The following is a 45,865-nucleotide window of genomic DNA, read 5'->3' as shown; positions in this document are numbered from 1 at the left end:
GATCCGGGGCGCGCAAGTACTTTTTGAAAAAAATTTTACGGCTCCTTGCGCACCTCTTCGGGCGCACCCGCATCGCCGGATTGAGCGCTACCCTGAGCAGAGGATTCATCGCCTTCTTTACTGCTGTTTACCCACCCCACCAGAGAGGCCCGGCGCCGCCAGAGCCAGATGACCGGGCCCGACAGGCCATAGGTGACTGACATGCACAGCAGCACAACCGGCGGGTTGATGCTGACCACCACAAACACCCCCACCACCATCAACATGACCACAAAAGGCACCCGCCCGCGGAAGTCGATGTCCTTGAAGCTGTAGTAGCGAACGTTACTGACCATCAACAGCCCGGCGATGGTGGTGATCAGTGCCGAGGCGACCGCAACGGACACCGACACATCACCACTGTGGCCCGTCCAGACTATAGAGGCGAGAATGGCCGCCGACGGCGGGCTGGCCAGACCGACAAAGTACTTCTTGTCGACCACCCCTATCTGGGTATTGAACCGGGCCAGGCGCAAAGCGGCGCAAACGGCGAACACAAAGGCGGCCGCCCAGCCGAGCTTCCCAAGGTCCGACAGTGCCCAACTGAACATGACCAGAGATGGCGCCAACCCGAAGGACACCATGTCCGAGAGACTGTCGTATTGCTCACCGAACGCACTGGAGGTGTTGGTCAGCCTGGCTACCCGCCCATCCAGGCCATCCAGAGCCATGGCCACGAAAATGGCAATGGCCGCACTGTCAAAATTACCGTGCATCGCGGAAATGATGGCGTAGAAGCCCGCAAAGAGAGCCCCGGTGGTAAACAGATTGGGGAGAAAGTACACCCCACGGTGCCGCACCTTCTTACCGTTCTCGGAAACCTCCTCTACATGCTCGTCAAAGGGGAGAAAACCCTCATCCCCTTCCCGCAGCCGGGAGTCCTGATCATTGTTTGTCATAGCCACCTCAACACTGAATTTCCTGTCCCCATGGTACACGAAAGCCCGCTGCAGGTGATCCCGCAGCGGGCTGAACGAGTGCTCGGGGCCCGGAGGGCCCCTGCGCAAGAACTCAGTTCTTGGACTTGTCGATGATCTTGTTGGAGCCGATCCAGGGCATCATGGCGCGCAGGCGCTCACCGACCTGCTCGATCGGATGCGCCGCATTCAGACGACGACGGGCGGTCATCTCCGGGTAGTTCAGTGCGCCTTCGCTAATAAAGCGCTTGGCGTACTCACCGTTCTGGATGTTGCGCAGCGCCTGACGCATGGCTTCGCGCGACTGGTCATTGATGACCTGGGGACCCGTGACATATTCACCATACTCCGCATTGTTGGAGATGGAGTAGTTCATGTCGGCAATACCACCCTCGTACATCAGGTCGACGATCAGCTTCAGCTCGTGCAGACACTCGAAGTAGGCCATTTCAGGGGCGTAGCCGGCTTCGGTCAGGGTTTCGAAAGCCGCTTTGACCAGCTCTACGGTACCACCACACAGAACGGCCTGCTCACCGAACAGGTCGGTTTCAGTTTCGTCTTTGAAAGTAGTTTCGATGATGCCGGTCCGGCCGCCACCGATAGCCGAGGCGTAGGACAGCGCCACGTCTTTGGCCTTGCCCGAGGCATCCTGGAAGATGGCGACTAGGTCGGGGATGCCGCCGCCTTTGACGAACTCAGTGCGAACGGTGTGGCCCGGAGCCTTGGGAGCCACCATGATCACATCCAGGTCCTGACGCGGAACCACCTGGTTGTAGTGGATGGCAAAGCCGTGGGCGAAGGCCAGGGTAGCACCCTGCTTCAGGTTGGGCTCGATCTCGTCTTTATAGAGCGCGGACTGGAACTCGTCCGGGGTCAGAACCATGACGATATCGGCACTTTTAACCGCGTCGGCCACATTGGCCACTTTCAGGCCAGCGCCTTCGGCTTTTTTGACCGAGCCCGAGCCTTCACGCAGACCGACCACAACCTCAACACCGGAGTCCTTCAGGTTGTTGGCGTGCGCGTGGCCCTGGGAGCCGTAGCCCAGAATGGCCACTTTCTTGCCCTTGATGATGGAAAGATCACAATCTTTGTCGTAATAAACGTGCATGTTCATCTCCTGAATAGTCGCCCAAAGGCGGGGAACGATTGAATATCGGCCGGCAGTTTAAGGAAAAACACTCATAACGTAAAATGATATATTCGCAACTTGATATTGCATATAATGCAACATCGCTCAACGGCCGGAGATCCCGATGGATGCCACAAAGCTTCGCCTCTATCTGGCGCTCGCCTCTACACGCCACTTTGGCCGAGCCGCTACCCAGTGTCATGTCAGCCCCTCCACCATCAGCCGAAACCTGAAGCAGCTCGAAGAAGAGCTGGGTGTGACGCTGATGCTGAGGGATAACCGGTCGGTGAACCTGACGCCCGAGGGCGAACGATTTCAACGGTTTGCCCGGGAAAGCCTTCAACAATGGGAAACCTTTCAAGAAGCTCTGCACCAGGGCGCCGACGAGCTGCGCGGCCAACTGAGTATTTACTGCTCGGTGACCGCCAGCTACAGCTTTTTGCACGACTTGTTGACCCAGTTCCGGGGCAGCTACCCCGGCATCGCCATCAAACTGCACACGGGGGACCCCGCCCAGGCGGTCGAGCGGATTCTGGCGGGACAGGAGGATATTGCGATTGCCGCTCGGCCCGACCGTCTCCCGGGAAGCCTGGAGTTCAAGTCCATTGCCGAGTCACCTCTGGTGTTCATCGGCCCCGAGGACCCGGCGTTACTCTCCAACCAGGCCGGCTCCGAACAGGATTGGCGGCGCTGGCCGATCATCATCCCGGAGGAGGGTATTGCCCGGGAGCGCTTTGACGGCTGGTGCCGGGCACAACAGCTGACACCCGACATTTACGCCGAGGTCAAAGGCAATGAGGCAATCGTCAGCATGGTAAGCCTCGGTTTCGGTGTCGGGTTGGTGCCTGAGATCGTACTCAGAAACAGCCCCCTGCGCCAGCGGGTCAAACCGCTGCCGCAGCAACCGGACCTGGGGCCTTTCGAAACCGGCATCTGCGTGCTGCAAAGGCGGCTTAAAAGCCCTATTGTGTCAGCACTATGGGAACAGGTGGCGGGTTAACCCCCCGGAGCAGCTAACCCGCCACCAGCCATACAAAAATTTACCGCACTGGGGACAACCGCAACACCGCCACGTCATGTGCGGCCAGCTTTAACCGAAGCGGTTTACTCGTATCCCCCTCGCCATCTCGCCAAAGCCGACGCCAGGTGAACTGCTGATTGTGGAAGTTGATGTTATGGCCGAACTGATCATCCTTCACTTCAAAATGATGAGCCCAGTCGTGGGTATAGCTCAGCGGCGTATCCATGCGGTTCAGAAACATGAAGGCCCAGTCACCGCCTTCCAGCGGTTTTACATAAATCATCAGCTCTCCCTGATGAAGATACTTCATGGCCTGTACACCCAGAGGGTCCTGATTCAAAGCAATGATGTCTCGGTTCGTCAGAATGTCGCGTGTGGCATCACTCATGTTGCGCAGGTCGTTTCCGGCGATCAGCGGCGAGTTCAACATGGCCCACAGGGTGAAATGGCTGCGGTCCTGCGCCTCTGTCATACCGTTGCCCACTTCGAGCATATCGTAGTCGTTCCAATGACCTGGGCCCGCGTATTGACGCAGTCGCTCATCGGCACGCATATCGAGAATCTTCAGAACACCCCAGGATGACCAGGAACCCCAACTCAGCTCGCAATCCCAGCAGGGGTAGATGTCGCCACTGACCCGCCAGGAGTGCCCCACATCCTGCGCCCAATTCCAGGGCTGGTTGTCACCCCACTCACAGATACTGAACAGAATCGGTCGTCCGGCGCGGTTGAGCGCGTCGCGCATCGTAGTGTATGCGCCAATCGGGTTGATATTCTCGGTATCACACCAGTCGTACTTCAGGTAATCAATGCCCCACTCTGCGTAGGTACGCGCATCCTGATACTCGTAGCCTCGACTGCCCGGATAACCGGCGCAGGTGGTATTACCCGCATCGGAATAAATTCCCAGCTTCAATCCACGCTGATGCACATAATCGGCCAGGGCTTTCATTCCGGAGGGAAACCGCTCCTTGTTAACCTGAATATTGCCCTGAGCATCACGCTCACCGTGCCAACAGTCATCGATGTTAATGTATTCGTACCCCGCCGCTTTCAGGCCCGACTCCACCATGGCGTCTGCCATTTCCCGAATCATGGACTCGTCGACGTTACAATCGAACGTATTCCAACTGTTCCAGCCCATCGCTGGCGTATCGGCCAGGTGCGGAAACTTTTCGGCATTTGCGGCCAGCGATGCCCAACCAACCAGAAAGCCGGTAGCCCAGGTTAAAAGTGTACTTCTCATAATGATTACCCTTATCAAAATATACGATTTATCTTACTTTTAAAAATTTGCAATAAAACGCCCATCAAGCCTGATGCAATGCTCCGTTGAGGAACGGGTCGGCGCCAGGATCGAAAGACGAAAAATGAAACCAATGGTTTCCTTTTTGAAAAAGGTCTGAACGATCGTGTTCGCCCCCGGCCAGAAAACCCAGTCGGAAGCGAACCTAGGAAGGATCAGTGTTCGCTGTAAAAGTCCGGAAGCTCATCCAGAGTGATTACCAGCTCATGGTTGTAAACCTCAACTTTATGTGCATCTTCATTGTAGTACTCGCCCGTCCAGAAGTTACTGCTATTGGTAACACCTTCTTCACTGTCCCCGTCATTCCAGGTCACGAAATACAGCCACCAGGCGCCATCCTCCTTGATATTATCCGGGTGAGGAATCGTGCCATTTTCTGTCAAGGCAACCATCTTTTTTTCACTGTCCGGATACTCGACGGCTTCGTTGAATTTGGGGAGTTTGGAGCCGTAATCTTGCGCATCTCCGTAAATATCTTCACCAACAATATCCACGTATCGATCCCCCGGGTACCAATCAGCCGAGGCACCATTCCACACCCAAATCAGATTATTCAGTTCGTGATGATTCGTTAACCGATCGTACAAATACTTCCAGAGCGCTATCTGTGCGTTAGCAGGTTGGACGGAATCATCTCGGGTCGCCCCCCACCAGAACCAGCCGCCTGATGCCTCATGCAAAGGGCGCCAGAGGACAGGAACGTCAGCGTCCTGGAGAGCCTTCAACTCCTGTGCAATACGGTCGACATCAGCCTCCATCTGGGCGAACGCCTCAGACTCCCTATCAAGTTGATCGCCATCCATTGGTATTCTGAAGCCGGTGGATTCCGTATAGAACTCCAATGTTTCTCCAGACGGATCTCGCCAGTGCCAGTTGAACGTAACCAGCCCTCCCAGTTCCCAGTGCGCGATCGCCTCTTCGGTCTGCGTCAAACCAGACCACCCTTGCCCATCAGCTACGGTGTAGTTCATGAAGTCATAGCCCATGATCGCAGGGGCCAGCCCGGTGTCATTGACCACTCGCTGGAACATGTCGGTGGAATCTTTCCACGTCAAGTCTTGCTGACCTGACAGCACCTGCTTTCCGAAAACACTTTTCAGATAGCTGTAAACCGCCCGGGTTGTCTCGGTCGCATTGTCATTGACGAGACTCTCTGCAATATCCAGCTTTTCAACCGTGGGGGCGTTGGGGTCCATATCACCCATCTCGACAACGCAGATTTCTTCCTCCTGACTGATTACCTGCTGCCCCCAGCCATCGCCATCGAGATCGACCGATGCCTCCGGCTCAGTACAATAGGGGTATTCTCCTCCCTCAACCTCAACATAGGTCAGCGCCTCTCCTGGATCGTGTTGATTGGTATCGGGACCATCTTCAATAGCGGTATTACTACCACACCCCAGAATTCCTGCCGTAAAAGCAAGAATGGCTGCGGCACAGGTGTTACTTTCAAACAGATAGAGTTTCATTTGGTCTCTTCCAGTATCAACCCACTTGTACAGACAACAAAACATCGAACCAGAGCTCCCAATAACAGAGGGAGCCCTGATCCGGGTGCTCAGATCTATTCGGCCGCAGGAAAGCTGGCCGGAATGGAGGTCTCCATCAGACCACCTTTACCATGAACGACTTGCTCACCCCGATCCGTCAAATCCACGCTGGTCTCTTCAGAGTTGGACAGATCAAACCCGGCCGCGCTTTCCGAATTATCAATCCACGTCCAGGCCAACCAACTGAAGGGGGCGGAACGTTCGAACGAGGCAACATCCGCAAGCAAGTCATCTGCCACCAAGCCGCCTTCGACCATATCCACTTCCAGCCAATCCAACTGTTCCGCATAGTGGAAATCAATCAATTGGACCACTTCTTCCTCAACCTCCAACGGAATGTCACCCTCGATACGCATTTCTCCGACTTTGATTGGCGCATCGGGCATATCGCTGACGCCGAGCACCTGGAAACCAAAGTGTTGCGGGGTGCCATTGCGCTCAAAGCCTTCGGGCAACTCCATGACGAACTCTTTGGTCACCCACTCACCCGGCGTCAAATCCTCAATGGTCCAGACCGCGAGATTGGTGTGGTTGGACCAGTTAGCATCCTGAATGAACACACGGAATTCAAAGTCCTCCGGTGCCTGAGCGTAGGCCTCATCCAACTGCAGGGTCAGAGTCATCTCCAGGGTTTCACTATTGAGATTGAAGTTTTCCACCTCGTTCAGATTATTCTTCTGGACAGCGAAAGTGCGGTTGTTATCATCCGAGGTATCACCCGCCTCAGAGGGGCGCGGTGACATGACCAGAGCACCATCTTCCGCCGACACACTGACCTGCAGAGTATGCCAACCGAGCACCGCCCAGCCATCGGTTCCTTCGGTGAAATCAGACTGATACTGGGTACCCCACTCGAAGGCAACCTGCTCTTCAGGCAACCCAAGCACTGTGATGTTATCGAACAGAATCGGCTCAACACTGCCATTCAAGTTACCCATCTGGATCCCAAGGTCTGAGCCACCCGCCCACTCTGCCTCAAAGGTGAGAGTAGTCCACTCGCCGAACGTCACATCGCCGGCCCCCAAATAGTTTGCCGTCTGCCAGCCCGCGGTATTGGACAGGACAGTGAAGTAAAGCTCCTGACTGGCATCGCCGTAAGCCGCTGGCACCAAAACGTCGAGGGTAATTTCGACCTGCCCCGAGTAACTGACCCCGTCCATAGCACCTGATAGCGCCAACACTTCACCGTCCCCAGCTTCCCGGGTGAGAGCAAGAGCGCCATCCACTTCTGAAACGCCAGTTTGCGGATCCTCCCAGGACGCTGGTGCCCAGTCAGCAATACCATCATCGAAGGTCCATTCCCGCAACAACTCCGGGACAGACGCCTCGATGACTTTGATGTTGTCAATACGAAGCTCACCATTCACCTCGGGATTCTTGCCGTTGGCCACCAACTCCAGCCCGATTTTGGTGACACTGGAGGCATCAAAGCCGTCTTCTGCCCAGCCAAAGGAGCTATCGTCCTGAATAACTTTTTCCAGGCTTGACCAACCGTTGGCCCGCAGGCTAGCGGCTGAGTTCCACCCCAGGTTGGCGTAGCGCCCTTCACTATCCCGGAGGTACATCTGAAGTCCCATGACGCCCTCGCCTTCTGCGGCCTGCATGTAGTCCTCATCCAGATAGACCTCCATACTCACTTCCCGGCCAAGCACACTCATCGACTCCGGCAGCACTGCCAGATAACCGGCTTTGTCGTCTGGCGTCTGCCAATCGATGGGCAACTGAGCTGCTTTATCTCCGGCGGCCAAGATCATCAAGTCCTGGTGGCGGATAGCGTCCTCTTCCACATTGGCGTCACCGAATTCACTGACAACGACCGGTATACGCTCGCCCTTCAATAGCTCCATCGCCGATGCCATATCGTCCCGGTCACGCCAGCGCGATCCGAAAGCATGCACAGAAAGAACAATATTTTCCTCATCATCTGCGGCCAACAGCTCCCGCCCCCGATTACCAAGGAAGGCATGGTAATCCTGGCCACAGCCGGGCGCATCAATCACGATCGGGTTGCGGAATCCGGCCCGGCGCATCTGCCGGATGACGGCTTTGTAATTGTCAATGTAGATCCGATACCCCTGACTGTACGAATTGAAAATGCCGGTCGGTCCCCACTTGCTCGCCAGATTAAGCATAACGTGGGGCTGGAAGCGGTCTTGCACCAGCACCGGAACCCACTCGTTCAGCCACAGGTCGTTCACCGCCCCAAACAGAGCCTCATCATCGGCGGCACAGGCAACCTCGGGCTCCCAATAGGTCACTATTGCCACTAGGCCAGCATCGACCGCAGTGAGCAGCGCTGCCTCAAGCTCATCCGCTGTGGTGTCCGAGCGGAGTTGTAACCGCACCACATTAGAGCCCACCTCCTGAATGGAGGTGATACCATTGATTCGATCCAGCGGGTTATCGCCGTATTGAAGGTTTACACCGCGCAAAAGCACTGGTTCACCGGTGGCATCGAGTAACTGTGAGCCATCGGATGACAAAACCGGCGCATTCTCCGAAGGACGCGGGCGCCCCTCATCCCCTTGAACAGGTTCCGGTATCAGCTTGTGCTTTTCTGAATCCGGGGTGTCCAACATGCTACCGCCACAGGCTTGCAGGCCGAAGGCACAGGCGAGTAGCGCTATATAGCCAATTTGTTTTTTCATAATGAACTCCGAAATTATTCTTAGTCGGTTAAGCCTTTATTGATGTCAGCGCGATCGTTAAAACGAGAGGCTGACGCCGGCTGCATAACGGCGCTCCTGAACCCATAGCGAACGGAAATGATTGTCCCACTGGCCATAGCTGTGGCGGCTCTCACTGGTCAGATTGGTGCCGTTCAGGTATAGGCTTATGTTGTCGTTGATCCAGTAATTGACGGACAGGTCGAGGTAACCGGTTGGTTCAAGCCACTGCCCCATTTCCATGACGGCAGCGGTCGTATTGACTTCGAACCGCTCCATGTACTCTTCGCTTCGCCAGTTGTAGGCCGCGCGAACATTGAGCCCCCCTTTGTCGTACCACAGAATCAGGTTGGCCTGATGCTCGGAGTTAGAGGGCAGCGGAAACTTGTTCCCTTCCAGATCCGAGTATTGGGACTCGCTTTGCGAGTAGGTGTAGTTCGCTTCGATGCCCGTCGCACTGAGGTACTCCCCGGGCAAGAAAGTGAACGGCTGCTTATAGCCGACTTCTAGCCCGTATAAATCCGAGGCACCGGTGTTTCGCGTGGTCCAGATATTGGCGCGGCGACCGCGGTCGATACCATCAAGGTCTCGGAAGGAGCGCTGTTCCTGCCCCGGCTCTACGGCCGTTTCCACGTCAATCAGGAACAGGCTGGCACCCAAGATGGAGTTCTCGGCGAAGTACCACTCTGCCGCCGTGTTATAGACCCGGGCCCGCCAGGGCTCGATATCCGGACGCCCCTGATCTTCACCTCCTCCAACACAACCGACATCATCCTGTACCGGACCGGAGGGACCAACCACCATGACCGGCTCACCGTTTTCATCGGTTTTAGGGCAGCGCTGGTACCAGAGGTTCAAGCTGGCGCCGACGTTATCCAGATCATTTCGGGTCATAGTCTCAGCAAAGCCGAAACGAACGGTGACATCGTCTGTGGGAAACAGGTTGAAGTTGACTGAAGGCAACACATCGGTGAAGTCCACTTCATCGGTTTGCGTGCCGTAAACAAACGCAAGCTTCTGCCAGTCGTCATAGCCGATGGAATTGAACATATCGAGAACTTCCGGCACATCATTTCGGATGACCGTCCGATCGGTCTGAACCACTTTCACCCCGACATTGCCTGAGTAGGGGATACCGAAGAGTCCCTGATCGAAATTCTCGAAATTCACCTGTACGTGAGCGGAAGTACTGGCCTCTTCCACGTCGTAGCTGTAGCCGGGGTTTTCCACGGCCCGCACCTCGCCGTACAGACGTGTCATAAAATCATAGGGGCTGTCCCAGGCGTCGGGATTCAGAGCCGCTACGCCATTTTCAAACCCACCAATGGGGCCAAAATCGGTAAAGACGACGGTGTCGTCACCGCTAAACCCATTGTCCTGTAGACCACCGACCTCGACCAGGTTGATATTGGTTTCCGAAAAATCGAACTTGCGCCAGTCGGGGTAGCGTTGCCACACCAGATTGCCCGGGAGCAGCTTGTAGCGCAGGTCCGCGGGAACCCGCGGATCTTCCCAATCGGTATACCGTCCGGTAGCAGTCACATATTCGAATCGGTCGCTGCGTGCCTCCCGAATCCCGTGACGCAAGCCAACATCAATGGACTCGACCAGTCCCCAATCCAGACGCAAGTTTACATCCGCACGCACGACATCCAACTCCGCCTCAAGATTGCTCCCTTGAGCGAACCCTTGATACTGATCGAGAACCGCCGGATCGGCCAAACTGGGCCCCTGATAGTGGAACTCGGGATAATCCGGCCGATAGTCCACCGTTACACGGTAACCTTCCACCGGATCTTTGCCATCTTCACCATCCTCATCAATCCATAGCCAAGCCGGAGTTCCCTGCTGGAACGTCGCTTCGCGGGTCTGACTCTCTGCTTCACCGTGGACATAACGCACACTGGCGATCAGGTTGTCGTGATTGGTGTAGTTCAATTCCAGGTTGGTGTTGATGGCAGCGGTTTTTTCTATGTCGTTATCCGAGCGGGTCTGGAAGTCCGCCGCCCAGACATCCGCCACGGTGACGTAATACAAGTCATGATTGACAGTATTACCGGCGCCGTCCGGCACCCCAATGGTGGCTCCGTATTCAACCTGAGTGCGGGGTGAGTCCTGCACGACGTTGTACACATTCTCGCTAAAGACACCAGGCTCACCATTGACCTCAAACGACTGCGGAGTACTACCACCGTTAAAGCCGGCGCTGACCCCTCGATCGTATCGGTCCATACGGGTGTAGAACACATCACCCTTGAGAGTAAAATTATCGTTGAGCTCCCACTCCGCGCTGACGGTGCCGCCCGTGCGCTCACGCTCCATGAATTGACTATTGGCACTGTAACGGTCGGGGACAATGTACCAATCGTTCGGATTACCGGTGCCCGCCAAATCCGGGGCATTGTTTACCGGGTCTGGGCCCACGGGTAGCGGTGCCCCCCCCTGAGACTCCAGAAAGCCCAGACGATGGCCATTCCAGATGGAGTAGTTGGCCGCGTTGGAAATCGAGTGATTGAGGTTGGCGTAAATGGCCAGTCGATTATCAAAGTTGTAGCCCACCATGACGCTGGCACTGTGGTCCGGGTCGCGGGTGCCTTCCGTGCCATCGGCTTTCATTTCGTTTTTGGAGCGCTGACCCTGGGCCGCCTCCAGGCGCAGACGACTGGTCCACCCTTCATCCAGCGCCAGGGGCTTGAAGGTTCTCAGATCAACCACCCCAGATACCCCGCCCGAGAGCATGGAAGCACTTTGAGATTTGTACACATCCACGCCGCTCATCAGGCCGGCAGGGATGTCAGAGTAGTCCGGCTGAACGCCGGTAATGGATTGAGGACTGAGAAACTGTTCTCCATTGAGCGTGGTCAACACCTGAGGCATACCACGAATGTTCAGACTGGTGCCCTCATTGGCTTCTCGGGTGATCTGCACCCCTGTCACCCGCTGAAGTGAATCGGTAATGGTGGTATCGGGAAGGCGGCCAATGTCTTCCGCAACAATGGAGTCGACAATACGATCAGAGTCGCGCTTGATATCAATGGCCATGGACTGAGAAGCCCGTACGCCGCGCACGATGACCTCTTCGAGATGGCCACTTTCCTCGTCACCACCGGTTTGCTCTTGGGCCTGCAACCCCACACTACTCAGTGCGCAGCCGATGGCCAATGCCAAAGCGGTTTTCTGCGAACCATACCCTCTGCGTTTGATCATGCTGAGATTCCTCTTATTACTTTTATTAACGTTATTGACTGGGCGAAAGCCGGTCGCCTTCGGAGTGATTCCGAGCCGGTGAGTGGGCCGATGACGCCACAACTCAGGGTTTCTTTATAGTCGGGAGCCCCCTTTATTCTCTGTAACCGGTTCCAAACTGAAGGCAAAAATAAGCTCCCTGAGAGAGCAGGAAGCTATTAGGATCTGTAACCGATTACAAATAGCCTAGCCCAAATACTTTTTGGTGGCAACCAAAAAAAGAAGGGGTGGGTATTTTTTTCGGTACGATTTGGTCTAAAAAGGGAGGGAGTTTATAACGAAAGCCGTCAATACCGCGTCACAGCACTTTGATCCGGCACCCTCCCTGGCGCCAATCGAGGCTACAGACTCAGTACTTTTTCACCGCGGGAGATACCCGACACACCAGAGCGCACCACTTCCAGAATGGACGCTTCGCCCACGGCCTGGAAGAAGGCGTCCAGTTTGTCGCTGGTGCCGGTGATCTGGATGACGTACAGCGAGCTGGTGACATCGACGATCTGGCCACGGAAGATGTCCACACAGCGCTTCACTTCTGCACGCTGGGCACCGGAGGCCTTGACCTTGACCAGCATCAGCTCACGCTCAATGTGGGCGCCTTCGGTCAGATCCACCAGTTTGACCACATCGATCAGCTTGTTCAGGTGCTTGGTGATCTGCTCAATCTTGTGATCATCCCCGATGGTGGTCAACGTCAGGCGAGACAGGGTCTCGTCTTCGGTGGGGGCCACCGTCAGGGTTTCAATGTTGTAGCCGCGCTGGGAAAACAGCCCGACCACCCGGGACAGTGCGCCCGGGGCGTTTTCAATCAATACCGAAATAATACGTTTCATGTCAGGTACGCTCCGTCTTGCTCAGCCACATGTCGCGCATGGACCCATTGGGGGCAACGTGCATGGGGTATACGTGCTCGCTTGGGTCAACCTGGATGTCCATAAACACCACCCGGTCTTTCATGGCGAAACACTCTTCCATCTTGGCTTTTAGGTCTTCTTTGCGCTCCACGCGGATGCCGACATGCCCGTAGGATTCCATCAGCTTGACGAAATCCGGCAGAGTCTCCTCGTACAGTGATTCGGAGTAGCGGCTTTCGTACTGCATATCCTGCCACTGCTTGACCATACCCAGGGCATGGTTATTCAGGCAGATGATTTTCACCGGCAGGTGATACTGGGTACAGGTCGCCAGTTCCTGGATGCACATCTGTATGCTGCCTTCCCCGGTCACGCAGGCGACCACCGCATCGCGGTGCGCCATCTGTACGCCCATGGCCGCCGGCAGGCCGAAGCCCATGGTGCCCAGGCCGCCGGAGTTGATCCAGCGACGCGGTTTGTCGAACAGATAATACTGGGCGGCAAACATCTGGTGCTGACCCACGTCAGAGGTGACGTAGGCATCGCCCCCGGTCACTTCGTACAGCGCCTTGATCACATCCTGAGGCATGATCTTGTCGCCGTCGGTGTTGTAGCGCGGTGCGGTATAAAGACCGTGACGGGTGCGCCACTCGTCAATCTGCTTCCACCAGGCCTTGATCGCATCGGCGTCCGGCTGCTCTTTGCTCTCTTTGACCATGGCCAGCATTTCGGTCAGCACGCTCTCCACCGAACCCACGATCGGCACATCGGCGGCAACCGTTTTGGAAATGGAGGCCGGATCCACATCAATGTGGATGATCTTGGCATTGGGGCAGAACTTGCTGACGGTGTTGGTTACCCGGTCGTCAAAGCGTGCGCCCACGGCGAGAATGACATCGCTGTGATGCATGGCGGTATTGGCTTCAAAGGTGCCATGCATGCCCAGCATACCCAGGAACTGGCGGTCGGAACCCGGGTAGGCCCCCAGCCCCATCAGGGTGTTGGTGACCGGGAAGTTCAGACGTTTGGCCAGATCGGTCAGCAAATCGGAACCATTACCCTGAATAACACCACCACCGGCATAAATGACCGGACGCTTGGATTCCAGCAGCAATTGGACGGCTTTGCGAATCTGCCCGGTGTGCCCGCGAGTGGCCGGATTGTAGGAGCGGATCTTGACCTTTTCCGGGTACTCGTAGGGGAAGGTCTCACCGGGCGCCGTGATATCTTTGGGGATATCAATGACCACGGGGCCGGGACGACCGGTTGAGGCAATGTAGTAAGCCTTTTTGACGATTTCCGGAATCTCGCTCGGATGCTTGACCATAAAGCTATGCTTTACGATCGGTCGTGACACACCCACCATGTCCGTTTCCTGAAACGCATCTTCACCAATGCGCTCAGAGACCACCTGACCGGAAATGACCACCATCGGAATCGAGTCCATATAGGCGGTGGCAATACCGGTAATGGCATTGGTCGCACCGGGGCCGGACGTCACCAGCACTGTGCCCACCTGACCGGTCGCACGCGCATAGGCGTCCGCCGCGTGGGTGGCCGCCTGCTCGTGACGGACCAGGATGTGCTTGACGTCTTTCTGCCGAAATATGGCATCGTAAATATGCAGGGCCGCACCGCCCGGGTAACCGAACACGTGCTTGACGCCTTCGTCCCTCAGGGAGCGAATCAGCATATCTCCGCCTGATAGCATTTCCACTGGGTAACCTCTCAAATAACCATGAATGTATGAACTCAGGGGTCGCAACAACCACAAACCACGAAGCCACGGCCTGCCCGCCCTTCGGATCGGGAGCTGTGCTTCTCTGAATCGAGTCAGTCTTGGGATTCCCCGACCTCCCGCGCGGGTAGCAATTGCGGGCTGGCTCTGGGCAGGCGGCGTAGGTTAACGCGCCTTCGCGGCTGCGGATGGTTCGGGGGCCGGGTCGGCCTCCGGTGTAGAGTACGGCACCGAGGTTGTCGGCTGGCTCTACACGCCATCGTGCGAACTTGCTATTGTTCGGAAAATGCTCCGGAAAGTCAAGAGTAAACAGGGACTTGGGGGATAAGTTCACAAATCGGGGACAAGTTCAGCCGCTGGCGCGGGACACACCTTTCTCGACGGGGCCCACCGGGCTATAGTGTATCCATGATACATGCGGCGCGAGGCCATGAGCGCAGGATGGCTTTTACCGGCCCACTACCGCCGCCCGCCAACGAAGGGAGCCCAACATGAAACACCCGCTTCTGGCCGTGCTGGCCATCACGCTCTGCGCCACCCCACTGACGGCGCTGGCCGATCAGGTTTACCGCTGGGTCGATGATGACGGGGTAACGCATTTTACGTCTCATCCGCCCAAAGGGCGTCCATCGGAAACTCTGCGCACCCAGACAGGCCACAGCGAACCGGTGGATTACTCCAGCCAGTATCCACGCCCCGAACCCGAGCAGCCGGAACCGCAATCCGCCAGCAATGCCGGACAACCTTCTCAACAGGAGCTGGACGAAGCCTGTCAGCGGGCCCGGCAGAACCTGGAAACCCTGGAGCGGGGAGGCCGGATTGCCGTAGAGACCGAGGACGGCAGTCGGCGTTACCTGGGCGAGGAGGAGCTGTCCGAACGGGCGGAAACCGCCCGCCAGATTATGGACCGAGCCTGCTGAAGCAACTCCGAGCGCGCACTCAGTGGAGCGCGCGCTTCTCGAAGCTCAAGCGGTCGCCCTTGAGCACCGCATGGATATTATCCCCCGGCACAAAGCGCCCCTGAAGAATATCCTGGGCCAGCGGGTTTTCGATCTGCTGCTGGATGGCCCGCTTGAGTGGCCGGGCACCGTAGACCGGATCGAACCCGGATTCGGCCAGTTTATCCATCACCGCATCGTCCAGACTCAAGGTCAGATCCCGCTCCGCAAGACGCTTGCGCAGCAAGCTGAGCTGAATATCGGCAATGCCGCGAATCTGCTCACGACCCAATGGGTGGAACACCACCACTTCGTCTACCCGGTTGATGAACTCCGGCCGGAAGTGACGTCCCACCACCTCCATGACGGCGTCTTTCATGGCCGCATAGCGGTTTTCATTGCCCAAGGAGTCTCCGGTTTTCTCTTCGTCGAAGCTCACGGTGTCGTAAGAGCGATCTTCCGCCAGGTCCTGAATGCGATCCGAACCGAGGTTGGAGGTCATCACGATCACGGTATTGCGGAAGTCCACGGTCCGGCCCTGGCCATCGGTGAGGCGGCCATCTTCCAGCACCTGCAACAGGATGTTGAACACATCCGGGTGGGCTTTTTCCACCTCATCCAATAACAGGACCGAGTAGGGACGACGGCGCACCGCTTCGGTGAGATAACCGCCCTCTTCATAGCCCACATAGCCCGGGGGCGCACCGATCAGGCGAGCCACGGAGTGCTTCTCCATGAACTCGGACATGTCGATGCGCACCATGGCCTCCTGGCTGTCGAACAGGAACTCCGCCAGGGACTTACACAGCTCGGTCTTACCCACCCCGGTTGGCCCGAGAAACAGGAAAGAGCCGTTGGGGCGGTTCGGGTCCGAGAGGCCGGCCCGGGAACGACGCACCGCATTGGCCACGGCGACCACCGCTTCGTGCTGACCGATCACCCGCTGGTGCAGAGCATCCTCCATCCGGATCAACTTGTCCCGTTCGCCCTCGAGCATTTTAGAAACCGGGATGCCGGTCCACTTGGAGACCACTTCTGCAATCTCCTCATCGGTCACCCGGTTGCGGAGCAGTTTCATTTCCATCATTTCGACCTGGCTGGCCATATCCAGCTGCTTTTCCAGCTCCGGAATGACGCCATACTGCAGTTCCGACATGCGGGCGAGATCGCCCGCTCGGCGCGCCGCCTCCATGTCCAGCCGGGCCTGCTCCAGGTTGCTTTTGATCTCATGGGAGCCCTGCAGCGCGGCTTTTTCCGCACGCCAGACTTCGTCGAGATCGACATACTCACGCTCGAGCCGGTCGATATCCGACTCGATTTTTTCCAGGTGCTTTTTACTCGCCTCGTCCTCGTCCTTTTTGACCGCCTCGCGCTCAATTTTGAGCTGGATAAGACGCCGCTCCAACCGGTCCATCTCCTCCGGCTTGGAATCAATTTCCATCCGGATACGACTGGCCGCCTCATCGATCAGGTCAATGGCCTTGTCCGGCAGTTGCCGGTCGGTGATGTAGCGCTGGGACAGTTTGGCGGCAGCGATAATGGCCGAATCGGTAATGTCCACGCCGTGGTGGACTTCGTAGCGCTCTTTCAGGCCCCGCAGAATGGCGATGGTATCGGCCTCACTCGGCTCGTCCACCAGCACTTTCTGGAAGCGACGCTCCAGTGCGGCATCTTTTTCGATGTACTGGCGATACTCATTCAGCGTGGTGGCCCCAACGCAGTGCAGTTCGCCGCGGGCGAGTGCCGGTTTGAGCATATTGCCCGCATCCATGGCGCCTTCGGCCTTACCGGCCCCCACCATGGTGTGCAACTCGTCGACAAACAGAATGACCTGCCCCTCTTCCCGGGCCAGCTCTTTGAGCACGGACTTCAGGCGCTCTTCAAACTCGCCACGGAATTTGGCACCCGCCAGCAGGCTGCCCAGATCCAGCGACAGGAGACGTTTGTTCTTCAGGCCTTCGGGCACCTCGCCGTTGACGATTCGCTGGGCGAGCCCTTCCACGATGGCGGTTTTACCGACACCGGGCTCACCAATCAGTACCGGGTTGTTTTTGGTACGGCGCTGCAGGACCTGGATGGTCCGGCGAATTTCATCGTCCCGGCCAATCACCGGATCCAGCTTGCCCGCTTCAGCCCGGGCGGTCAGATCCAGGGTGTATTTTTCCAGCGCCTGGCGGTTGCCCTCGGCGTCGGCATCGTCCACGGTTTCACCGCCGCGGACTTTCTCCACGGTCTGCTCCAGGCTGGTGGCGTCACCAAACTGTTTGAGCAGTTTGCCCAACTGGCTCTCGCCATCGAGCATGGCGGCCAAAAGGACCGACTCGCTGGAGACAAATTTGTCACCAGCTTTCTGGGCGCGACGATCGGCCAGATTGAGCAAGCGGCCGAGCTCCTGGGACATGCCCACATCGCCGGTGGGATTCTGCACCTTGGCCAGGTTCTCCAGTTGCTTGGCCAGCTCATTGCGCAGGCCGGTCATATTGAAACCGGATTGCGCCAGGAGCGAGCGAGCCGTGCCGCCCTGTTGATCCAGAAGCGCCTGGAGCAGGTGGTAGGATTCCAGCTGACTATGATCCCGGCCCACCGCCAGGGACTGAGCGTCAGACAACGCGGTTTGCAGCTGGTTGGTCAATCGATCAATGCGCATGGGTGTGCCTCAAGAATAGTCATTACTGATAACCAAGTATGGTTAAAAGAATGGGGGCACACCCCGAAAAAGCAAGGCGCGAGGCCGCGCTTTGTATCAGGGGTTGATCCAGATCAAGCTGGCCATCCGGCCGGTGTCGCGATCCCGGCGATAAGAATAAAAGCGCTCACGGTCGCGGTAGGTGCAGAAATCACCGCCGTAAACGGCGGTCACCCCCAGCGCCTCAAGCTCGGCACGAGCCAGGGCATACAAGTCGCCCTGAAAATGCATCGGCTTCTGACCGGGCTGGAAGGCCCGCGCAATGGCTTCGTTGTGGGCTTCATTGCGCGCCTGTTCAAAAAACGCCTCCAGCACTTCCACCCCCACCTCAAAGTGGGGCTGAGACAGCGCGGGACCGAGGTAGGCCAGCAACTGCGCCGAGGGTTCACTAAAACGTGCCACTGCCGCGGCCAGTACGCCCTGGGCCAAGCCCCGCCAGCCGGCGTGCACCGCCGCAACTCGCGTGCCCTGCTGATTGCACAGCAGCACCGGCAGACAATCCGCGGTAAGCACCGCACAGGCCAGTCCGGGCTGTTTCGTATGACAGCCATCGGCGGTCAAGACCCGGCCATCGTCCTGGGCCTCGACCACCGCCGTGCCATGAATCTGCTCCAGCCATTGAGGTTCGCGCTCCAGTCCGAGCTCCGCCTGCAGCAGAGCACGGTTGCGCTGCACCGCCGAGGCGTCATCCCCGACGTGCTGCGCCAGGTTGAACTGAGCGTAGGGGCCCTCGCTCACGCCCCCCTGGCGGGTGGTGATGGCGGCCCGCACGCGCTCCGGGGCGGGCCAGTCGGGGCGGATAAGCTCGAGCTCGGACATAGCAGTCTCCGGTGATTGACTCAGCCGGCCCGAAGGGCGGCCAGCAAAGATTGGAAGTCGTCGGGCAAGGGCGCGGTCCACTCGCGGTACTCCCCGGTACCAGGGTGCTCCAGCCCCAGCCGGGCCGCGTGCAGCGCCTGACGGGGGAAGCTTTTCAGCTGGTGAATCAGCTCATCACTGGCGCCCTTGGGAATTTTGAAGCGCCCGGCATAGGTGGCATCACCGACCAAGGGGTGGCGGATATGCGCCATATGTACCCGGATCTGATGGGTGCGGCCGGTCTCCAGCTTGACCCGAATATGGGTGTGGGCCTCAAAGCGTTCCTGCAGCCGATAGTGGGTCACGGCCCGCTTGCCGCCGCGCTCCAGAACGGCCATTAGTTTGCGCTGGCGCGGGTGGCGACCAATGGGCGCATCTACGGTACCACCACCGGTCATGGTGCCAATGGCCACCGCCTCGTATTCGCGGCTGACAATGCGCTCCTGCAACTGCTCTACCAGGTCGGTGTGGGCCGACAGCGTCTTGGCCACCACCATCAGGCCCGTGGTGTCTTTATCCAGACGATGCACGATGCCCGCCCGGGGCACCCCTTCCAACGCCGGGCAGTGATGCAGCAGTGCGTTCAGCAGGGTCCCGGTGTGATTGCCCGCCGCCGGGTGCACCACCAGTCCGGCGGGCTTGTTGATCACCAGCAGATCGTCATCTTCATAAACAATGTTCAGCTCGATGGCCTCGGGCTCCCATTCTCCCTGCGCTTCGAGCTCCGCCTCCAGGCGCAGGGTCTCCCCGCCCAGCAGGCGCTCCTTGGGCTTGGCAATACGTCCGTCCAGGGTCAGTTGGCCGTCCTTTATCCAGGATTGGAGCCGGGCCCGGGAGAATTCAGGGAACAACCCCGAGGCGACCTGGTCGAAGCGCATGCCGGCCATATCCGGGGGCACACGGGTAGTCTGTTGCAATTGATCCGCCATGGGGCGTGATTACCTCTATCGAGTGCGAGGGTGCGCGGTCCCATCGGGGCGCTTTGGTATACGCACGCTCTGTGTTTTAATAGCCCGCTGCTCCAGTGGGCCGGTACGGAGCCCACTGACTTTTGAATCGTGAACGAGTTTTGAATCCTATGCGAGTCCTGCAACTCCTACTGCTCGGCGGCCTGTTGGCGCTGATTACCGCCTGCTCCAATACCGATCGCGAGCCAGAGTATACCAGTGAGGCCGATCTTTACGAGGCCGCGCAGGCGCAAATGCGCCGCAGCCAGTGGGAAACCGCCATCAGTAACCTGCAATCACTGGAAGAGAACTTCCCGTTTGGCACCTATGCCGAGCAGGCCCAGCTGGAGCTGATTTACGCCTACTACCGCTCCGGCGACGCCGACATGGTATCGGCCACGGCCGACCGATTCATCCGTCTTCACCCCCAGCACCGCAATGTGGACTACGCCTATTATATGAAAGGGCTCAGCTCCTTTACCGAGGGTCGTGGCATGTTCGAGCGGGTGCTGCCGACGGACCTCACCCAGCGCGACCCCGGCGCCGCACGGGACTCCCTGGACCACTTCGCCCAATTGCTCACCCGCTTCCCGGACAGCATTTACGCCTCGGACGCCAAGCGCCGCATGCTGTACCTGCGCAACCTGCTGGCCCGCTACGAAATTCACGTGGCCAACTACTATTTCAAACGCGGCGCCTATGTGGCGGCCACCAACCGTGGGCGCTACGTACTGGAAAACTTTGATACCACCCCCGCCGTTCCCGATGCACTGGCAGTGATGGTGCAGGGCTACGAACTGCTGGATATGCCGGAGTTGTCCGCCCAGATGCTGGATATCCTCAAGCTGAACTACCCGGACCACCCGGCGCTGAATGACGATGGTTCTTTTGACTTCCAGTACAGTTCGGATGAGGGCGATCGCAGCTGGCTGAGCCTGATCACCTTTGGCTTGTTCGACAAGAGTGAGCCACCGGGCTTTGATACCCGGGAGCTTTATAATCCGGAATATCAGGACGCGCCGCAGCCGCCTTCAGGGGTTTGATGGCTGTATTCGTGTGACCATGTCGGGTTACGCGCTGGGCGCTAACCCGACCTACGGGAAAGCGCCCGCTCTTACCGTCAGTTTTCTTACTCTCCCAACTTCCATCCGGACGTAATAGGATAACGCCGATCGCGGCCGAAGCCACGCTGGGTGATGCGTACGCCAATCGGCGCCTGCCGGCGCTTGTATTCATTGATGTCCACCAGACGGACCACGCGCTCAACATCCTCCCGCGCAAAGCCCCGGGCAATAATGGCCTCGGCACTGCAATCCTGTTCCACATACAACGCCAGTATCTGATCCAGCACCTCGTAAGGCGGCAGGCTGTCCTCATCCTTCTGATCCGGCGCCAACTCGGCGGACGGTGGGCGGGTAATGACGGACGGGGGAATCACCTCGCCCTGTTCGTTGCGATGCCTGGACAGCTCAAACACCAGGGTTTTGGGAACGTCTTTGAGCGCATCGAACCCGCCGGCCATATCGCCGTACAGGGTGGAGTAACCGACCGCGAGCTCACTTTTGTTGCCCGTGGTCAGCACCAGGTCGCCCCGTTTGTTGGACCAGGCCATCAGCAGGACGCCTCGACAGCGGGCCTGCAGGTTTTCCTCGGTGGTATCCCGTTTGGCCCCCTCGAAGACGGGATCCAGGGTCGCCATAAAGGCCTCGTACATCGGCTCGATACTGAGCGAGTGATAACGCACACCCATGCGGCGGGCCTGTTCGGCGGCGTCGGTCTGGCTCAGCTCCGAGGTATATCGAAACGGCATCATGATGGCCGTTACCCGCTCCGGACCCAGGGCATCCACGGCAATGGCCAGCGTCAGGGCCGAGTCGATGCCGCCGGACAGGCCCAGCACCACGCCTTTGAAACCATTCTTGTTCACATAATCCCGCGTACCCGTCACCAGCGCCTGATACACGGAGTCCAGGTCCTGCTGCTGGGGAGCCAGCGCCTGATGGGCCATATGGACCGAGCCATCGTGCCAGTTGGCCTGCAACAGTTCCAGCGACTCCTGCCAGGCGGGCAGGCGCCGGCACAGGTCGCCCTGGGCGTTCACCGCCACCGAGCCGCCGTCGAATACCAGCTCGTCCTGGCCGCCCACCTGATTGACATAAACGATGGGCATATGCCCTTGCCTCGCGCGCTCGGCCAGCAACTGCTCCCGCTCACGCGGCTTGCCTTTGTGGAAGGGCGAGGCATTCAGATTCAGCATCAACTTGGCGCCCGCGTCCCGGGCCTGTTCCACCGGTCCGGGCTGCCAGATATCCTCACAGATGGTCAGCGCCGTCGGCACCCCCTTGAGGTCAAAGACACAGGCGCTATCACCCGGTACAAAGTAGCGCACCTCATCGAACACCTGGTAATTCGGCAGGCACTGTTTGGCGTACTCGCACACCAACTGCCCCCGAGCAACCACGCCGGCCATATTGAACACCCGGCCCGCCACCACCTTGGGATACCCGAGCACCAGCACAATATTCAACTCGGCCTGTTTCAACTGGTCCAACGCGCGATCGACACGCAGTGCGAGGCTTGGCCTCAGCAGCAGGTCCTCCGGCGGATAGCCCGACAGGGTCAGCTCCGGGAAGACAATGACATCCGCCCCCTGGGCCTCCGCCCGACGGGCCTGTTCCAGAATCCGCTCGGCATTGCCGGGGATATCCCCGACCAGCGGGTTGATCTGGGCCATTGCGATACTCAAACTTGACATAAAGGGGCCTGCATCCTGATAAACTGCGGAAAAACGACGCGTATTGTCCGCCAATTGCGGATTCGACGCAAAGCGATAATATCCGACCCCGATCGGTCAGACTCACAGCCAAGGTACCCTGTCCCCCATGCCCGTCAACGACAACCCTGTCATGGCCCGCGTATCCAGCTACAGCAATTACGACCTGCTGAGGGTATACACCTACTATCGCACGCTGCTGGGCAGCCTGTTGCTGCTGATGTTTCAGGGCAATATTGCACCCAATATTCTCGGCAACGACCACCCGGACGTCTTTCTCTATACCTCGATCATCTATACCAGCATCAACATCATCACCCTGGGCCTGCTGTGGCGGGTGAAATTTCTGCCCTCCAATCAGCAGAGCTTTATTCTTCTGGTTCTAGACGTGGCGGCCATTGCGCTGATGATGTACGCCAGTGGCGGTGCTTTGAGCGGCCTGGGTTACCTGCAGTTGGTGGTCGTGGCGGCTGGCGGCATGCTGCTGCCCGCGCAGTTGGCGATTCTGCTGGCGGCCCTGGCCAGCATCGCCGTGGTGGGCGAGAGCATCACCCGGCTGTGGTTGCTGTCGATCGACAACCGTACTCTGTTCTCCGCCGGCACCCTGGGCGCCCTGCTCTTCACCACGGCCCTCACCTTCCAATATCTGGCTCGGAAGATCCGCACCAGCAGTCAGGAGGCACTGGCCCAGGCCCGGCAGGCACAGCACCTGCAACGCCTGGCTCAGTTGATTGTGGAGCGCATGCGGACCGGCATCGTTGTTCTGGGGGGGAACCAGTCCGTTGAATTGATCAACCACTCTGCCGCCGAGCTGCTGGGCGTGCGCGAGACACCCGGAACGCTCGATGACATTCCCCTGCTCAAAAATCAATTTGACCAGTGGCAAACCGACAGTCGCACTTCATCGGTTGTGGCTACGGATCAGTCGTCCAATAACGAGCTGAAAATCAACTTCGCGGCGCTGGATCCGAGCACCGCCTCAGAGACCCTGGTCTTTGTCGAAGACAACCGCCTGATTGCCCAGCAGGCTCAGCAGCTCAAGCTCGCTTCCCTGGGCCGATTGACCGCCAGCATCGCCCACGAGGTACGCAACCCCCTCGGCGCCATCAGCCACGCCAGCCAACTGCTCAGCGAATCGGATCAGCTCACCGGCGGCGACCAGCGCCTGCTTCAGATCATCGATAATCACAGCAAGCGGGTGAACCAGATCATCGAGAATGTTCTTCAGCTTTCGCGCCGCCGCAATGCGCGGCCCGAGCAGGTCATACTGAACGATTGGCTCCAGCACTTTACGGAAGAATTCCGCTCCGGCCAGCCCAATCCGTGCACACTTGAATTATCTCTTGATCGTGCTGACATTGGAGCCAAGTTTGACACGGGTCAGCTCCATCAGGTGCTGACCAACCTGTGCGACAATGGCTTGCGCTACAGTGAGGCCATTACGGGAGAGCGCCGGGTCAGGATTGAGGCGGGCATAGAAGCGCGTAACCAGCAGCCTTTCATCAGAGTCATTGACTGGGGGGAGGGTATTGATGAGGAGCGTCGCAGGCATATTTTCGAGCCGTTTTTTACTACGGAAAGCACCGGCTCGGGCCTCGGACTGTTCATCTGCAAGGAGCTTTGCGAAGCCAATCAGGCTTTAATACACTATGAACGCACGTCCGATGGACTCAGTGCATTCCACATTCAGTTGGCACACCCGGACCGGGCACTTTAATGGCCGACACCGACAGACTCTCTGACACAGGTTTTCTATGAGTAATCAACGCGTTCTGGTTATTGATGACGAGCCCGATATCCGCGAGCTGCTGAATATCACCCTCGGGCGGATGGGCATTGAGGCCGACTGCGTGGAAAACCTGACGTTGGCCAAGGAGCGCCTTGCACAGTCCCAGTACGACCTATGCCTGACAGACATGCGCCTACCTGACGGGAACGGTCTGGAACTGGTGGAATTCATTCAGCAGGAATATCCCCGGTTGCCGGTCGCGGTGATTACGGCCCACGGCAGTATTGATACTGCCATTGAGTCCATGAAAGCCGGCGCCTTTGACTTTGTGTCCAAGCCCGTCGATCTGACTGCACTACGCAAGCTGGTCAGCAGCGCCATCCAGTCCAGCCAACTGCCCCCCATGCCGCTGCCGGCCGAGTGTCCGATTATTGGCCAATCCAAAGCCATTCAGCATCTGATCGCCAGTATTCAGAAACTGGCCCGTTCCCAGGCGCCGGTGTATATTTCGGGCGAGTCCGGGGTGGGTAAAGAGCTGGTGGCCCGCTCCATCCATAAACTGGGACCACGCGCCGACGGTGAGTTCGTGGCGGTCAACTGTGGTGCCATTCCCCGGGAGTTGATGGAGAGCGAGTTTTTCGGTCACAAGAAAGGCAGTTTCACCGGCGCCCACCAGGATAAGGCGGGTCTGTTTCAGGTTGCCGAAGGCGGCACCCTGTTTTTGGACGAGGTGGCGGACCTGCCGCTGGACATGCAGGTCAAGTTGCTGCGGGCGATTCAGGAAAAAGCGGTGCGCCCCGTCGGCGGACAAAACGAAATCCGCACCGATGTACGTATTCTCTGTGCCACCCACAAGGCGCTGGATCAGGAAGTGCTGCAGGGCCGCTTCCGTCAGGACCTGTTTTATCGGCTTAATGTCATCCAGCTAAGGGTTCCACCACTGAGGGAGCGCCGGGAAGACATCGCCATGCTCGCCCGCCACATACTCGAACAGTTGGCCCGAGAGGTCAATTTCCCCACGCCGCAGCTGAGCCAACCGGCCATGAAACAGCTCTGCGAGTATCATTTCCCGGGGAATGTCCGGGAGCTTGAAAATATTCTGGAACGAGCGTTTACGCTCTGTGAAAGCCAGGTCATCGACCCGGTTGATCTGCACCTACCAGATAATACCGACCCGATGGGTAACGGCCTGGAACCCGCCAATGACGGCGCAGGCAACCATGTCGCCCGCTGCGCGGAGTACCCTTCTCTGGATCATTATCTTCAGGAAGTCGAAAAAGATATCCTGTGCAATGCACTCGAGCAGGCCAAATGGAATAAAACCCAAGCGGCAAAAAACCTGGGCATCAGCTTCCGGTCATTGCGCTACCGGCTACAGAAACTGGGGCTGGACGACGACTGACTCGCCGCCCCAACTTCGGACTACCAGCAGGCTTCTGGCGTCCGACGCCCCCGGTGATCCAATGACATTTCCGTGTCGCAGTCTTCGTCAGCGGTCTGCGGTGCACGGATTGCCGTGGCACTCAAGGTGTAGGTGGTCGCCGACTCGTCATCAATGGTAATCCGATACATCCCCTCCGGCGAATCGATCCGCGCATCGCCCGTGGTCAACTGCTGATACACCGCACAATTATCATTGTCGTAACTGGAAAAGGTCGTATAGCAGCGCTGTAGACGTTGCGCGGTATCGTTCAGGGTGGCCTGAGCATCCGAACGGTTGCTGCGCATTACCTGATTCTGATACGAACTATAGGCAATGGATGCCAGAATACCCAGGATGGCCACCACGATCATGATCTCAATCAGGGTAAAGCCCGCCTGGGGTTGTCTGTGAAATAACGTCACTACTCGGTCCTCTTGTTATCAAATCCAGTGTTATCAAAGCTGGTGTTATCGAATCTGGCGCCAGGATTGACGGCCCAGGGCATCGGTCGGGATATCCACGTCTTCTTCCAGCAACCGCCCAATCTCGCCGTCCTGGCCATTTACGCCACCATCAGATGGATTGAGAATGAGCTTACCTGCACCCTGGCCAATGACACCGAAGGTGGGGTCACCCAAGATCAGGGAGTCGTATTCCTCAATACCATCCAGCAAGTTTTCACCGTAATACCGGTCGCCGATGGCCACCAATTCCATCAGCCAGCTACGCCCCCCAAACTCACAGGCCACACCGGAAGGAATCAGCGTTGGGAAGATCAGGCGATCAAACAGCAGCAAAGGCTTACTGACGACCCGCTCGCCCAAGGCAGTATCGAAATCAATAAACCAGCCATTAACATTCGCGTCAGTCCAATCAGGCTCATTCTGTTCCTGCCCGTCAATGGTCCTATTGTCCGTTCCCTGAATGATGGCTTTTTCATGCAGAACCGATGTACGTCCATCTTGCGCCGTATTACTGGTGTAATCCAAAGAAGAACCCAAATCGGCAATGGCGTAAAAGCTGTTCTGAGGTGTATCAGCCGTGGCCAAGTTATCGCTATTTTCAAAATATTTCCCGGTTCCGAAGTACACCATGATGACCCCTTTGGAGTCCGTCACGGTGTGACGCTTCAGGGCATTGAAGCCCAACGTTGGTGCACTGGTAATGGGCTGTCGGTCACCGTCAGCATCCCTCGCGACAAACAGTGGGCTACCGGAAAGCCCCACTCCCCAACCATCGGGACGGGTGCCGCTCAAGTCAAACCTCCAGAGGTTACCCTGAAGATCACCCGCATAGGCGGTATTGATTTCTCCGTAGGCATTACCCAGTAACGCCACACCAGAAAGGCCTGTTCCCGCTTCCGTATCAATGACACGACTCTGCGTAGTCGGGTTTTCCAGATCCAGGATGAACAATTGCGACGTGCCAGCATCATACCCATTACCGAATACAACGGCCCAGCGGCCATTGGCCATGCGGGCAATCTGTGGCTGGCTGAGTATGTAGCCCATATCACCCAGAGCCGCAAGATCGCTGGGCGCCAACTCAAACATCAACTTCGGGAAGTCAGGGTCGGTCACATCCATTGCAAAAATGCCTTTACCCCCGGCGCCGAAAGTGCCAACAAGCACACTTTTCCACTCGCCACCCACGTAAGCATCGCCCACCGCCAGTGGGCCGTCCACCGTGTACTCGTGGGCAACGTCCTCTCGACCGTAATTGGGGTCGGCCAGTGTCGCCAGTTTGGAATAAACACCATTCGGCACGTAGGCGAAACGCTCCTGCAGAGCACTGTTCCCTTCGGCATAGAAGGCGTGCAGCATACCGTCATTGGCCCCGACAAATAGCGTGGGGGTTTCACTGCGCTTATCTTCAACGTGAGCCGCGTAGGTATCACCGCCCAGCTCTGCCGGCAGTAGTCCGTAGCCAAAATCCCGGCCGCCTAGATAAACCGGGCTGGAGTTGACGATATCGCCCAGAAGTTTCTCGCGCTCTCTCAATCCACCCGTGCCCTCTTTACTCCGATCACCTTTCACCCAGTTCAGGCGATCTTGCCCAAGCGTTTCCGTGTCACCCGAAATCAGGTGGTTGCGCTGAGTATCCGACAGGTTATCCCAGGTGAAATCAACCATGGCATTTCCAGTGCCGCCATCGTTGTAGGTATAGACGGTACGCCCGGCACTCGTACTGGGCATGCCACTGTTGGTGGACGCATAGACAGTCGATGAAATGGCGCCATTCGCACCGATCTCAAAAGACCGGATTTCGCCAGACCAGTTCTCGCTATTGAAGAGTGCCTGATAGACAAAGGAGCCTTCGGTAAGGCGGGTCGAGTTGGTCGCGACCGAGGAGGCGGCGCCGATACCGGCGGCAATTTCCCCGAACGTTTCCCGAAGCGCGCGCTGCAACTCTCGCGGGTCCGTTGCAAAAAAGTAGTTATCGTTAGCAGAAGCCGCTATATCGTCCCCGTCTTCCTCAGCATAACCGCCCCACTTGGCCGCGAAATATAGAGGTTGCTCTAGAGGCTGCGCGGAAGAGGAGCCTACTACAAAGGTGCTGGTAGACTTCGCATCCGGCTCATCGCAACCGCCATCACCGTCACAAGCGCTGATGGTGCTGACCCCGGATGTCGATGTGAACCCGTTAATGCCGGAGTGCACATGGAAACCATCATTCGTGGTGCCGCCGATCACGTAACCAAACCCCATGATGTTTGGCGTTGAATCTGCCACCACATCAGTGGTAACGGTGACACTGGTTGATGTGACCGAATACTCAATGATCCCCCACATATCCTGGTCATAGTCACCGCCTTGCTCGCTGTCTTCCCAGTTGACATACAACTTGCCGGCGCTGGCTGCATCAGTATTGACCTGGTCAACCACTTTGAAGTCGACAATCGCACAGTTTGCGTCGGGGTCAGTGGTCGTGTTGCGACAGGCCGGTTGGATTGACACCGTGCGCTCACTGCCCGGTACGGGAACAGACACCTGGGGGACAGCGGGCGCCAGAGCCACCCCATAGGTTTTGACCTGGCTACGACGATCATTGGATACGCCATTGATCTGTAGGCCTTCGGAGCGGGCATAGTACGCAAGGCCGGCAATCTGATAACTTCCCTGAAGGCGCGGCGCGTCCGGACAGGTGCCCTGGACACTCGCCAGACCACTGACGGTTTTCGCCGTACAGAGCTGGTTATTATCCCCGGCTCCTTCGCCGCCAACCTCACCAACAAAGTACTGATTGCCGTGAATATTCTCGGCGGCCCCAACGGCATTGGTAAAGGAGTCAAGTGTACTTTCTCCGGCTCCCAGATCCGAAAATCCTGTCAACTGATCACCGTCATAGGAGCTGGTTGAGGCATTGAACTGAATGACGTTTACCGGCGCGCAGTAGTTATCGCCATTCACTGGAGCTACCCAACTGGCTTTGTTCAATCCATCAATACGTCCACTGTCGGACACATCGAAGGTATCTGTGGCGCTCTGCCCGGCCAAGTAGCGCAGCGATTCCAGATACAGTTCAGACTGGGGATTACCCCAGTTACTGCAGTTCCCATCGGTAAAAGATGCCAGCTCCCAACTACAGCTATCGCTCCCGGTTTGACCAAAATAGGTACCGTTGTCAAAACGGTAGCCATAGATCCTGAGCCGATCGAGGGTATTCACAATCCCGTCAAATGAACCAGGGTCAGCCGGTGTCACAAACGTGCCATCGGCGTTGATCTCGTCGGCCATGGAGCCGACATTTTTACGCAACGCCCCGCCGGATTTGTTGGCTGAGTAGGTGCCGGTCATCAGACCAAAATAGATGGACTCATCCTCACCAAACTCCTGCAACAGGCCTGTCGGCTTCAGCGATTCACCATAGGCCACACAACCGCTGGCATTCTCCGAGGAAACAAAGTCCGTGTCACACACTTCGACGCGGACGTTATAATCAGCGTTGAGAGCGCTGTCACCCTCGTCGCCCTTGGTCGGGCTACTGGAGTGCGCATAGATACCCGACACGGTTGAGTTATTGTCGTTGGTTCCCTCACCCCAACGACACTGCCAACGTTCATTACTGGCCCACAGGGAATAATTCCCCTCAGCTACTCGCATCAACGGAGCAGAGTCAACATCCTGGGAAAGAACATCCCTATCACTCGGGTCAGTGGTGTTACAGATGGTGATGCCCGAGTCATCGTCCGTCGCATTTCCGGTAATCGTCGGGTTCAAGGGCGTCAAACTTGAAATATCTCGACCGTTATAGTATTTGGCAAATGAGTGCGCATCGTTCGGAAGAAAGGCCCGCTCGAGAACGGTCTGCGTGGCCGTGTCGGTGCTTCGCTTGCCGCCGTAGAGAATTTTGCGCACGGCATCCATCCGGGTCATGGTGGCCCAGTTCAGAAAGTTGCCGCTCCACTCGCCCGTGTTGGAGCCGTCATTACAATAACGGTCAGCGTTGACGTTATTGACGGGCTCAAAGCGGCTGTTGGCGTATTCATAACACAGACCACTATCGAAGTAACCATAGTAGTCGTAATCGTGTTTATAGGTGGTATCCGGCTCACCATCCCCATCAATATCGCTGTAATCGTCGTACAGTTTGAAGAACAGCTGATGGTCATTGGACATGTTCAGCATGGCCACCGGACGCACCGGTTGCGTCATAAACAGGGGCGACTGTGCTGGCTCAGCGGCCAGGACCGTATGGGTGGTAGCGACCGAGAGAAAACTGAACCCCAACGCCCAGACACCTCGGTACAGCACGGAACTCATCATTCGTTGTTTCATGACGCTACCCTGTTAATTCTTGCGATAAGTTGACTGAAGCACGGCCTGTGATTCACCCGAGCCACTGAGGCCCCGGCTGGTGACCCGGAAGAATTCCATCTGCAGGTCATTGGTATTCTGCAAACTCTGCTGATCGATGGCGCCGCCGGTGGACTGGGATGCATTGAATGACAGCACCATCAGTTCTTCCACAACGTACCAGGGCTGATTGGCATCGCCGATATTTTCCAGCCCCATATCAACCTGTACGGCATTGGCTGCCCACTGCTCATCCGTCCATTGATGCACCGGGGGCAATGCCATACCCGGCTGGTTCAGATCAGGCTCCAGACCGGGCGTTGCGCCGGAGAAATCGAGCCCATCGACGTTGTTGTCCTCGACCAGCGCCTCACCCACCCGGAGGCTGGCCTCCGCGGCCTGAAAGGCCAGATTGCGCTCACGCATGTTACCGGCCATGGTTTCCTGCAGGCCGGTACTGCGAATGGCGGCCAGCCCCACGATGGTCATCAGTAGCACCATGATCAGCCCAACAATCAGCACGGCGCCACGTTGTTTTGAAGCCATTGTCACTGCATTGACGTTCATAGGTTTACCTCTTAATCCAGGCGTCCGCGGATGCCAATGGTGGTGCTGAATACCTGACGCATCCGCCGATCATCAATCCGGGCATCATCGATGGTTTCACCCCCAAAGAAATACGGTTGGGGGTCCGGGAGCACATTTGGTTGCAGACTTTGCATCAGCAGCTCGAGCCTGACCGCCAGCACGTTTTCCCAATCTAAACCAGCGTCATATTCCCGATAGTCGTTGGGTATGCCGTCACCACTGGAGTCCAGGCCGTAGAGCACCCGCATATTTTCGACCCCCTCAATCAGTTCCGCCCGTTCACCATCCTGATCCCGCCAGAGGCTCATGGTACCGGGGGCACCAAAACCGCTTTCGGCGATGTAATACGTCAAGGTGCTCATCCGGAGAATTTCGGCGCCGGCACCAAACTGCTGCCCACCCAGTTGGGAATCAATATTCTTTGGTTCATTGGCAACATTGGATCGAGCATGAACAATTTTTGAGCCACCACCGCCACCAACGTCCTGAAAGTTGGTAATCAGAAACACACGGCCCTGAGTACAGTCGGAAACCACGGCGATATCACCCCGGCAGACATCGCCCACGCAGTCATCCTGCTCTTCGACAGCCACTTCCAGGTTGGCGGTACTGCCGGTGGGCCCCACAATGGGCATAGTCACGTTGCTCGCCCGACGGACCACCAGCACATCAGAACCATCGGCGACATCAATACCATCCATGGGATGATTATTGGATGCGTACCCCTGAATGGAAATATTGAAATCCAGCAGGTAGTCGTTGGTCGGGTCCTCCACACCAATTTCGATATTCTGGTTGGCACCGCGGCTCGAGCAGCCCTGGTAGCCCGCCATACGGATATCCTGCGCCAGAAACTCAACCGCCATCCGGCCGCTTTCCTGAATCCGGGAAATCGCCTGCTGAGTGTTGTAGGTGGTGCGACTGGTGAGGAACATCTGCATGACGCCGGTCATCAGTACAATGCCGAGGGTCAGCGATATCATCAGTTCGATCAGTGATAAACCTTGCTGTTTACGCATGGGAGACGCTCTCTCGATTCCGGGCCGCTAAATACGGGAACTGTAGGTAAAAGTGACCAGTTGGGCGTCTTCGCCCGCCTCATCCGGTGCAGCGTCTTCATCCACCCAGCGCAAACTGATGGTGCACAACTGGTTGGCATCGCAGTCAATGGCTCCCTCGCCGCCAGGCAACGTCCTCTCAAGCCGATCCAGCCACTGCTGGACGTCCGTGTCCGCCAGCGAATTGCCCGCCGGCGCATCATCGCCAAAACCATAGCCGTCATAGCTGTCGATACGGTCCCGGTTGATTCGCATCCGGTCCATGATGTCGTACGCAAGAATATTGGCCTGAGAGCGCAAATAGGCACTGTGATTGAACTGCAGGCTGCGGTTCTGGAGGGCACCCATTGCCAACAGCGACGTGGCCAGAATAAGAACGGTGACCAACACCTCGATCAAGCCGGCCCCCGATTGTTTATGCGAACTGTTCAGTGACATTACAGATTCCTCAAACCGTCTCACGGGGGTTAGCACTCGGCTCGGGCTGAATTGACCGATCCGGACAGGCTGATCCGGATCGCCCGGGCCGAATCGTTGGTGCAGTCGTCATGGCGAGCCAGGCCGGTCACCTGATTATTGTCGGTGCGCGCCAGCGCACCCAACTGATTGAAGCGAACATAGGTGACCGCCCCACCCCGGTTCATGGTGATGGTCATGTCGTTGGCCAAAGGCTCCCGGTCCCGAAGGATATCCGCGTCATTGTTGACCGTGGGGTTATTGCCCTGCTCGCCACCGGCATCGCGGTCCAGAATGACCAGCCAGCCATTGCTCCAGTCATTGCCACAGCCATCGCGGTCGGCATTGCTGGCACACAGGGTCACAATATCGGAGCGCTTGACCGCCTCGCTGCGGGTAAAATTCAGGGTCGAGATCAGCTCGTCGCCCAGAGCCAGGGACTGGTTGTTGCGGATCATGGCGTTAAAGCTGGGAATCGCGATCCCCAGGACGATGGCCAGGACCGCAAGCGTCACCATCAGCTCAATAAGGGTAAAGCCTGGTTGGCGAGTTGGAGTGCTTCGTTGCATATATCAACACTTTTGTTGTTGAGCCGGACAATGCCCGGGCCCGGTGGCTGATCAGGTGGCGGGTGATTCTCTGGACGGACCGACCCTCCGCCTTTATAGTACCAACGCTACCACAACCGGGCCGCCCCACCAGCGGGCGCACGACATGTGGTCAACACGGACGTATGAACGGTAACCCTCGGGAGACCGCCACTTTTCAAGGAGGAAAATTATGCCACAGCGTGGACTGACGCTTCTGGAACTGCTTATCACTCTGGTCATTCTGTCCCTGCTACTGACCATTGGGCTGCCCGGATTCCAGCGGCAGATCGAAGAAACCCGCACCCTCACGATGACCCAGACCCTCCAGGATGCCATTCAGTTGGCTCGCCAACGGGCGGTCAGCCGCAATGGCCGGGTCACCCTGCGCCCGCTCGGTGACTGGGAGAGCGGCTGGGAGTTGTTCGATGACGAGAATCACAATGGGGTTCGGGACGACGGAGAGCACGTCGTGCTGACGCACCAACTGCCGCCGGATCTGGGGGGTCTGTCGATTTCCAGTGACAGCAAGTTACGGCGAGCCGTATCTTATGTCGGGACCGGAGAAAGCCGGCACCCCAGCGGCAGCGCACTGGGGGGCTTCCAGGCGGGCCGCCTTACCATCTGCGGTCCAGATGGGTTACAGGGGTACGAGCTTGTGCTTTCTCGTATGGGCAGAATGAGGCGCCAGACGGTGGGACCGGAGGTCTGCACCAACTGAGTCGGTCAGCGCAGTTCCCGGGGTAGGCTGAAACTGATGGTTTCGGGCGTCCCCGCGGCCTCTTCGGCCGTCAAAGCGCCCCAGCCGCGCAGCTTCTGTACCACCTGCTCCACCAGCACTTCCGGCGCGGAGGCCCCGGCGGTGATGCCGATGCTCTCTTTACCCTCCAGCCACTCACGGCGGATGCACTCGGGGCCGTCCACCAGGTACGCCTCGGTGCCGCAGCGCTCGGCCAGCTCGCGCAGGCGGTTGGAGTTGGAGCTGTTGTGGGAGCCGACCACCAGCACCAGGTCGCATTCCAGGGCCAGCTGGCGCACGGCATCCTGACGGTTGGTGGTGGCGTAGCAGATATCATCTTTACGCGGCCCCAGGATGTTGGGGTATTTGGTCCGCAGGGCGTCGATCACTTTGGCGGTATCGTCCATGGACAGGGTAGTCTGGGTGACGTAGGCCAGATGGTCGGGGTTCTTGACCTCCAGCGCCGCCACATCGTCTTCATCTTCGACCAGATAGATGGCACCGCCATTGCTGGCGTCGTACTGACCCATAGTGCCTTCCACTTCCGGATGCCCCTCGTGGCCGATCAGCACGCACTCGCGCCCTTCCCGGCTGTAACGCACCACTTCCACATGCACTTTGGTCACCAGCGGGCAGGTGGCATCAAACACCTGCAGGCCGCGATCGCGGGCTTCCTGCTGCACGGCGCGGGAGACACCGTGGGCGCTGAAAATCACGATCACATCGTCCGGCACCTGCTCCAGCTCCTCCACAAACACCGCACCGCGCTCGCGCAGGGTGTCGACCACAAATTTGTTGTGGACCACTTCGTGGCGAACGTAAATGGGGGCGCCAAAGACATCCAGGGCACGATTGACGATATCAATCGCCCGGTCGACACCGGCACAGAAGCCACGGGGGTTGGCGAGTTTGATTTGCATAGTGTCAGACAACCTGAGAGGTTCCGGCGGGCGGGGCCCGCGCAAAGTGAGCGCCGACGGGCGGCGCGGGTGTTCAGTGTACCTGAGCCGGCTCGACGTTCAAAACCGCCACTTTGAACAGGATATCCCGCCCAGCCAGCGGATGGTTGAAATCGATCAGCACCCGCTGATCATCGAATTCCCGCACCACGCCGGGTAATTCGGCCTTCTGGGCGTCGGCGAAGGAGAGCATCAGGCCCTCTTCCAGCTCGATATCGGGGCCGAACTGATCCCGGGGCATTTCCTGCATATTGCTCGGGTTGTGCTGGCCGAAACCATCCTCGGGGGGAATGGTGAACTCCTGTTGGTCACCCGGCATGAGGCCAAACAGCACTTTTTCAAACCCGGGCAACAGGTTACCGTCACCGACGGTGAAGGTTGCCGGGTCTTTATCAAAGTTTGAGTCGATTTCCTCGCCATCTTCCAGGCGCAGGGAAAAGTGGAGCGTGACGGTAGTTCCGGGCCCCACGGGCAGCTGTTCAGTCATGACGTTTGTCCTTGCCAAATAACATATCCATGATCAACAGGGCGGCGCCGACGGTAATGGCCGAATCGGCGATATTGAAGGCCGGCCAGTAATAATCCTGATAGTGCACCACGATAAAGTCCACCACATAGCCCAGCACCACCCGGTCGTACAGATTGCCGATGGCACCGCCCAGAATCAGCGCAAGCGCCAACGCCTCGTAGCGTTTTTCGCTCACCCGCGCCAGCCAGATCACCAGCACCACGCTGACCACGGCGGCCACCACGGTAAAGAACCACCGCTGCCAGCCCCCGGCATCGCTCAGAAAACTGAACGCCGCGCCGGGGTTGTGCAGCAGGGTGAAGTTGAAAAACGGCGTGAACACCACGGGCTCGCCATAGGTGAGTGCGGCGGATACCCAGTGTTTGCTGATTTGATCCAGCACAATCACGACAATCGCCAGGATGTACCAGCGCCAGGCCTGGCGGGGGATGGTTAGTGGCATAATTGAGCTCAGTTCCATATTAAATTCAGTACTGTGGGATCACTCGTAGGGCGGATAAGCAAAGCGCATCCGCCGTAACCTGCGGGAAAAACAGGGGCCAGTCCACTAGACCCCTCGGCGGATGCGCGCTGCGCGCTTATCCGCCCTACGCATGATGCTGCTGCGGCAGCCCCGAAATCAGGCAAAATGCCTCTCCTCACCCTGCCCGTCGACATTATCAACACAGCGGGCACAGAGAGTCGGGTGCTGGGCGACGCTGCCCACGTCGGCCCGGTGGTGCCAGCAGCGCTCGCACTTGTCGTAGCTGGATTTTTCCACCGCGACCTTGAGCCCCTCAACATCCGTCAATTCCGCCTCGGTGGCCTCATCGAGCGGGCGCACCTGAGCGGTGGAGGTGATCAGCACGAAACGCAGCTCGTCGCCCAGTTTCTGCAGCACGGCTCGCAGGTCGTCGTCGGCAAACAGGGTCACTTCCGCGCCCAGAGCGCCACCAATCACACCATTAGCGCGCTGGGTTTCCAGCACCTTGTTCACGGCATCTTTGACTTCGGCAATCTGGTGCCAATCCTCTTCGCTGAATTCGGACTCCCCGGCGTCGGGCAGCGCGTACCATTCAGCGGCAAACACCGGTCCCTGACGTTCACCGGGTACCAGCGGCCAGATCTCATCGGCGGTAAAGCTCAAAATCGGTGCAATCCAGCGCACCATGGCTTCGGTGACGTGATAGAGCGCGGTCTGGGCCGAACGCCGCGCCAGACTGTCCGCCTGGGTGGTGTACTGGCGGTCCTTGATGATGTCCAGGTAGAAACCGCCCAGCTCCACTACGCAGAAGTTGTGCAGCTTCTGGTAAATCAGGTGGAACTGATACTGGTCGTAGGCCTTGATGATATCGGCCTGCAGCTCGGAGGCGCGACCGACGATCCAGCGATCCAGGGCCACCATCTTCTCTGGTGCCACAGCGTGTTCAGAAGGCTCGAACCCGTTCAGATTTGACAGCATGAAACGGGCGGTATTGCGGATGCGACGGTAAGAGTCGGCGGTGCGCTTGAGGATCTCATCGGAGACGCTCATCTCGCCACTGAAATCCGTGGCGGCCACCCACAGGCGCAGGACATCGGCGCCCAGCTCTTTCATGACTTTCTGGGGCGGCACCACGTTGCCCACGGACTTGGACATTTTCCGGCCCTGGGCATCTACGGTGAAGCCGTGAGTCAATACGGTTTTATAGGGCGGCGTACCGTTCATGGCCATGGCGGTTTTCAGGGAGGACTGGAACCAGCCGCGATGCTGATCCGAGCCTTCCAGGTACAGATCCGCCGGGTAGCGCAGATAACCGCGCTGCTGCAGTACCGCAAAGTGGGTCACCCCGGAGTCGAACCAGACATCCAGGGTGTCGGTCACTTTCTGATAGCGTTCGGCGTCCGCGCCCAGCAGTTCGGCGGCATCCAGATCAAACCAGGCATCCATCCCGTCCTGCTCGACTTTTTTGGCGACCGCTTCGATCAAGGCCGGCGTTTCCGGGTGCAGATCACCGGTTTCTTTGTGAACGAACAAAGCGATGGGCACACCCCAGGTGCGCTGACGGGAGATACACCAGTCCGGCGAGGAGGCCAGCATGGAATCGATCCGCGCACGGCCCCAGTCGGGTACCCACTGCACCTGATCGACCGCATCGCTCACCTGCTCGCGCAACTGGTTTTTGGTCATGCTCACAAACCACTGGGGAGTGGCCCGGAAGATCAGCGGGGTTTTGGTGCGCCAGCAGTGGGGGAAACTGTGGGTGATTTTACCCTGGGCCAGCAAAGCGCCCTTCTCTTCCAGCAGCGCGACCACTTTCTCGTCCACTTTGTAGACGTGCTCGCCGGCAAAGATCTCCACGCTGTCGCGGTACAGACCGTTATCGTCGATGTAGTTCAGGGTCCCGATGCCGTATTTCTGGCCCACCACAAAGTCGTCCATGCCGTGGTCCGGAGCGGTGTGTACACAGCCGGTACCGGCGTCGGTGGTGACGTGGTCACCGCAGATGACCGGCACCTGCCGGGCATAGAACGGATGGTGCACCTGCAGGTTTTCCAGCTCCTTGCCCGGCGTCCGCCCGACCACCTTGTAGTCCTCCTGCCCCGCGCGCTGCATTACCGACTCGAGCAGCGCTTCGGCCACCAGCAGTCGTTCGTCACCGACCTGTACCACGACGTAGTCCAGTTCCGGATTGACGCTGACCGCCTGGTTGGCGGGCAGCGTCCAGGGGGTGGTGGTCCAGATGACCAGTGACACGTCGCCGCTGCCGGTCAGGCCCGGCACGGCGTGTTCCAGGGCGTGCTGATCGGTGAAGGCAAACTTGACGTCGATGGAGTAGGAGGTTTTGTCCTGATACTCAACTTCGGCTTCGGCCAGGGCGGAGCCGCCCACGACACTCCAGTAGACGGGTTTGAAGCCTTTGTGCAGGTGGCCCTGGTCGGCGATTTTGCCGAGCGAGCGGATGATGTCAGCCTCGAATTTGTAGTCCATGGTGAGGTAGGGGTTGTCCCACTCACCGAGCACGCCCAGGCGGATGAAGTCTTCTTTCTGGCCTTTGACCTGGCGCGCAGCGTAGTCGCGGCATTTTTGCCGGAAGGCTTTGTGATCGAGTTTGACGCCGGCTTTGCCGTGTTTCTTTTCGACGTTGTGTTCGATGGGCAGGCCGTGGCAGTCCCAACCGGGCACGTAGGGGGCGTCAAAGCCGCTAAGGGTTTTGCTTTTGACGATGATGTCTTTCAAAATTTTGTTGACGGCGTGGCCGATGTGAATATCACCATTGGCGTAGGGGGGGCCGTCGTGCAGGATGAAGGGTTCGCGACCGGCCCTTGCCTGGCGGATTTGCTGGTAGAGGTTGTCTTTCTGCCAGCGTTTGAGCATTTCGGGCTCGCGCTGTGCCAGGTTGGCCTTCATGGCGAAGGCGGTGTGGGGCAGATTCAGGGTTACTTTGTAGTCGCTCATAATCGTCAATTCGCCAAGTATTTGTGGCTTTCGCGGAGGTAAGTCAATTCGCTTCGTTAGTTCAGTCCGGTCCGGTGCGGGGTAACCCCTTTCAAGACACGCCGTAAATACATCCCTGTAGGCTCGAATCGCCGGTCCCCGGCTCCACGGTCTTGAAAGGGGTTACCCCGCACCGGACCTCCGTGCCAAATTGCAGTCAGGTGGTTTTAACTACCCTTCTTTAAAAAACTGCTTTGCTTCTGCAATATCTTTCTGTAGCTGCTCTTGCAGTTTGTCGATCGATTCAAACTTCTGTTCTTCCCGCAGTTTGCGGTGAAACTCTACATCGATTCGTTCACCGTAGAGGTTCCCGGTGAAGTCCAGCAGGTGGACTTCTAGGATCGGCCGGGTGGAGCCGCTGACGGTGGGGCGTACGCCGACGTTGGCGACGCCTGGGTGGGCGCTGCCATCGGCCCGGTGGGCGGTGATCGCGAAGACGCCGTGCAGGGGCGAACGGTAGCGTCGCAGTTGCACGTTGGCGGTGGGTACGCCCAGTTGTCGGCCCAGTTGTTTGCCGTAGCCGACCCGTCCGCCGATGCGGTAGGGGTGGCCGAGCAGTTGTTCGGCGAGGCCGAATTCGCCCGCTTCCAGGGCCTGGCGGATGCGGGTGCTGCTGATTCGCGCCCCGGCGTGTTCCAGGGTGCAGGTGTCGCTGACGGTGAAGCCTTGTTCCCGGCCGACGGCGGTGAGCAGTTCGAAGTCGCCGGCGCGGTCGCAGCCGAAGCGGAAGTCGTCGCCCACGACCAGGTGGTGGATGCCGAGGCCTTGCACCAGTATGCGGTCGATGAACTGCTGGGCGGTGAGGCTGCGCAGTTCTTCGTTGAAGCGCAGACACAGTATCCGCTGGACGCCGGCGTTGAACAGGGCCTGGATTTTTTCCCGCAGTCGCATCAACCGGGCCGGGGCCCGTTCGCGGGCGAAGTATTCGTGCGGCTGGGGCTCGAATATGATGGCCACGGCGGGCAATCGGTGCTGTTCGGCGGCGTCGGTCAGCTGTCGCAGGATGGCCCGGTGGCCAAGGTGCACGCCATCGAAGGTGCCGATGGTCGCCACGCAGCCCCGGTGTCGGGGGCGCAGGTTGTGCAGCCCGCGGATGAACTCTTTGGGGGCCGGTTTCACAGTGATGCCCGCTCGCCTCGCTCAGTCGACTTTGCAAAACGCGTGAGTATACAGGAGCGGGCGGGCGGGGGTAAGAGGTACAGGAGCGGGCGGGCGGAGGTGAGAGCTAGAGAAGCGGTACAAGAGTCGGCAGATCAGGAGCCGCTTACCAGCTCGGCGCCCTGCCGGTGCCAGTTGGAGGGGCCATGGTCGGTATTGAAGTAGCGGCGAACGCCGTCAATGTTGAGGCTGAGGTTGGCGTGCTGGCGCTTTTTGACTTCTACCCGACTGGGCCTGGCACTTTGTCGTGCCCCCACCAGGCGGTCGATCAGCCCACGGATTCTCTGGCGGCGCGCTCGCAGTGAGTCCCTGGTTGCGTACAGTCGTTTCAGTTTATCGGTGGGCGGCGAGGCCATCTCCCCCCGCTGGATACAATCAAGGGTTTCGCACACCCGTTGCCAATTGTGCTCGCACAGCGTCAACGCCTCTTTGAGCTGCCCCACCAGGCGACGCCGGCGGTTGGGGCGCCCTACGGTCACCTCGGTGGCGACCCCGGCCTCGCTGCCCAGGGTATTGGCCACCAGCGCCCGGCCGGCGCTGGCGCTACCACCGATGAGGCTGCCCTTACCGGTCGGTTGCCCGAGGAGGATGTCCCGCCCCGCCACCAGTCGGCTCTGCAGAGCGTACTCGCGAACCATCAGGTCATAGCGGGTATTGATGTAGGCCAGGTTGATAAATTTCGCACTCAGGGTTCCACCGGCGGTGAGGTGCGTGCGCAGACGCAGGTCGCCGTCATGGCGCTTGCCCACTTCTTCCCCCATGACGCCGCCAAGCACCGTGAGGTTACCGCCGGCGCGGATATCGGCTTTCTCAACCATGCCGCGGATCATTATGTCGCCGGTGGCGTTGAGGACAAAACCGCTGGCGACATCCCCTGCCACCTCCACCGAACCCTCAAAATCGATATTGCCCGTGGAGACATCCACCGCCTTGAGGCGCAAGGTGGGGTCCACCCGTACGCCGCTGGATGAAAATACCGGATGCCCCCGGATGGCGGCTCGTAACACCTTGGCATCGTCCGGGTCCGGCTCAACACTATCGTCCAGAGCATCAAAGCTCCGGTCGCGCCCCGGCGTCGGCGTCAGGGGCTCGCCCATGACATCCTCGCCCGGCTCGCCCTGGGTCGCGGGAATACGGCGCAGCAGGGGGATGCCCGGATCCACCACCACGAACTCGTGCAAATGATGCAGATCAACGCGCCCCTGATCATCCTCCTGCAATGCCAGTTGATCGTCCCGCGCCACCAAAGACACAAAACGGGCGTCCTCACCCGGCTGGGGCAGGCGGGCCCGGGCCACACACAGGGATTCGGCGTGCCCCGCCTCGGCGGCATGGGTCAGGGCTCGCAGGTGGATACAGGTCTTGACGACACCTTGCGCCAAAAGCTCCTTGAGCAGGGCCTCCCGGGTCAGCCTGTGCCCGCCCCACGCCGGGTGAAGGGTCAGAAAGGCCGCCTGGCGGTCCTCGGCAATGCGCCATTCCGTCCGGGCATCGCGGCGCTCGGCCAGAACCAGATCCCCGCAACGGCCGTTGTTGGCCTGCTGCACCGCCGACTCCAGGGTGGCTTCCGGAGCGAACCATTCACCATACCCCGCCTCTGCCAAACGCACTCTGAGGCGATCGAGATCCCAGGGCTGCTCCTCGGTCGACGGCTCCAGCCGCCCCTGCACCAGGCCACGGGCTTCATCCATCGAAAACGTGATGGCGCAAGGGGTAAGTTGGCTCGCACGCGAGTCTGCCGAGGCGGATCCGGTGGGGGCCGGCGCCTCTTGAGGGGCTGGAGCGCCCTTTTGGGGAGCGGGCGCACCAGAAGATGTGGTTTTACGATTGTCGCCCATATCAACAATCGTAGCACATACGGCTCAAACTGCCAGCTTTCAGTGGTTCGAGCGAAATTCGCTGAATTTGATGCCCATAATGCGCAAACTCACGCCATATACCGCCAGCCCGAGAATACACAATACCGCCAGACGCCAACCTTTCTGCCACCAGAGCCAGTCCTGCCAGCCCGCCCAGACCGACAGCGCGCTCAGCAGCGCCGTCACCATGATGGCATTGGCGCCCCCGAAGGCCAGCAACCGGCGGACCCACCCGGGCTCGCGACGGTAGACGCCGAGCCGACGCAAACCACGGAAGAGCAAATAAGCATTCAAATAAGCGGAAACCGCGGTGGCCAGCGCCAGCCCCACATGACCAATATTGAAGATCAGATAAAGCGGTAACACGAACACCACATTGAGCAGCATATTGGCGAGCATGGCGTAAATACCGATGCGCACCGGGGTTTTCATATCCTGACGGGCGAAATAACCCGGCGCCAGCACCTTGATCAACATGAAGGCCAGCAACCCCAGCGCATAGGCCCGCAGGCTGTAGGAGGCCATCTGCATATCCCGAACGGTCGTTTCACCATACTGGAACAAGGTCATCAGAATGGGTTCGGCCAACAGGATCAACGCCAACGTCGCGGGCAACGCCAACAACAGCACGCTGCGCACCGCCCAGTCCAGCGTCTGACTGAAGGTTTCGGGGTCCTCAGCGGCGTGCTGGCGGGACAGACTCGGGGTGATCACCGTCGCCAGAGCGATGCCAAACACCCCCAGGGGCAATTCCACCAGGCGGTCTGAATAGTAGAGCCAGGACACGCTACCCGTGGGGAGAAACGAGGCCAACACCGTGTCCAGCAGCAGGTTGATCTGGCTGACCGACACGCCGAACAGCGCCGGTGCCATCAACCAGAGAATGCGTTTGACGCCCGGGTCCCGCCAATCCACCTTGGGCGCCGGCAGCAGATGCACTCGCTGCAGAAACGGGAGCTGGAACAGAAGCTGTACCACACCCGCTGCCATCACCCCCCAGGCCAGCGCATAGGCCGGGGTGTCAATCCGGGGAGCCACGACCAGAGCCGCCAGGATCAGGCTGAGGTTCAGCAGCACCGGGGTAAAGGCGGGAATCGCAAAGCGGTCGTAACTGTTGAGAATGGCCCCGGCAAAGCCGGTCAGGGATATCAGCAGCAGGTAGGGAAAGGTCACCCGCACCATATCCACGGTCAGAGCGTATTTATCGGGATCGTTCAGCCAGAAACCCGGGGCAAAAAGCCCGGTGACCAGGGGCGCCCCCACCACGGCCAGCACCGTGACCGAGACCAGTACCAGCCCGAGGCAGCCGGCTACCCGGTCCACCAGGGCCTTCACTGCCTCGTGCGTTCCCTTCTGCCGATACTCCGATAATACCGGCACAAAGGCCTGGGCAAAGGCGCCTTCGGCGAACAACCGGCGCATGAAGTTGGGAATCTTGAAGGCCACAAAAAAGGCGTCCGCCCCGGCCCCCGCCCCAATGACCCGGGCAAAGACCATATCCCGCACCAACCCGAGCACCCGCGAGAGCATGGTAAAGGCGCTCACAAGGGAACTGGAGCGCAACAGGCTGGGCGCTTTAGTGACCGCAGTGGTATCAGAACTGGGGGGGTGCGATTGAGTCACAATCCTTCCTGAATTCAGAGACGACAGGCGCATTATCCACACTCCGCCCCTTGAGAGATAGCGAAGCCCGTCACACAAAAACCGATTGACGATCGGTTTTTGTGTGACTAGGCTGATCGACACCTGCAGTGCAATGCCAATAATCCTGACTACCGAGGAGACACCGTGCCCGGCAAAGAACCCCCTACTACCACAACGCCACCCCTCGGCGAGCTGGAAATAGCCGTGATGGAAGCACTGTGGCAGGCTCCGGATCAGTCCGCCAAAGACCTGCACGCCACCCTAGGAGCGGCCAGAGGCATTTCCCTGAATACCGTTCAATCCACCCTCGACCGGCTATACCGCAAACAACTGCTCAGCCGTACAAAAGTGGCCCACGCCTTTCGCTACCGGCCCCAGGTAGCCCGACAACAATTGATTGCCGGATTGATCAACGATTTACTGGGACGCTTTACCAATGACGCTCACTCTTCTCTGGCAGCCTTTGTAGACGCCGCTGACCAGTTGGACGAGCGGGCGCTGGACGAGCTGGAACAGGTGCTGAAGGCACGGCGCGGCGAAGGAGCATCGTCATGACCGCCTTGCTCGACTTTTTCTACCTGCTGACACTCTTGGCAGTGATGGCCTGGCTCCTCGCCAACGGGCTACTTTGGCTGGCTGGGCGGCTGCTCTCACCTGAACACCTGAGCCGCCACTTATGGTTATACGCTTTGACGCCCTGGCTGGCCATGGCCGCTCCGGTTACCGCCATGTGCGTCATCGCGGCAGCCAAACCCCTTGGTTGGATTGCTGATCATTGCGCGCACCACGGTATGCATCATCCCCATTTGTGTTTTGAGCACTGGCCCGCCCTCGACCTGCAATGGACCCACCTGCTCAGCGCTGCGGCCCTGGCAAGCCTGCTGATCAAAGTCCTGATGGTTTTTTTATTCCGAGAGTTCAAGGCCGCTCGCGACACCACAGCGTTGTTGGCCCTGAGCCGAGGTCACGGGCGATTGCGTCGTCTCGACACGCCGAAGGCCTTTGCCTGCACCGCAGGCTATCGACATCCGGCCCTGTTCATGACCCGCGGGCTGACCGATCGGCTCGATCATCGGGAACGCCGCATCGTTCTGGCCCACGAAGTCGCCCATCTGCGTCGGCGCGACCCGCTACGCAATCTGGTGTTCAACGTCTTGTTATTGGCACACTGGCCATCATCGGCACGTTCACTTTGCGCCCTGTTACGGCAACGCATGGAGGAGCAGGCCGATGACCGGGCGGCCTGCCGTTTTGGCCCCGAGGCCGTGGCGGCGACGCTGATCAAAGTGGCACGTCTGAGCGGACCCTCGCCCACGGGAAGTCTGTCGGCCAGCGGCGGCCAACTTCTGCCCCGAATCCACCGGCTTCTGCATGCCCAACCCGACAGGGTATCTCGAACCCTAACCATCTCGAGTGCTCTTACTATCACTGTCTTTCTGGGTGGCGTGGCGACCCTGGTGATCGTCCATCATTCCCTTGAAACCCTTCTCGGCTTTCTGGTAGGAGTTTAACCGTGCCACACCCCTTTTCCCCGATCTTTGGTCTCCTGCTGCTCACGCCCGGGCTGGCCGCAGCTGACACGCCGTTAACCGAACAGGAGGCGGTCCAGCTAGGTCTACAGCAGCCCGAGGTGGTCGCCCGCTGGGACGCCCACACCGACATCGCTGAGGGCCAGCTCGAATCCGCTGGTCGCTGGGCCAACCCGGAAATTGAATACAGCCGCGAAACATTGGAGCTGCCGTCGGGCGACTCCGAGGAGAATACCTGGTCCATCCGCCAACGATTCAATCTGGCGGGCGTACCCGGGCTGACACGCAAAGCGGCGCGCCACCAAGTTCGGGCGTCAGACCTTCGCAACGACCAGGCCCGCCGGGAGTGGGCCGCTGGTATTCGCCAGCAGTTCTACCAGGCCCTGGCGGCCCGACGGGAAGCGGACCTCATCGCCGACTGGCACCGTCGGCTTACCGAACTGACGAGGGCCATAGAGCAACGCGTCGCGGCAGGCGATGCCTCCCGCTACGATCACACACGTCTGCGACAGGAACTGGCGCTGCTGGAGGGCGAACGCCTGAATACCCGCGCCAAAGCGGACTCGGCCCGAGAGCGCCTGGCCCAACGGGTTGGCGACGTTGAACGGCCACTCACGGGCCGTCTGCTGCCGCCCTTACATACCCCGGCAGATGCCTCTGCCGTCACCCAGAGCCCGCTATTG

The 45,865-nt window shown here is 58.7% G+C and carries 34 protein-coding genes (1 of these 34 only partly in view); 9 read left to right on the top strand and 25 right to left on the bottom strand.

The annotated features are described in order from the left end of the window. Positions 1–35: 35 nt before the first annotated feature. Together pssA and ilvC are read right to left on the bottom strand one after the other, a co-directional pair. The gene (gene pssA, locus N645_RS0116205) at positions 36–938 is read right to left on the bottom strand and encodes a CDP-diacylglycerol--serine O-phosphatidyltransferase (protein WP_051174506.1); all 903 of its coding nucleotides are present in this window, start codon (positions 936–938) and stop codon (positions 36–38) included. A gap of 112 nt (positions 939–1,050) precedes the next feature. Beyond that, positions 1,051–2,067, bottom strand: a complete 1,017-nt coding sequence (ilvC, locus tag N645_RS0116200) for a ketol-acid reductoisomerase (RefSeq protein ID WP_024462564.1) — start codon at positions 2,065–2,067, stop codon at positions 1,051–1,053. 145 nt (positions 2,068–2,212) lie between these two features. On the opposite strand from ilvC, the gene ilvY reads away from it, so the two are divergent. Further along, positions 2,213–3,088, top strand: coding sequence for an HTH-type transcriptional activator IlvY (ilvY, locus tag N645_RS0116195; protein WP_024462563.1), 876 nt, complete (start codon positions 2,213–2,215; stop codon positions 3,086–3,088). 40 nt (positions 3,089–3,128) lie between these two features. Here the strand turns inward: ilvY and N645_RS0116190 are convergent, their stop codons facing one another. The 6 genes from N645_RS0116190 to N645_RS0116165 all read right to left on the bottom strand — a co-directional run bounded on the left by N645_RS0116190 (position 3,129) and on the right by N645_RS0116165 (position 14,448). After that, complete coding sequence (locus N645_RS0116190; protein ID WP_024462562.1) at positions 3,129–4,355, bottom strand: glycoside hydrolase family 27 protein; 1,227 nt, start codon at positions 4,353–4,355, stop codon at positions 3,129–3,131. A gap of 215 nt (positions 4,356–4,570) precedes the next feature. Next, positions 4,571–5,884, bottom strand: coding sequence for a glycosyl hydrolase (locus N645_RS0116185; RefSeq protein WP_024462561.1), 1,314 nt, complete (start codon positions 5,882–5,884; stop codon positions 4,571–4,573). 95 nt (positions 5,885–5,979) lie between these two features. Next, positions 5,980–8,613: a hypothetical protein gene (locus N645_RS0116180; protein ID WP_024462560.1), complete on the bottom strand. Its 2,634-nt coding sequence runs from the start codon at positions 8,611–8,613 to the stop codon at positions 5,980–5,982. Positions 8,614–8,670: 57 nt separating this feature from the next. After that, the gene (locus tag N645_RS0116175; protein ID WP_024462559.1) at positions 8,671–11,838 is read right to left on the bottom strand and encodes a TonB-dependent receptor; all 3,168 of its coding nucleotides are present in this window, start codon (positions 11,836–11,838) and stop codon (positions 8,671–8,673) included. Between the two features lie 380 nt (positions 11,839–12,218). Then, positions 12,219–12,710 carry an acetolactate synthase small subunit gene (ilvN, locus tag N645_RS0116170; RefSeq protein ID WP_024462558.1) on the bottom strand — a complete coding sequence of 164 codons (492 nt, stop codon included), beginning with the start codon at positions 12,708–12,710 and terminating at the stop codon, positions 12,219–12,221. Position 12,711: 1 nt separating this feature from the next. Continuing rightward, positions 12,712–14,448: an acetolactate synthase 3 large subunit gene (locus tag N645_RS0116165; protein WP_024462557.1), complete on the bottom strand. Its 1,737-nt coding sequence runs from the start codon at positions 14,446–14,448 to the stop codon at positions 12,712–12,714. Between the two features lie 512 nt (positions 14,449–14,960). Here N645_RS0116165 and N645_RS0116160 point away from each other — a divergent pair. Then, positions 14,961–15,389 (top strand): DUF4124 domain-containing protein, encoded by a 429-nt coding sequence (locus N645_RS0116160; RefSeq protein WP_024462556.1) that lies wholly within the window; start codon positions 14,961–14,963, stop codon positions 15,387–15,389. Positions 15,390–15,408: 19 nt separating this feature from the next. Here N645_RS0116160 and clpB read toward each other — a convergent pair whose 3' ends face one another. The 3 genes from clpB to rluD all read right to left on the bottom strand — a co-directional run bounded on the left by clpB (position 15,409) and on the right by rluD (position 19,880). Further along, positions 15,409–18,054, bottom strand: a complete 2,646-nt coding sequence (gene clpB, locus N645_RS0116155; protein WP_024462555.1) for an ATP-dependent chaperone ClpB — start codon at positions 18,052–18,054, stop codon at positions 15,409–15,411. 96 nt (positions 18,055–18,150) lie between these two features. Further along, entirely contained in the window at positions 18,151–18,912 is a 762-nt protein-coding gene (gene pgeF, locus N645_RS0116150; protein WP_024462554.1) for a peptidoglycan editing factor PgeF, read from the bottom strand. 20 nt (positions 18,913–18,932) lie between these two features. Continuing rightward, positions 18,933–19,880, bottom strand: a complete 948-nt coding sequence (gene rluD / locus N645_RS0116145) for a 23S rRNA pseudouridine(1911/1915/1917) synthase RluD (RefSeq protein WP_024462553.1) — start codon at positions 19,878–19,880, stop codon at positions 18,933–18,935. 149 nt (positions 19,881–20,029) lie between these two features. On the opposite strand from rluD, the gene N645_RS0116140 reads away from it, so the two are divergent. Next, positions 20,030–20,941, top strand: a complete 912-nt coding sequence (locus tag N645_RS0116140; RefSeq protein ID WP_024462552.1) for an outer membrane protein assembly factor BamD — start codon at positions 20,030–20,032, stop codon at positions 20,939–20,941. Positions 20,942–21,027: 86 nt separating this feature from the next. Here N645_RS0116140 and N645_RS0116135 read toward each other — a convergent pair whose 3' ends face one another. Then, positions 21,028–22,653, bottom strand: coding sequence for an NAD+ synthase (locus N645_RS0116135; protein ID WP_024462551.1), 1,626 nt, complete (start codon positions 22,651–22,653; stop codon positions 21,028–21,030). Between the two features lie 127 nt (positions 22,654–22,780). On the opposite strand from N645_RS0116135, the gene N645_RS0116130 reads away from it, so the two are divergent. Then, positions 22,781–24,388, top strand: coding sequence for a PAS domain-containing sensor histidine kinase (locus tag N645_RS0116130; RefSeq protein WP_024462550.1), 1,608 nt, complete (start codon positions 22,781–22,783; stop codon positions 24,386–24,388). A gap of 37 nt (positions 24,389–24,425) precedes the next feature. Further along, on the top strand, positions 24,426–25,802 hold the full coding sequence (locus tag N645_RS0116125; protein WP_024462549.1) for a sigma-54 dependent transcriptional regulator: 1,377 nt from the start codon (positions 24,426–24,428) through the stop codon (positions 25,800–25,802). A gap of 20 nt (positions 25,803–25,822) precedes the next feature. On the opposite strand, the gene N645_RS0116120 is transcribed toward N645_RS0116125, so the two are convergent. Genes N645_RS0116120 through N645_RS18225 form a run of 6 tightly spaced genes read right to left on the bottom strand, consistent with a single transcriptional unit; the run spans position 25,823 to position 33,290 of the window. Next, a complete protein-coding gene (locus tag N645_RS0116120; protein WP_024462548.1) occupies positions 25,823–26,245 on the bottom strand; it encodes a type IV pilin protein in 423 nt (140 codons plus the stop codon). A 45-nt stretch (positions 26,246–26,290) separates the two neighbouring features. Next, positions 26,291–30,601, bottom strand: coding sequence for a pilus assembly protein (locus tag N645_RS0116115; protein ID WP_081666267.1), 4,311 nt, complete (start codon positions 30,599–30,601; stop codon positions 26,291–26,293). A gap of 12 nt (positions 30,602–30,613) precedes the next feature. Beyond that, positions 30,614–31,186, bottom strand: coding sequence for a PilX N-terminal domain-containing pilus assembly protein (locus N645_RS0116110; RefSeq protein ID WP_024462546.1), 573 nt, complete (start codon positions 31,184–31,186; stop codon positions 30,614–30,616). Between the two features lie 11 nt (positions 31,187–31,197). Further along, the gene (locus N645_RS0116105) at positions 31,198–32,226 is read right to left on the bottom strand and encodes a PilW family protein (RefSeq protein WP_024462545.1); all 1,029 of its coding nucleotides are present in this window, start codon (positions 32,224–32,226) and stop codon (positions 31,198–31,200) included. Between the two features lie 27 nt (positions 32,227–32,253). Beyond that, positions 32,254–32,703 carry a type IV pilus modification protein PilV gene (pilV, locus tag N645_RS0116100; RefSeq protein ID WP_024462544.1) on the bottom strand — a complete coding sequence of 150 codons (450 nt, stop codon included), beginning with the start codon at positions 32,701–32,703 and terminating at the stop codon, positions 32,254–32,256. A gap of 29 nt (positions 32,704–32,732) precedes the next feature. Continuing rightward, entirely contained in the window at positions 32,733–33,290 is a 558-nt protein-coding gene (locus N645_RS18225; RefSeq protein WP_024462543.1) for a GspH/FimT family pseudopilin, read from the bottom strand. A 211-nt stretch (positions 33,291–33,501) separates the two neighbouring features. On the opposite strand from N645_RS18225, the gene N645_RS0116090 reads away from it, so the two are divergent. Next, complete coding sequence (locus N645_RS0116090) at positions 33,502–34,029, top strand: GspH/FimT family protein (RefSeq protein ID WP_024462542.1); 528 nt, start codon at positions 33,502–33,504, stop codon at positions 34,027–34,029. 5 nt (positions 34,030–34,034) lie between these two features. Here the strand turns inward: N645_RS0116090 and ispH are convergent, their stop codons facing one another. The 7 genes from ispH to murJ form a co-directional block, all read right to left on the bottom strand. Then, positions 34,035–34,967: a 4-hydroxy-3-methylbut-2-enyl diphosphate reductase gene (ispH, locus tag N645_RS0116085; protein WP_024462541.1), complete on the bottom strand. Its 933-nt coding sequence runs from the start codon at positions 34,965–34,967 to the stop codon at positions 34,035–34,037. 73 nt (positions 34,968–35,040) lie between these two features. Beyond that, positions 35,041–35,493 (bottom strand): peptidylprolyl isomerase, encoded by a 453-nt coding sequence (locus N645_RS0116080; RefSeq protein ID WP_024462540.1) that lies wholly within the window; start codon positions 35,491–35,493, stop codon positions 35,041–35,043. Further along, on the bottom strand, positions 35,486–35,977 hold the full coding sequence (gene lspA / locus N645_RS0116075; protein WP_024462539.1) for a signal peptidase II: 492 nt from the start codon (positions 35,975–35,977) through the stop codon (positions 35,486–35,488). The genes N645_RS0116080 and lspA overlap by 8 nt, the downstream gene beginning before the upstream one ends. A 177-nt stretch (positions 35,978–36,154) precedes the next feature. Beyond that, the gene (gene ileS, locus N645_RS0116070; RefSeq protein ID WP_024462538.1) at positions 36,155–38,953 is read right to left on the bottom strand and encodes an isoleucine--tRNA ligase; all 2,799 of its coding nucleotides are present in this window, start codon (positions 38,951–38,953) and stop codon (positions 36,155–36,157) included. A 210-nt stretch (positions 38,954–39,163) separates the two neighbouring features. Then, entirely contained in the window at positions 39,164–40,111 is a 948-nt protein-coding gene (gene ribF / locus N645_RS0116065; RefSeq protein ID WP_024462537.1) for a bifunctional riboflavin kinase/FAD synthetase, read from the bottom strand. A 134-nt stretch (positions 40,112–40,245) separates the two neighbouring features. Then, entirely contained in the window at positions 40,246–41,841 is a 1,596-nt protein-coding gene (locus N645_RS0116060; protein WP_024462536.1) for a DUF342 domain-containing protein, read from the bottom strand. A 186-nt stretch (positions 41,842–42,027) separates the two neighbouring features. After that, the gene (gene murJ / locus N645_RS0116055) at positions 42,028–43,632 is read right to left on the bottom strand and encodes a murein biosynthesis integral membrane protein MurJ (protein ID WP_024462535.1); all 1,605 of its coding nucleotides are present in this window, start codon (positions 43,630–43,632) and stop codon (positions 42,028–42,030) included. A gap of 165 nt (positions 43,633–43,797) precedes the next feature. Here murJ and N645_RS0116050 point away from each other — a divergent pair, with 165 nt between their 5' ends. The 3 genes in view from N645_RS0116050 to N645_RS0116040 are tightly spaced (at most 2 nt apart) and all read left to right on the top strand, a layout consistent with a single transcriptional unit that may run on beyond the window. Then, complete coding sequence (locus tag N645_RS0116050; protein WP_024462534.1) at positions 43,798–44,208, top strand: BlaI/MecI/CopY family transcriptional regulator; 411 nt, start codon at positions 43,798–43,800, stop codon at positions 44,206–44,208. After that, positions 44,205–45,164, top strand: coding sequence for a M56 family metallopeptidase (locus N645_RS0116045; protein WP_024462533.1), 960 nt, complete (start codon positions 44,205–44,207; stop codon positions 45,162–45,164). Before N645_RS0116050 ends, N645_RS0116045 begins: the two co-directional genes overlap by 4 nt. A gap of 2 nt (positions 45,165–45,166) precedes the next feature. Then, on the top strand, positions 45,167–45,865 hold the 5' portion of the coding sequence (locus tag N645_RS0116040) for a TolC family protein (protein WP_024462532.1). 510 nt of this gene lie beyond the right edge of the window; the window shows 699 of its 1,209 coding nt (coding positions 1–699); its start codon is at positions 45,167–45,169; its stop codon lies beyond the right edge, outside the window.

Source organism: Marinimicrobium sp. LS-A18 (assembly GCF_000463525.1).
Taxonomy (GTDB): Bacteria; Pseudomonadota; Gammaproteobacteria; order Pseudomonadales; family Cellvibrionaceae; genus Marinimicrobium; species Marinimicrobium koreense.
This window is presented reverse-complemented; position numbering and strand designations above follow the sequence as displayed.

Bases quoted from the DNA above. Each gene is read 5' to 3' on its own strand.
- ilvN (WP_024462558.1), bottom strand. From the start codon at position 12,710: ATGAAACGTATTATTTCGGTATTGATTGAAAACGCCCCGGGCGCACTG.
- N645_RS0116140 (WP_024462552.1), top strand. From the start codon at position 20,030: ATGCGAGTCCTGCAACTCCTACTGCTCGGCGGCCTGTTGGCGCTGATT.
- N645_RS0116130 (WP_024462550.1), top strand. From the start codon at position 22,781: ATGCCCGTCAACGACAACCCTGTCATGGCCCGCGTATCCAGCTACAGC.
- N645_RS0116090 (WP_024462542.1), top strand. From the start codon at position 33,502: ATGCCACAGCGTGGACTGACGCTTCTGGAACTGCTTATCACTCTGGTC.
- ilvY (WP_024462563.1), top strand. From the start codon at position 2,213: ATGGATGCCACAAAGCTTCGCCTCTATCTGGCGCTCGCCTCTACACGC.
- N645_RS0116110 (WP_024462546.1), bottom strand. From the start codon at position 31,186: ATGAACGTCAATGCAGTGACAATGGCTTCAAAACAACGTGGCGCCGTG.
- ileS (WP_024462538.1), bottom strand. From the start codon at position 38,953: ATGAGCGACTACAAAGTAACCCTGAATCTGCCCCACACCGCCTTCGCC.
- N645_RS0116125 (WP_024462549.1), top strand. From the start codon at position 24,426: ATGAGTAATCAACGCGTTCTGGTTATTGATGACGAGCCCGATATCCGC.
- rluD (WP_024462553.1), bottom strand. From the start codon at position 19,880: ATGGCGGATCAATTGCAACAGACTACCCGTGTGCCCCCGGATATGGCC.
- N645_RS0116060 (WP_024462536.1), bottom strand. From the start codon at position 41,841: ATGGATGAAGCCCGTGGCCTGGTGCAGGGGCGGCTGGAGCCGTCGACC.
- pssA (WP_051174506.1), bottom strand. From the start codon at position 938: ATGACAAACAATGATCAGGACTCCCGGCTGCGGGAAGGGGATGAGGGT.
- N645_RS0116045 (WP_024462533.1), top strand. From the start codon at position 44,205: ATGACCGCCTTGCTCGACTTTTTCTACCTGCTGACACTCTTGGCAGTG.
- N645_RS0116080 (WP_024462540.1), bottom strand. From the start codon at position 35,493: ATGACTGAACAGCTGCCCGTGGGGCCCGGAACTACCGTCACGCTCCAC.
- N645_RS0116180 (WP_024462560.1), bottom strand. From the start codon at position 8,613: ATGAAAAAACAAATTGGCTATATAGCGCTACTCGCCTGTGCCTTCGGC.
- pilV (WP_024462544.1), bottom strand. From the start codon at position 32,703: ATGTCACTGAACAGTTCGCATAAACAATCGGGGGCCGGCTTGATCGAG.
- N645_RS18225 (WP_024462543.1), bottom strand. From the start codon at position 33,290: ATGCAACGAAGCACTCCAACTCGCCAACCAGGCTTTACCCTTATTGAG.
- N645_RS0116190 (WP_024462562.1), bottom strand. From the start codon at position 4,355: ATGAGAAGTACACTTTTAACCTGGGCTACCGGCTTTCTGGTTGGTTGG.
- N645_RS0116175 (WP_024462559.1), bottom strand. From the start codon at position 11,838: ATGATCAAACGCAGAGGGTATGGTTCGCAGAAAACCGCTTTGGCATTG.
- N645_RS0116105 (WP_024462545.1), bottom strand. From the start codon at position 32,226: ATGCGTAAACAGCAAGGTTTATCACTGATCGAACTGATGATATCGCTG.
- ispH (WP_024462541.1), bottom strand. From the start codon at position 34,967: ATGCAAATCAAACTCGCCAACCCCCGTGGCTTCTGTGCCGGTGTCGAC.
- ilvC (WP_024462564.1), bottom strand. From the start codon at position 2,067: ATGCACGTTTATTACGACAAAGATTGTGATCTTTCCATCATCAAGGGC.
- N645_RS0116185 (WP_024462561.1), bottom strand. From the start codon at position 5,884: ATGAAACTCTATCTGTTTGAAAGTAACACCTGTGCCGCAGCCATTCTT.
- N645_RS0116160 (WP_024462556.1), top strand. From the start codon at position 14,961: ATGAAACACCCGCTTCTGGCCGTGCTGGCCATCACGCTCTGCGCCACC.
- N645_RS0116135 (WP_024462551.1), bottom strand. From the start codon at position 22,653: ATGTCAAGTTTGAGTATCGCAATGGCCCAGATCAACCCGCTGGTCGGG.
- clpB (WP_024462555.1), bottom strand. From the start codon at position 18,054: ATGCGCATTGATCGATTGACCAACCAGCTGCAAACCGCGTTGTCTGAC.
- lspA (WP_024462539.1), bottom strand. From the start codon at position 35,977: ATGCCACTAACCATCCCCCGCCAGGCCTGGCGCTGGTACATCCTGGCG.
- N645_RS0116115 (WP_081666267.1), bottom strand. From the start codon at position 30,601: ATGAAACAACGAATGATGAGTTCCGTGCTGTACCGAGGTGTCTGGGCG.
- pgeF (WP_024462554.1), bottom strand. From the start codon at position 18,912: ATGTCCGAGCTCGAGCTTATCCGCCCCGACTGGCCCGCCCCGGAGCGC.